Source organism: Allosphingosinicella sp., assembly GCF_035626655.1.
In the GTDB taxonomy this organism is placed as follows: domain Bacteria; phylum Pseudomonadota; class Alphaproteobacteria; order Sphingomonadales; family Sphingomonadaceae; genus Allosphingosinicella.
The window spans coordinates 1-51,813 of record NZ_DASPNF010000017.1 but is presented as its reverse complement, the minus strand read 5'-3'; the positions used below and the strand labels follow the sequence as shown (position 1 = coordinate 51,813).

The 51,813-nt window shown below is 68.1% G+C and carries 66 protein-coding genes, 1 tRNA gene and 2 pseudogenes (1 of these 69 only partly in view); 37 read left to right on the top strand and 32 right to left on the bottom strand.

Translation table 11 applies throughout. The annotated features are described in order from the left end of the window. From VEC11_RS14460 to VEC11_RS14450, 3 genes and pseudogenes are all read left to right on the top strand, one after another. On the top strand, positions 1-323 hold the 3' portion of the coding sequence (locus tag VEC11_RS14460) for a cold-shock protein (RefSeq protein ID WP_464132710.1). Its footprint begins 292 nt before the window's first position; 323 of the gene's 615 nt are visible here — the last part of the coding sequence; its start codon lies beyond the left edge, outside the window; it ends in the stop codon at positions 321-323. A 49-nt stretch (positions 324-372) separates the two neighbouring features. Beyond that, the gene (locus tag VEC11_RS14455; RefSeq protein WP_464132707.1) at positions 373-747 is read left to right on the top strand and encodes an NADH:ubiquinone oxidoreductase subunit NDUFA12; all 375 of its coding nucleotides are present in this window, start codon (positions 373-375) and stop codon (positions 745-747) included. Between the two features lie 5 nt (positions 748-752). Further along, a pseudogene (locus VEC11_RS14450) lies at positions 753-1,151 on the top strand (DUF2155 domain-containing protein); the annotation flags it as partial. A 35-nt stretch (positions 1,152-1,186) separates the two neighbouring features. Here VEC11_RS14450 and aat read toward each other — a convergent pair. From aat to VEC11_RS14415, 7 genes are all read right to left on the bottom strand, one after another. Continuing rightward, complete coding sequence (gene aat, locus VEC11_RS14445; protein ID WP_464132702.1) at positions 1,187-1,915, bottom strand: leucyl/phenylalanyl-tRNA--protein transferase; 729 nt, start codon at positions 1,913-1,915, stop codon at positions 1,187-1,189. A gap of 64 nt (positions 1,916-1,979) precedes the next feature. Continuing rightward, the gene (gene arsC / locus VEC11_RS14440) at positions 1,980-2,315 is read right to left on the bottom strand and encodes an arsenate reductase (glutaredoxin) (RefSeq protein WP_464132697.1); all 336 of its coding nucleotides are present in this window, start codon (positions 2,313-2,315) and stop codon (positions 1,980-1,982) included. Continuing rightward, entirely contained in the window at positions 2,312-2,818 is a 507-nt protein-coding gene (locus VEC11_RS14435; protein ID WP_464132691.1) for a hypothetical protein, read from the bottom strand. The genes arsC and VEC11_RS14435 overlap by 4 nt, the downstream gene beginning before the upstream one ends. Then, positions 2,808-4,883, bottom strand: coding sequence for a DUF2207 domain-containing protein (locus VEC11_RS14430; protein WP_464132688.1), 2,076 nt, complete (start codon positions 4,881-4,883; stop codon positions 2,808-2,810). The genes VEC11_RS14435 and VEC11_RS14430 overlap by 11 nt, the downstream gene beginning before the upstream one ends. Before the next feature lie 4 nt (positions 4,884-4,887). After that, the gene (locus tag VEC11_RS14425; RefSeq protein ID WP_464132683.1) at positions 4,888-5,463 is read right to left on the bottom strand and encodes a LemA family protein; all 576 of its coding nucleotides are present in this window, start codon (positions 5,461-5,463) and stop codon (positions 4,888-4,890) included. A 68-nt stretch (positions 5,464-5,531) separates the two neighbouring features. Further along, positions 5,532-6,440, bottom strand: coding sequence for a hypothetical protein (locus VEC11_RS14420; RefSeq protein ID WP_464132679.1), 909 nt, complete (start codon positions 6,438-6,440; stop codon positions 5,532-5,534). Between the two features lie 65 nt (positions 6,441-6,505). Continuing rightward, on the bottom strand, positions 6,506-8,497 hold the full coding sequence (locus VEC11_RS14415) for a beta-propeller domain-containing protein (RefSeq protein ID WP_464132674.1): 1,992 nt from the start codon (positions 8,495-8,497) through the stop codon (positions 6,506-6,508). 127 nt (positions 8,498-8,624) lie between these two features. Between VEC11_RS14415 and VEC11_RS14410 the strand changes: the two genes are divergently transcribed. After that, entirely contained in the window at positions 8,625-8,822 is a 198-nt protein-coding gene (locus VEC11_RS14410; RefSeq protein ID WP_464132668.1) for a hypothetical protein, read from the top strand. A 4-nt stretch (positions 8,823-8,826) separates the two neighbouring features. Here the strand turns inward: VEC11_RS14410 and accC are convergent, their stop codons facing one another. Genes accC through aroQ form a run of 3 tightly spaced genes read right to left on the bottom strand, consistent with a single transcriptional unit; the run spans position 8,827 to position 11,133 of the window. Continuing rightward, positions 8,827-10,176 (bottom strand): acetyl-CoA carboxylase biotin carboxylase subunit, encoded by a 1,350-nt coding sequence (accC, locus tag VEC11_RS14405; protein WP_464132664.1) that lies wholly within the window; start codon positions 10,174-10,176, stop codon positions 8,827-8,829. Then, positions 10,176-10,655, bottom strand: coding sequence for an acetyl-CoA carboxylase biotin carboxyl carrier protein (gene accB / locus VEC11_RS14400; RefSeq protein ID WP_464132659.1), 480 nt, complete (start codon positions 10,653-10,655; stop codon positions 10,176-10,178). Before accB ends, accC begins: the two co-directional genes overlap by 1 nt. Before the next feature lie 37 nt (positions 10,656-10,692). After that, positions 10,693-11,133 carry a type II 3-dehydroquinate dehydratase gene (aroQ, locus tag VEC11_RS14395; protein ID WP_464132654.1) on the bottom strand — a complete coding sequence of 147 codons (441 nt, stop codon included), beginning with the start codon at positions 11,131-11,133 and terminating at the stop codon, positions 10,693-10,695. 108 nt (positions 11,134-11,241) lie between these two features. Here aroQ and thiS point away from each other — a divergent pair. Beyond that, positions 11,242-12,188, top strand: a pseudogene (gene thiS / locus VEC11_RS14390) (sulfur carrier protein ThiS). Between the two features lie 144 nt (positions 12,189-12,332). Next, on the top strand, positions 12,333-13,535 hold the full coding sequence (locus VEC11_RS14385) for a low temperature requirement protein A (RefSeq protein WP_464132650.1): 1,203 nt from the start codon (positions 12,333-12,335) through the stop codon (positions 13,533-13,535). Here VEC11_RS14385 and VEC11_RS14380 read toward each other — a convergent pair. Next, complete coding sequence (locus VEC11_RS14380) at positions 13,504-14,124, bottom strand: class I SAM-dependent DNA methyltransferase (protein ID WP_464132645.1); 621 nt, start codon at positions 14,122-14,124, stop codon at positions 13,504-13,506. The two genes, VEC11_RS14385 and VEC11_RS14380, sit on opposite strands and share 32 nt — an antisense overlap. Positions 14,125-14,159: 35 nt before the next feature. Here VEC11_RS14380 and VEC11_RS14375 point away from each other — a divergent pair, with 35 nt between their 5' ends. From VEC11_RS14375 to VEC11_RS14360, 4 genes are all read left to right on the top strand, one after another. Beyond that, on the top strand, positions 14,160-14,810 hold the full coding sequence (locus tag VEC11_RS14375) for a protein-L-isoaspartate(D-aspartate) O-methyltransferase (protein WP_464132642.1): 651 nt from the start codon (positions 14,160-14,162) through the stop codon (positions 14,808-14,810). Between the two features lie 82 nt (positions 14,811-14,892). Continuing rightward, entirely contained in the window at positions 14,893-15,399 is a 507-nt protein-coding gene (locus VEC11_RS14370) for a hypothetical protein (protein WP_464132639.1), read from the top strand. A gap of 114 nt (positions 15,400-15,513) precedes the next feature. Next, positions 15,514-16,821, top strand: coding sequence for an erythromycin esterase family protein (locus VEC11_RS14365; RefSeq protein WP_464132636.1), 1,308 nt, complete (start codon positions 15,514-15,516; stop codon positions 16,819-16,821). A gap of 62 nt (positions 16,822-16,883) precedes the next feature. After that, complete coding sequence (locus VEC11_RS14360; protein WP_464132633.1) at positions 16,884-17,045, top strand: CsbD family protein; 162 nt, start codon at positions 16,884-16,886, stop codon at positions 17,043-17,045. 55 nt (positions 17,046-17,100) lie between these two features. Here the strand turns inward: VEC11_RS14360 and VEC11_RS14355 are convergent, their stop codons facing one another. Beyond that, a complete protein-coding gene (locus VEC11_RS14355; protein WP_464132630.1) occupies positions 17,101-18,135 on the bottom strand; it encodes an ACP S-malonyltransferase in 1,035 nt (344 codons plus the stop codon). After that, positions 18,128-20,335 (bottom strand): thiamine pyrophosphate-dependent enzyme, encoded by a 2,208-nt coding sequence (locus VEC11_RS14350; RefSeq protein ID WP_464132624.1) that lies wholly within the window; start codon positions 20,333-20,335, stop codon positions 18,128-18,130. The genes VEC11_RS14355 and VEC11_RS14350 overlap by 8 nt, the downstream gene beginning before the upstream one ends. Before the next feature lie 122 nt (positions 20,336-20,457). Here VEC11_RS14350 and VEC11_RS14345 point away from each other — a divergent pair, with 122 nt between their 5' ends. Next, a complete protein-coding gene (locus VEC11_RS14345) occupies positions 20,458-20,757 on the top strand; it encodes an SCP2 sterol-binding domain-containing protein (RefSeq protein ID WP_464132620.1) in 300 nt (99 codons plus the stop codon). A gap of 9 nt (positions 20,758-20,766) precedes the next feature. Continuing rightward, on the top strand, positions 20,767-21,402 hold the full coding sequence (locus tag VEC11_RS14340) for a glutathione S-transferase family protein (RefSeq protein WP_464132616.1): 636 nt from the start codon (positions 20,767-20,769) through the stop codon (positions 21,400-21,402). Here the strand turns inward: VEC11_RS14340 and VEC11_RS14335 are convergent. Both VEC11_RS14335 and VEC11_RS14330 read right to left on the bottom strand, forming a co-directional pair. Then, on the bottom strand, positions 21,399-21,719 hold the full coding sequence (locus VEC11_RS14335) for a winged helix-turn-helix domain-containing protein (RefSeq protein WP_464132611.1): 321 nt from the start codon (positions 21,717-21,719) through the stop codon (positions 21,399-21,401). The genes VEC11_RS14340 and VEC11_RS14335 overlap by 4 nt on opposite strands. 3 nt (positions 21,720-21,722) lie before the next feature. Continuing rightward, positions 21,723-22,340, bottom strand: coding sequence for a hypothetical protein (locus VEC11_RS14330; protein WP_464132607.1), 618 nt, complete (start codon positions 22,338-22,340; stop codon positions 21,723-21,725). Positions 22,341-22,465: 125 nt separating this feature from the next. On the opposite strand from VEC11_RS14330, the gene VEC11_RS14325 reads away from it, so the two are divergent. The 8 genes from VEC11_RS14325 to VEC11_RS14290 all read left to right on the top strand — a co-directional run bounded on the left by VEC11_RS14325 (position 22,466) and on the right by VEC11_RS14290 (position 28,752). After that, complete coding sequence (locus VEC11_RS14325; RefSeq protein ID WP_464132602.1) at positions 22,466-22,948, top strand: GlcG/HbpS family heme-binding protein; 483 nt, start codon at positions 22,466-22,468, stop codon at positions 22,946-22,948. 51 nt (positions 22,949-22,999) lie between these two features. Continuing rightward, positions 23,000-23,707, top strand: coding sequence for a CoA transferase subunit A (locus VEC11_RS14320; protein ID WP_464132599.1), 708 nt, complete (start codon positions 23,000-23,002; stop codon positions 23,705-23,707). Between the two features lie 80 nt (positions 23,708-23,787). Further along, the gene (locus VEC11_RS14315; RefSeq protein ID WP_464132596.1) at positions 23,788-24,552 is read left to right on the top strand and encodes an HAD family acid phosphatase; all 765 of its coding nucleotides are present in this window, start codon (positions 23,788-23,790) and stop codon (positions 24,550-24,552) included. Next, complete coding sequence (locus VEC11_RS14310) at positions 24,552-25,187, top strand: 3-oxoacid CoA-transferase subunit B (RefSeq protein ID WP_464132592.1); 636 nt, start codon at positions 24,552-24,554, stop codon at positions 25,185-25,187. The genes VEC11_RS14315 and VEC11_RS14310 overlap by 1 nt, the downstream gene beginning before the upstream one ends. 50 nt (positions 25,188-25,237) lie before the next feature. Then, positions 25,238-25,921, top strand: a complete 684-nt coding sequence (locus VEC11_RS14305) for a ferritin-like domain-containing protein (protein ID WP_464132588.1) — start codon at positions 25,238-25,240, stop codon at positions 25,919-25,921. Between the two features lie 13 nt (positions 25,922-25,934). Further along, complete coding sequence (locus tag VEC11_RS14300) at positions 25,935-26,909, top strand: NAD-dependent epimerase/dehydratase family protein (RefSeq protein ID WP_464132586.1); 975 nt, start codon at positions 25,935-25,937, stop codon at positions 26,907-26,909. Further along, positions 26,909-27,754, top strand: a complete 846-nt coding sequence (locus VEC11_RS14295; protein WP_464132582.1) for an N-acyl homoserine lactonase family protein — start codon at positions 26,909-26,911, stop codon at positions 27,752-27,754. Before VEC11_RS14300 ends, VEC11_RS14295 begins: the two co-directional genes overlap by 1 nt. Next, positions 27,751-28,752 carry an NADPH:quinone oxidoreductase family protein gene (locus VEC11_RS14290; RefSeq protein WP_464132579.1) on the top strand — a complete coding sequence of 334 codons (1,002 nt, stop codon included), beginning with the start codon at positions 27,751-27,753 and terminating at the stop codon, positions 28,750-28,752. Before VEC11_RS14295 ends, VEC11_RS14290 begins: the two co-directional genes overlap by 4 nt. A gap of 25 nt (positions 28,753-28,777) precedes the next feature. Here VEC11_RS14290 and VEC11_RS14285 read toward each other — a convergent pair whose 3' ends face one another. After that, a complete protein-coding gene (locus VEC11_RS14285; RefSeq protein ID WP_464132577.1) occupies positions 28,778-29,200 on the bottom strand; it encodes a hypothetical protein in 423 nt (140 codons plus the stop codon). 159 nt (positions 29,201-29,359) lie between these two features. Between VEC11_RS14285 and VEC11_RS14280 the strand changes: the two genes are divergently transcribed. From VEC11_RS14280 to grxD, 3 genes are read left to right on the top strand one after another with little or no spacing between them, the layout of a single operon-like run. After that, positions 29,360-29,686: a DUF1476 domain-containing protein gene (locus VEC11_RS14280; RefSeq protein WP_464132575.1), complete on the top strand. Its 327-nt coding sequence runs from the start codon at positions 29,360-29,362 to the stop codon at positions 29,684-29,686. 4 nt (positions 29,687-29,690) lie between these two features. Continuing rightward, positions 29,691-29,924: a BolA family protein gene (locus VEC11_RS14275; RefSeq protein ID WP_464132572.1), complete on the top strand. Its 234-nt coding sequence runs from the start codon at positions 29,691-29,693 to the stop codon at positions 29,922-29,924. Positions 29,925-29,934: 10 nt separating this feature from the next. Continuing rightward, positions 29,935-30,261, top strand: a complete 327-nt coding sequence (gene grxD, locus VEC11_RS14270) for a Grx4 family monothiol glutaredoxin (RefSeq protein ID WP_464132568.1) — start codon at positions 29,935-29,937, stop codon at positions 30,259-30,261. A 179-nt stretch (positions 30,262-30,440) separates the two neighbouring features. On the opposite strand, the gene VEC11_RS14265 is transcribed toward grxD, so the two are convergent. After that, on the bottom strand, positions 30,441-30,827 hold the full coding sequence (locus VEC11_RS14265; RefSeq protein WP_464132565.1) for a hypothetical protein: 387 nt from the start codon (positions 30,825-30,827) through the stop codon (positions 30,441-30,443). Between the two features lie 109 nt (positions 30,828-30,936). Here VEC11_RS14265 and VEC11_RS14260 point away from each other — a divergent pair, with 109 nt between their 5' ends. The 7 genes from VEC11_RS14260 (at position 30,937) to nadA (ending at position 37,272) form a co-directional block, all read left to right on the top strand. Further along, positions 30,937-31,731 (top strand): helix-turn-helix domain-containing protein, encoded by a 795-nt coding sequence (locus tag VEC11_RS14260; RefSeq protein ID WP_464132563.1) that lies wholly within the window; start codon positions 30,937-30,939, stop codon positions 31,729-31,731. 213 nt (positions 31,732-31,944) lie between these two features. After that, positions 31,945-32,349 (top strand): BlaI/MecI/CopY family transcriptional regulator, encoded by a 405-nt coding sequence (locus VEC11_RS14255; RefSeq protein WP_464132561.1) that lies wholly within the window; start codon positions 31,945-31,947, stop codon positions 32,347-32,349. Next, entirely contained in the window at positions 32,346-33,758 is a 1,413-nt protein-coding gene (locus VEC11_RS14250) for a M56 family metallopeptidase (protein ID WP_464132558.1), read from the top strand. Before VEC11_RS14255 ends, VEC11_RS14250 begins: the two co-directional genes overlap by 4 nt. Beyond that, positions 33,755-34,615, top strand: coding sequence for a retropepsin-like aspartic protease (locus tag VEC11_RS14245; protein WP_464132556.1), 861 nt, complete (start codon positions 33,755-33,757; stop codon positions 34,613-34,615). The genes VEC11_RS14250 and VEC11_RS14245 overlap by 4 nt, the downstream gene beginning before the upstream one ends. 112 nt (positions 34,616-34,727) lie before the next feature. Beyond that, positions 34,728-35,594 (top strand): MBL fold metallo-hydrolase, encoded by an 867-nt coding sequence (locus VEC11_RS14240; protein ID WP_464132554.1) that lies wholly within the window; start codon positions 34,728-34,730, stop codon positions 35,592-35,594. Further along, on the top strand, positions 35,591-36,274 hold the full coding sequence (locus tag VEC11_RS14235) for a DUF4230 domain-containing protein (protein WP_464132551.1): 684 nt from the start codon (positions 35,591-35,593) through the stop codon (positions 36,272-36,274). Before VEC11_RS14240 ends, VEC11_RS14235 begins: the two co-directional genes overlap by 4 nt. Continuing rightward, positions 36,271-37,272 carry a quinolinate synthase NadA gene (nadA, locus tag VEC11_RS14230; protein ID WP_464132548.1) on the top strand — a complete coding sequence of 334 codons (1,002 nt, stop codon included), beginning with the start codon at positions 36,271-36,273 and terminating at the stop codon, positions 37,270-37,272. Before VEC11_RS14235 ends, nadA begins: the two co-directional genes overlap by 4 nt. Here nadA and VEC11_RS14225 read toward each other — a convergent pair. Then, a complete protein-coding gene (locus VEC11_RS14225; RefSeq protein ID WP_464132544.1) occupies positions 37,259-37,426 on the bottom strand; it encodes a hypothetical protein in 168 nt (55 codons plus the stop codon). The genes nadA and VEC11_RS14225 overlap by 14 nt on opposite strands. A gap of 18 nt (positions 37,427-37,444) precedes the next feature. Next, entirely contained in the window at positions 37,445-37,606 is a 162-nt protein-coding gene (locus VEC11_RS14220) for a hypothetical protein (protein ID WP_464132542.1), read from the bottom strand. A 163-nt stretch (positions 37,607-37,769) separates the two neighbouring features. On the opposite strand from VEC11_RS14220, the gene VEC11_RS14215 reads away from it, so the two are divergent. Both VEC11_RS14215 and VEC11_RS14210 read left to right on the top strand, forming a co-directional pair. Further along, entirely contained in the window at positions 37,770-38,069 is a 300-nt protein-coding gene (locus tag VEC11_RS14215; RefSeq protein WP_464132539.1) for a plasmid stabilization protein, read from the top strand. Positions 38,070-38,103: 34 nt separating this feature from the next. Continuing rightward, the gene (locus tag VEC11_RS14210; protein WP_464132536.1) at positions 38,104-38,616 is read left to right on the top strand and encodes a hemerythrin domain-containing protein; all 513 of its coding nucleotides are present in this window, start codon (positions 38,104-38,106) and stop codon (positions 38,614-38,616) included. A 58-nt stretch (positions 38,617-38,674) separates the two neighbouring features. Here VEC11_RS14210 and VEC11_RS14205 read toward each other — a convergent pair whose 3' ends face one another. Next, the gene (locus VEC11_RS14205; protein ID WP_464132533.1) at positions 38,675-39,115 is read right to left on the bottom strand and encodes a DUF6766 family protein; all 441 of its coding nucleotides are present in this window, start codon (positions 39,113-39,115) and stop codon (positions 38,675-38,677) included. An 85-nt stretch (positions 39,116-39,200) separates the two neighbouring features. Between VEC11_RS14205 and nadC the strand changes: the two genes are divergently transcribed. Next, entirely contained in the window at positions 39,201-40,052 is an 852-nt protein-coding gene (gene nadC, locus VEC11_RS14200) for a carboxylating nicotinate-nucleotide diphosphorylase (RefSeq protein WP_464132530.1), read from the top strand. Positions 40,053-40,074: 22 nt separating this feature from the next. Here the strand turns inward: nadC and VEC11_RS14195 are convergent, their stop codons facing one another. The 5 genes from VEC11_RS14195 to VEC11_RS14175 form a co-directional block, all read right to left on the bottom strand. Continuing rightward, a complete protein-coding gene (locus tag VEC11_RS14195) occupies positions 40,075-40,668 on the bottom strand; it encodes an outer membrane protein (RefSeq protein WP_464132528.1) in 594 nt (197 codons plus the stop codon). A 75-nt stretch (positions 40,669-40,743) separates the two neighbouring features. Continuing rightward, on the bottom strand, positions 40,744-42,219 hold the full coding sequence (locus VEC11_RS14190) for a M56 family metallopeptidase (protein ID WP_464132524.1): 1,476 nt from the start codon (positions 42,217-42,219) through the stop codon (positions 40,744-40,746). Beyond that, positions 42,216-42,602, bottom strand: coding sequence for a BlaI/MecI/CopY family transcriptional regulator (locus tag VEC11_RS14185; RefSeq protein ID WP_464132522.1), 387 nt, complete (start codon positions 42,600-42,602; stop codon positions 42,216-42,218). Before VEC11_RS14185 ends, VEC11_RS14190 begins: the two co-directional genes overlap by 4 nt. Before the next feature lie 72 nt (positions 42,603-42,674). Then, complete coding sequence (locus VEC11_RS14180) at positions 42,675-43,133, bottom strand: DUF4112 domain-containing protein (RefSeq protein WP_464132520.1); 459 nt, start codon at positions 43,131-43,133, stop codon at positions 42,675-42,677. A gap of 22 nt (positions 43,134-43,155) precedes the next feature. Next, positions 43,156-44,604 carry an ABC transporter substrate-binding protein gene (locus VEC11_RS14175; RefSeq protein ID WP_464132518.1) on the bottom strand — a complete coding sequence of 483 codons (1,449 nt, stop codon included), beginning with the start codon at positions 44,602-44,604 and terminating at the stop codon, positions 43,156-43,158. Between the two features lie 99 nt (positions 44,605-44,703). On the opposite strand from VEC11_RS14175, the gene VEC11_RS14170 reads away from it, so the two are divergent. Continuing rightward, positions 44,704-45,039, top strand: coding sequence for a hypothetical protein (locus VEC11_RS14170; protein ID WP_464132516.1), 336 nt, complete (start codon positions 44,704-44,706; stop codon positions 45,037-45,039). Between the two features lie 32 nt (positions 45,040-45,071). Here the strand turns inward: VEC11_RS14170 and VEC11_RS14165 are convergent. From VEC11_RS14165 to VEC11_RS14145, 5 genes are all read right to left on the bottom strand, one after another. Next, positions 45,072-45,158, bottom strand: a tRNA-Leu gene (locus VEC11_RS14165). A gap of 208 nt (positions 45,159-45,366) precedes the next feature. Then, on the bottom strand, positions 45,367-45,645 hold the full coding sequence (locus VEC11_RS14160) for an integration host factor subunit beta (protein ID WP_464132513.1): 279 nt from the start codon (positions 45,643-45,645) through the stop codon (positions 45,367-45,369). Between the two features lie 209 nt (positions 45,646-45,854). Further along, positions 45,855-47,561: a 30S ribosomal protein S1 gene (gene rpsA / locus VEC11_RS14155; RefSeq protein ID WP_464132510.1), complete on the bottom strand. Its 1,707-nt coding sequence runs from the start codon at positions 47,559-47,561 to the stop codon at positions 45,855-45,857. 299 nt (positions 47,562-47,860) lie between these two features. After that, entirely contained in the window at positions 47,861-48,367 is a 507-nt protein-coding gene (locus VEC11_RS14150; protein ID WP_464132508.1) for a hypothetical protein, read from the bottom strand. Between the two features lie 249 nt (positions 48,368-48,616). Further along, positions 48,617-48,952, bottom strand: coding sequence for a hypothetical protein (locus tag VEC11_RS14145; RefSeq protein WP_464132506.1), 336 nt, complete (start codon positions 48,950-48,952; stop codon positions 48,617-48,619). Positions 48,953-49,113: 161 nt separating this feature from the next. Between VEC11_RS14145 and VEC11_RS14140 the strand changes: the two genes are divergently transcribed. Together VEC11_RS14140 and VEC11_RS14135 are read left to right on the top strand one after the other, a co-directional pair. Beyond that, complete coding sequence (locus tag VEC11_RS14140) at positions 49,114-49,605, top strand: cytochrome c (RefSeq protein WP_464132503.1); 492 nt, start codon at positions 49,114-49,116, stop codon at positions 49,603-49,605. A gap of 24 nt (positions 49,606-49,629) precedes the next feature. After that, a complete protein-coding gene (locus VEC11_RS14135) occupies positions 49,630-49,785 on the top strand; it encodes a hypothetical protein (protein WP_464132500.1) in 156 nt (51 codons plus the stop codon). A 22-nt stretch (positions 49,786-49,807) separates the two neighbouring features. Here the strand turns inward: VEC11_RS14135 and VEC11_RS14130 are convergent, their stop codons facing one another. Both VEC11_RS14130 and VEC11_RS14125 read right to left on the bottom strand, forming a co-directional pair. Further along, complete coding sequence (locus VEC11_RS14130; protein WP_464132499.1) at positions 49,808-50,281, bottom strand: methyltransferase family protein; 474 nt, start codon at positions 50,279-50,281, stop codon at positions 49,808-49,810. 21 nt (positions 50,282-50,302) lie between these two features. Further along, positions 50,303-51,196 (bottom strand): NAD(P)/FAD-dependent oxidoreductase, encoded by an 894-nt coding sequence (locus VEC11_RS14125; RefSeq protein ID WP_464132497.1) that lies wholly within the window; start codon positions 51,194-51,196, stop codon positions 50,303-50,305. Positions 51,197-51,272: 76 nt separating this feature from the next. Here VEC11_RS14125 and VEC11_RS14120 point away from each other — a divergent pair. Beyond that, a partial coding sequence (locus VEC11_RS14120) for a TetR/AcrR family transcriptional regulator (RefSeq protein ID WP_464132495.1) occupies positions 51,273-51,813 on the top strand: 541 nt, incomplete at its 3' end.

Genomic DNA, 51,813 nt, shown 5'->3' with positions numbered 1-51,813 from the left:
AGGCGCGCAAGGTGCTCAACATCGACCTGAGCCAAGCCATCGTCCCCGAACTCTCCAGGCCGCATTCGGCGCAGGCGGACCGGATCGATCCCTCGACCCTGATCGACGAGGCCGGCGCCTTCGAGCCGGTCCGGGTGAAATGGTTCAACCGGCTGCGCGGCTACGGCTTCCTGGTCCGCGATGACGAGGACCAGGACATCTTCGTCCATATGGAGACGGTCCGCCGCGGCGGCCTCGCCGACCTCGTCCCCGACCAGCCGCTCCGCGCCCGCATCGCCAGCGGCCGGAAGGGCCCGCTGGCGGTGGAGGTGGAGCCGGCCTGACCGACTAGACGCTTGCGCCGTCCCGCCCATCGGGGCTAGGCGCTCGGCCATGGGTTTCTTCAAGAATCTGTTCACCTGGTGGGAAGGCGCCACGCTCGGCACGGCGATCTTCAGCCGCCGGCACGGCAGCAAGGTGGGCGAGGACCGGCACGGCAATCGTTACTTCGAGGGCAAGGGCCGCCGCTGGGTCATGTATGCGGGGATCAACGACGTCAGCCGGGTTCCGCCCGAATGGTATGCCTGGCTGACCCGGCAGATCGACGCGTTGCCCGACGAGGCGCTGCCGCCGCCGCCCAAATTCCTGCGCGAGGCGACGCCCAACCTCACCGGCACGGTCGAGGCCTACCGTCCGACCGGCGCGCTCGAGAAAGGCGGCCGGCGGCAGGCGGCGAGCGGCGACTATCAGGCCTGGACGCCCGACTGATCGTCATGCGCGGCCTCACGACCAGTGCGGGTCTGGCGGTGCTGCTTGCGCTCGCCGCCTGCTCGCCCCGCGGCGCCGAGGAGGGCAACCGCGAGGAGGAAGCCCAGCTCGAAAACCAGACGGTCGATATCCCCCAGACGGTGAATCAGCTCGCCCCGGGGACGACGCCGATGGCGGAGCGGGTCGCGGTGATCGGCCTGCTCAACAAGCGCAACGGCCTGCAGCGGGACCTGACGCTGCGGCCCGGCCAGGCGGTGCGGGTGGGCGACGTGATCGTCCGGCTGCGCGCCTGCGAGACCACGGCGCCCTGGGAAATCCAGCAGCTGACCGGCGCCTTCGTCCAGCTCGACGTGCGGGGCGGCGACGGCCAGTATCGCCGGGTCTTCTCTGGCTGGCTGTACAAGGAGACGCCGTCGCTCAACGTCGTCGAGCACCCGATCTACGACGTCTGGCCCAAGAGCTGCGCGATGACCCATCCGGAAGGCGGCACGCCGGCGCCCGCCTCGCGGCCCTTGGCTCCCAGCAGCCGCTCCAGCGCCTCGAACTCGACCGGCCCGGCAGCGGAAGCGCCGCCGGCCGAGGCGCCGCCGGCCGCGCCGCCGCCCTCGCCGAGCGCGGACGCCAACAGCGCCAGATAGTCCTTCTGGTCGATCTCGACCGCGCCCATCGTCTTGAGGTGCGGGGTCATGAACTGGCAGTCCAGCAGCTGGAAATTGCCGACGATCAGCCGCGCCACCAGCCAGGCGAGCGCCATCTTGGAGGCGTCGCGCTCCAGCGAGACCATCGACTCGCCGAAGAAGGCGGCGCCGAGCCGCACGCCGTAGAGCCCGCCCACCAGCCGGCCCTCCCGCCAGACCTCGATCGAATGGGCGCGGCCGGCCTCGTGCAGCCGGATGTAGCTCGCCTCGATCTCGGCGTTGATCCAGGTGTCCTGCCGCTCGGCGCAGAGCCGGATGATCTCGGCGAAGGCGGTGTCGCGGGTCACCTCGAACAGGTCCGAGCGCAACCTCTTGCGGAGCGAGCGGGAGAGATGGAAGCCGTCCAGCGGGATGATCGCCCGCCGCCGCGGCTCGACCCAGTAGAGATCCTGCGCGTCGCGCCCGTCGGACATGGGAAAGACGCCGATCGAATAGGCCCGGAGCAGCAGATCGGGATCGAGCGTTTTCATGGGGCAAGAATCGGCCTGCGCGCTTCCCAGGTCAACCGCTCCCCTCCGCCGTCACCCGTCACGCCTAGAGGATTTCGTACACCCGCTCCTTCGGCCGGGCGAGACGCACGCCCTTTTCCGTTTCGACGAGCGGGCGCTCGATCAGGATGGGACTTGCCGCCATGGCATCGAGGATCGAGTCGTCGGACTCGCCAACGAGCGCCTTTGCCGCATCCTCCTTCATTCTGAGGCCCTCGTGCGGGGCGAGGCCGGCGCGGGCGAAGAGGCGGCCGAGATCGCCCTTGGACGGCGGCGTCTTCAGATATTCGACCACGGTCACGTCCGCGCCCGCCTCGCGAAGCATGTCGAGGACCTGGCGCGAAGTGGAGCATTTCGGATTGTGGTAGATCGTCGCCTTCATGGCAGGTTCCGGATCCTTTCAAAGTCTCTGAGGATGCGTGCGCGGCCGGCGCGGGAGATCGGACGGCGGCTCGACCAGCGCATGCCGCCATCGGTAAAGCTGCCCCGCGCGCCGCAATCCTCCCTGCAGCTGTTATTATCGGCATTCCAGCGCAATCTCGCGCCCTGCCGCCAGAGGCGGAGAATGCAGGGAGGGTCCCCGGCGAACCGTCCGGGCCGGCGATAGACGAGCGCACGCCCTTCCAGCCGGGCGATGCCGGTCAGGCTGCAGATATGGCCGTTGAAAAAGGTCAGGTCGAAGTTGACCAGGGCGCGGGTTCGGCTCGTGGCGACGACAGTCACGACGTCGGTTGCCATGTAATTCTCGCCGCTGACGAGGCCGGTGCGAAAGGTGCGTGTGTAGCGGCCAGCCAGATCGGCGGTCGTTAAGGTCGCGCCGGCGCCGAGCGCGGTCCCGCCCGCGAACAAAGCGAGCAGGGCGAAGAGGCGCGCCTTACCAGCCACCGCCGCCTCCGCCGCCTCCGCCGCCACCGGAAAAGCCGCCGCCGCCCGAGCCGCTGCTCGACCCCGGCGCCGTCGACGCCATTGCCACGCTGCTCGCCAGCGAGGCCCCGACCGTGGTCGCGAACATGCCCGGGTTCGACCAGGCGTTGTGCGAGCCGACATACCAGCCCATCGTCCCGCCCTGCCGGCTCGGATCGGCGGCGGCTGCGGCGAGGACCGAAGCGAATTTGGCGGCCCAGCGATTCTCGACGCCAAGCGCGATCGCGTAGGGCAAATAGCGCTCGAACAACTCCGGGGTCTTCTCGGGCGGGTGCAAGGTCTCGAGCCGGTCTTCCTCGGTGATCGAGAGATAGCGCTGGAAGCCGGCGATCCGGTCCATCACCTGCCGTCCCTCCCGGGTCGGGGCCGACATCCAGACGAAGGCGGAGAGCGCGACCGGGAGGATCAGCAGCGGCACCAGCATCCAGACCCAGATCGAGAAGGGTTCCTCCTGCACGGCGAAAACGAAGGCGAAGATCACGAAGACCGTGCCGCCGAGGCCGAGCAGGACCGCGAGCGCGGCGCGGGCCCAGCTGCCGTCCTTGCGCGCGGCGCGCGAATTCATCCCCGCGGCCACCGCCCCGATCATCAGCAGGAAGCCCAAAGCCGGCATCGCCTTCTCTCCGGTCACCGCGTAAATGTCCGAGAGCGCGATCACCATGCCGACGAACAGCAAGGCGGCGAGCAGGAACATCATCCCGACCCAGGCCCAGCCGTAGTTCCGCAGGAACAGCCGGCCCTGATAAGCTTCCTGCAGATGCTCCTGCAGCGCCTTGCGCGCGGCGCCGAAATATTTGTGGTTCTTCTTGTCCATCTCGAGGCTGTCCTCGCCGGCAAAGAGCGCGGCCAGCATGCGGCGCTCGGGCTCGGGCAAGTCACCGGCGTCGCCGATATTGACGAGCGTCGTCCTGGCCTTCTTGAAGAAGCCCTTCTCGCCCTCGACCATGCGCAGCTTGCCGCGCACGCCGCTGTCGACGATCGCTGCGGCGAAGACGCGATTGTCGAAGCCCATTCGCCGGATGAAGCGGACCGCAGCGGCGGTGAGCTCGTCCGGCGGCGCGAAGATCGGCACGACGGTGCCCGGGATCGGGCCGCGGCCGGCCTTCTTCCAAGCGTAATAATAGAAGAAGCCAAGGCCAAGCAAAGCCCAGACCGCGGCGATCGGCGGTCCGTAATCCTGGAACCAGAGCCTCGCCTGGGACGGCGGCGCGGGCGCGGTCACCACGCCCTTCTGCCAGCGCACCGCCACGCTGAGGCCTTCGTTCGAGTCGAGCGGCTCGGTGGTGCGGATCACGATCTCGCCGGGCTGTTCCGAGACCACCTCGGCGTCGCGCCGCGTCGCGCCCTGCGCGCCGGTATAGAAAGCCCGCTCCGGCCCGAACGGCACCGCCTGCGGCAGCCTGATGCGGACCTCGGCGCGGTCGATCGGGAACTGCCAGAAATTGCCGGTGACGTTCCAGTAGAGCTCGTCATAGCCGTCGAAGAAGCCGAGCTGGCGCGTGGTCGTATAGCGCAGCACATAGGTATGCTGGCCGCGCGGGACATAGGCGTCCGGGTCTCCCATCTTCACCCGGATGTCGCGGCCGACACGTTCGGTCGTATATTGTTCGGGCCGACCGTCGCGCTGGACGCTCTGGACGTCGAAGGTGACACGGACTCGGCGTTGCCCTGGGCGCTGATAGATGACCGGGAAATCGCGGTAGATGCCGTGGCGAATGTCGTCGCCCTCCGCATTGACCCGGATCGTCTCGGTGACGGTCAGCGTGCCGTCGACGGCGATGTCGACGTCGCTGTGAAAGGACAGGATCCGCTCGCCGGCGGCCGGGCCGAAGTCGCCATCACCGAACCCGTCCGTGCTGGACGGCGGCGGCTGAGGCGCTTCCTGTTCGGCCAGCGGTGCATCGCCGGCCAGCTGTTCGGTTCCGGGCACCTCGTCGGTTGCCGGCTTGCCGGCTTGGCTGGACGCCGACGCGAACAAGGTCAGCGCCGCGAGCAGCAGCGCCAGGAGAGGCCTGATGCGGATCATGGCTTCAGGCCTTCGCAGCGCCGAACTGGACCTTGGGCGCCACCTGGATGGAGGCATCGGTGTCGGTGTAGAATTCCTCTTCGTGGAAGCCCAGCGGGCGGGCGAACAGCACGTTGGGGAAGGACTGGATGCTGGTGTTCAGATCACGCACCGTCGCGTTGTAGTAGCGCCGCGAGCCCTGCAATTGCTCCTCGATCTCCGAAAGCTCGGCCTGCAGCTGCTGGAAATTGGCATTGGCCTTGAGGTCGGGATAGGCCTCGGCGACCGCAAACAGCCGGCCGATCATCGCGCTCATCGCATTGTCGGCCTGCGCGGTAGCCGCGACGCCCTTGGCGTTCACCGCGTCGCCGCGATGCGCGATCACCTGCGTCAGGGTCTCGCGTTCGTGCGTCGCATAGCCCTCGACGGTGCTGACCAGATTGGGAATGAGGTCGGCGCGCCGGCGCAGCTGCACGGTGATCCCGCTGAACCCCTCCTTGACCAGCGCGCGCTGCCGCACCAGCCGGTTGTAGATCGCCACGCCCCAGAGCAGCACGATGACGACGATGACGCCGATGACGACCCAGGCAATCCAGCTCATCCGATCTTCTCCCCCAGAGGCTGCCGCAAGTCATAAGGCGGGGCGGAGCGCCTGTCGATCATCACCGGTCAGCGCGCGATGTAGCCCTGCCGGACGAGGAAGGCGCGCAAGGCATCGGGATAGTTGGTGTAGCGGATCACCGAGGCGGGCGGGCATTCGCCGTCGGCGTTGAGGCGGGCGCGGCAGCCCGAAGGCAGGTCCCAGCCGCTGTCCCGGTCATAGGCGCGCAGCATCACGGCCCATGCCGCCTGGAACTGGCCCGCGCGCGCGGCGGAGGCCACATAGCCGGCGCAGGCGCCGTTGCGTTCGCCTTCCTGCTGCAGGCAGTAGGGCCTCGCCCGGTTCATCGCCCGGCGGAACAGGGGCCGGAAGCCGGGCCGGCTGGACACATCGACGGCGCGTCCGCCGACCAGGTTGAAATATTTCGGCGGCGCCATCGAGCCGGCATAAGAGGAGAAGGTGTAGAGGAAGCTGTCGTCCTGCTGTTCGAAGTCGACAATCCCGTCGCCGTCCAGGTCGCGGGGAAAGGCGTCGGTCGGGCCGCCGTCGAACGAGCCGAGCTGGACGACGCGGATGCCGCGCGGGCCGATCACCGCTACCTGCACTTCGTTGCAGCAATGGGCGCCCCCCGTGAACGACTGGAAATAGACGAAGCGGGTGCCCCGCCGGTCGAGCAGGCCGACGCCGAGCTTGTGCTCGAAGGACGGCTGGGCGGCGGCACCCCGCATCTGCGCGCTCAGGCGACCCCGTCGGATGGTGACGCGGGGTGCGAAGAGGCCGTCCTCGCCGACCCCGCGCACCTCCAGCGTCACGTCGCCGAACCGCCAGGTGACCGGCCGGGGCCGGCGCTCCTGCGACCAGGTCACGATCCTGCCGAACTCCGCCCTGACCACCGGCGGCGGCCGGCGCGTCTGCGCGGCTGCAGCGCCGGGCGGGACGGCGAGCATGAGGGCGGCGAGGGCGAGGAGCAGGCGCATCGGGCGTCTCCCGGTCGAGGTCGGGAAAAGCCTAAGCGGGTCGCGTCCGCGGTGCCAGCCTTTCGCTAGCGGGCGGCGGCGATCGCACTCCGGCGGCCACCGGTCAGGTCAAGTCGGCCGACTTCGTCGACCCGGCCGCGGGTCAGGCGGCCTTCCACGAGGTCCGTGCCCATCAGCGCGAAGATGCGCCCGCCGGTGAAGATCGGGCGGCTGTTGCCGTACCAGTCGACACAGGAGACTTCGCAGGAATAGCCGCTTTGCGTGCGCGGACGCGGGCTGAGCTCGCCGGCCTGGGAGAGGGCCTTGTCGGGCGAGACGGCGATGAAGCTGAGCTCCGAGCTCTGGCTGTCGGACCAGCCGCGGCCGGCGCGCTCGCCCCTGAGCGTGGTGGGCAGGCCGATTATCCCGCTGCCGTCGGGCCGGATCCAGGCGTTGAACGCGTGGCTGCGGCCCTCGCTCTCGAAGCGGCGCTGGAGCACGGTCGTGGAGGCGAGGCGCGGGCCGCGGCCGAGGCTGACATAGGAGATGGAGAGGCCCGCTTCGCTGCGATAGCCGGTCACGACCGCATCATTGCCGGCCCGCTCGATGCGCAGGGCATTGTGCGGCACGGCAATGCGGACTGCGGCGGCCGGCCTTTGCAGCGGCACCGCGATCAGGGTCGAGCCGGGGCTCGGAGCGCTCGCCGCGGCCGGATCGTCGGACTCGCCGCTGCGCGCGCCATAGACGAGCCAGGGGCCGATGAAACGGTTCTCGAGTTGGCCGGCGACGCCGGGCAAGGCCGCATAATTTCGGTCCGACAGGTGCCGGACGCGGTCGCCGAACGCCGAAAGTGGCAGGTCGAGCAGGCTCAGCGGCCGCACCTGGTCCGGCTCGAAGCAGCCGGCCGCAGTCCGCGAGAGCAAAGCGCGGAAGCGGCCGCCGCTGCTTTCGAAGGCGAACTGATCCGCCGGGATGCCGTCCACCGCGACCGCGCCGACCGCGCCGCCGTCGAGCGGCAGGCGGTAGAGCATCGCCGACTGGCCCGTTCCGTCCTGCCAAACCTCGCCGGCCGTGCATTGCTGGCGCCGCTGGTTCGCATAATCGATGCTCCAGGGAAGGCCGTCCGGCGCGCCGATCCAGAGGAAGGCGTCGGTCGGCGAGACGTAGAGCTCGCGCATTGCGGGGCCGATGAAGGCGGTGGTGCGGCAGTCCATCGCGCCGCGCAGCGGGCAGATGGAAAGCGTGTGGAGGACCGGGTCGGCGACCTCGCCGACCGGCGCGATGACGTCGGTCGGGCCGATCAGCTCCTCGCCGGCATTGGCCTCGCCGTCGCGGTCGGCGCGCCGCAGCCTCGGCCAGGCGAAGCGGCCGTCGGGCCCGTGCGAGTCGAGCGCCTGCGGCGCGTAGAAGACGAGATTGTCGCCGACGATGCGCGTCGCATAATTTTCGGTGCTGTAATAGTCGCTGGAGGAGAGCAGGAAGCGCCCCTCGCGGGTCAGGCGGCCGTCCGGCGCCATGCGAACGATGGTGATCTCGCTCGCGCGCTCCTGGTAATTATAGGCGGTGACCATGATCCGGTCGCCGAGGACCAGCATCTCGTCATACCAGCTCGCCGCCTGCGCGCGGCTGCGATAGACGTCGATGCGGTCGGCGAGGCGCAGGGGCGCGCCGGGCGTCGTGCCGAGATCGGCACTGAACAGCCGGCCGTCCTGCAGCACGACGAGATAATGGCCGATCTGCTTGACGATCCCGCCTTCGTCGACGCCGATCGTCTGGTTGTTGGTGATCTCGGGATTGGCGGGAGCGGCGGGCGTGGCCTCGGCGGGCGCAGCCATGTCCATCGCTGCCATGGGCGGCTCTTCGGAGATGCCCCAACCGCGCTGCTGCCGCCGCTGAGCAAGGCGGCGCAGATAGAGCGCGAACTGGGCCGCCGAGGCGAAACGGACGAGGCGGGGGCCCTGCGACTGGTCGAACAGGGCCGCGGTCTGCGCCGCGCCGGGCCGAAGCGCGATGCCCGCGCCAACGATCGCGCCGATGCCCGCAACGATCAGCATGATGGAGAGAAGACGCCGCGACATAGCCACCTCCCGAACTCCTCGGTCGCGACAATATCAGGGATGATATACTGTTACAATCCCGCTTTGGAACTTAACTCTGATTAATACGTTGAGGGGATGGGCAAAGGCGTTTGGGGGATGTCTCCCTATGGCCAGTAAAGCGCACCGGCAGCTTGCAGAAGCGCCGCATCTCTATCGATTCCGCACCTCGGCTCTGGTCGGACCCTGGCGCAAGACCGCGCGGCAGGCGGTGCTGGACGCGGTGCGCGCCCGCCAGGCCCGCCGCGACGACCGCAAGGTACACTGGCTGGTCCCCGGCCGGATCGAGGAATGCGACGCGGACTAGAACGTCAGTCTTCCTCGCGACTAAGCCACTCTTCCAGCCACTTGATCGTGTAATTCCCCGCCTGGAAGTCCGGGTCGTCCAGCAGGCGCTGGTGGAGCGGGATGGTCGTCTTCATCCCCTCAATGACGAACTCCTCGAGCGAGCGGCGCAGGCGGCGCATCGCGCCGGCGCGGGTGGTGCCGTAGACGATCAGCTTGGCGATCATCGAATCGTAATAAGGCGGTACGCGGTAGCCGGCGTAGAGCCCTGAATCGACGCGCACGTTCATGCCGCCGGGGGCGTGATATTGTTTCACCTGGCCCGGCGAGGGCGCGAAGGTCCTGGGATCCTCTGCGTTGATCCGGCACTCGATCGCATGGCCGCGGAACTGGACGTCCTGCTGGCGCAGCGTCAGCGGATGGCCCTCGGCGATGCGGATCTGCTCGCGGACGAGGTCGAGGCCGGTGATCGCCTCGGTCACCGGATGCTCGACCTGGAGGCGGGTGTTCATCTCGATGAAGTAGAATTCGCCGTCTTCCCAGAGGAACTCGATCGTGCCGGCACCGCGATAGCCCATGTCGGCCATCGCCCTGGCGCAGATGCCGCCCATCCGCTCGCGATCCTCCGCGGAGAGGACCGGGGAGGGCGCCTCCTCCAGCACCTTCTGGTGGCGGCGTTGCAGCGAGCAGTCGCGCTCGCCGAGATGGATGGCATTGCCGTTGCCGTCGCCGAACACCTGGAACTCGATGTGGCGCGGATCGCCCAGATATTTCTCGATATAGACGGTGTCGTCGCCGAACGCGCTCTTCGCCTCGCTGCGCGCCTGGCTGATCTGGGTCTCAAGCTGGTCGGCGCTGGTCACGACCTTCATACCGCGCCCGCCGCCGCCCGAGGCCGCCTTCACGATCAGCGGATAGCCGGTGTGCTCGGCGACCTTTTTCGCCTCGGCCAGGCTCTCGACGGGACCGGGCGAGCCGGGGACGAGCGGCAGGCCGAGCCGCGCCGCGGTCGTCTTGGCCTCGATCTTGTCGCCCATCGTCCGGATATGCTCGGGCTTTGGGCCGATCCATTTGATGTCGTGCGTCTCGACGATCTCGGCGAAGCGGGCATTCTCCGAGAGGAACCCGTAGCCTGGATGGATGGCGTCGGCATGGCTGATCTCGGCCGCCGAGATGATCGCCGGGATGTTCAGATAGGACTCGCTCGCCGGGGGCGGGCCGATGCAGATCGCCTCGTCGGCGAGCCGGACGTGCATCGCCTCCGCGTCGGCCGTCGAATGGACCGCAACTGTCTTGATGCCCATCTCATGGCAGGCGCGGTGGATGCGGAGCGCGATCTCGCCGCGATTGGCGATGAGGACCTTTTCAATCGGCATTATTCGATGATCGCCAAAGGCTGCTCATATTCCACGGGCTGGGCGTTCTGGATCAGGATCTGCTTCACCACGCCGGACTTGGGCGAGGGGATCGGATTCATCACCTTCATCGCCTCGATGATGACGAGGGTGTCGCCTTCGTTCACGCGCTTGCCGACGGTGATGAACTCGGCGGCGCCCGGCTCCGGCGAGAGATAGGCGGTGCCGACCATCGGCGACTTGACGGCGCCGGGATGACTGGCGGGATTCGCCTCGGCCGCAGCTGGCGCGGCAGGAGCCGGGGCGGAGGCCGGTGCGGCCGGAGCCGGCGCGGGGGCATAAGCCATCGGCGCAGCCGCGACGGTCAGCTTGCGCTTCACGACTATGCGGCGGCCATTGTCCTCGACCTCGATCTCGCTGAGCTCGTTCTCGTCGAGCATTTTCGCGAGCTTCTTCACCATCTCGGTGTCGACCCGCATCGGCTCGTTCTGTTCGCTCATCTGAATTCCAACCCCTGAATTGAAGTGGCGCTCTCTGTCAGAGACAGGCAGCGGCGTCCAGCGCAAGCTCATAACCGAGCGGGCCGAAGCCCGCGATCGTCCCCTTGGCCGCCGGCGCGATGAAAGACCGCCGCCGAAAGCTTTCCCGCGCCTGCGGGTTAGACAGATGCACTTCGATCACCGGCACGTCGATCGCCTTGACCGCATCGTGCAGCGCGACCGAGGTGTGCGAGAAACCGCCAGGATTAAGGATAACCGCCTTCGCGCTCCGGGCCTGCGCCTCGTGCAGCCAGTCGATCAGATGGCCTTCGTGATTCGACTGGCGCATGTCGATCTCGAGGCCGAGCCCCTTCGCCTTGTCCTCGAGCCGGCCGGCAATGTCGTCCAGCGTGTCGGTGCCGTAGATTTCGGGCTCCCGCATGCCGAGCAGGTTGAGATTCGGCCCGTTCAGCACGTAGACGAGAGGTAGCGCCGTCATGGCGGAGCCCTATATGACGCCCGCAACGTTTCTCCAACCAGGGACCTCGTCTTGGACCAGACCGTATCGATCAGGGTGAATGGCGAGCATCGCCGCGTACGCGAAGGAATGAATGTCGCCGACCTCGCGCTGGAGCTGGGGCTGGAGCCCGCCAAGGTGGCGGTCGAGCGCAATCTCGAGATCGTGCCGCGCTCGACGCTCGGCGACGTGCCCGTCGAGGATGGCGACGATTATGAGATCGTGACCTTCGTGGGGGGCGGCTGATGGTGGGGGGCAATCAAGGCGCGGGCGACAGCTGGACCGTCGCCGGCCGGACCTTCACCTCCCGGCTGATCGTCGGCACGGGCAAGTATAAGAGTTTCGAGCAAAACGCACAGGCACTGGCGGCGTCGGGCGCGGAGATCGTCACCGTCGCGGTGCGGCGGGTGAACGTCTCCGATCCGGGCCAGCCCATGCTGACCGATTATATCGACCCGAAGAAGGTCACCTATCTGCCGAACACTGCGGGCTGCTTCACGGCGGAGGAGGCGATCCGCACCCTCCGGCTGGCGCGCGAAGCGGGCGGCTGGGAGCTGGTGAAGCTGGAGGTGCTGGGCGAGGCGAAGACACTCTACCCCGACATGCGCGAGACGCTGAAAGCCACCGAAACCCTCGTCCGGGAGGGCTTCAAGCCGATGGTCTATTGCGTCGACGACCCGATCGCCGCGAAGCAGCTCGAGGAAGCCGGCGCGGTCGCGATCATGCCGCTGGGCGCGCCGATCGGCTCCGGGCTCGGCATCCAGAACCGGGTGACGATCCGCCTGATCGTCGAAGGCGCGAAGGTGCCGGTGCTCGTGGATGCCGGCGTCGGCACCGCGTCCGACGCGGCGGTGGCGATGGAGCTGGGCTGCGACGGCGTCCTCATGAACACCGCCATCGCCGAAGCGAAGGATCCGGTGACGATGGCCCGGGCGATGAAGCTGGCGGTCGAATCGGGCCGGCTCGCCTACCTCGCCGGGCGGATGGGCCAGCGCCGCTATGCGGACCCGTCGAGCCCGCTCGCCGGACTGATCTGAGGCGACGACCGGACGTGCGGCTGCGGCGAGCCGCCGAACCCTGTCGACTGATGTGCGTTAACAACTCCGCATGAGGCGGAGGCCGCGGCACAATAGGGTGCCGTGGCCTCCATTTCGTTTCGGGCCCCGCTTTACCTTTGCGACGTGCCGGGCAAGATTGCCGCCATGTTTCGCCGCAACCTGCTCCGCCACCGCGACGCCCATCGGGAGGAGCGGGTCGGCCCGGTCGAGCTGTTCTTCGACCTCGTCTTCGTCTTTGCGATCACGCAGCTCAGCCACGTCATTATCGAGCATCCGGACCGGACGGGGTTCCTGCAGGCCGGCATCCTCTTCGTCGCGATCTGGTGGGTGTGGGTCGAGACCGCCTGGGTGACCAACTGGCTCGACGTCCGGACGATGGAGGTGCGACTCCTCCTCTTCTTCCTGATGGCCGTGGCGCTCGTCATGACGATCAGCCTGCCCGATGCGTTCGGCGAGCGGGCGACGATCTTCGTCACGGCCTATCTGGCGACGCGATTCTGCCGGCATCTGTTCATGCTGTGCGCGCTGGCGAGGCACAATCGCGACAATTTCGTAGGCTTCATCCGGATCACGATCTGGGCGGCGATCGAGTCGATCTTCTGGATCGCCGGCCTGCTCGCCGAGGAGACGGCGACCCGGATGGCGATCTGGGGCGGCGCGATCGCCATCCTGAACCTGGCGCCGACGTTCAGCTACTGGCTCCCCGGACTGGGTGCGACCGACACTCGCGTCTGGGACATTGAGGGCCATCATTTTTCGGAACGCTGCGGCCTCTTCATCATCATCGCGCTCGGCGAATCGATCCTGGTGACCGGCGGCGCCTTCGGAGAGACCGAATGGACCGGCCCGGCGATCGCCGCGTTCGCCAGCGCCTTTCTCGGCACGGTCGCCATGTGGTGGCTCTATTTCGACGTCGGCGCCGAACGGGCGGCGCGCCGGCTGGCCCAGGACCAGGATCCCGGCCGGATGGCGCGGCTCGCCTATACCTATTTCCACATCCCGATCGTCGCCGGCATCATCCTCACCGCGGCCTCCGACGAAATGGCGCTGCACCATCCGCTGGGTCATGCCGGCACGGCCGAGATTTTCTGCCTGATCGGGGGTCCGGCCCTTTATCTGTTCGGCAATCTGATCTTCAAGCGGACCAATGCGATCCACTTCCCGCTGTCGCATCTGGTCGGACTCGGCCTGCTCGCCGCGGTCCTGCCCTTTGCCCGGCAGATGTCGCCGCTCAACCTCTCGCTTGCCGCGACCGGCTCCCTGATCCTCGTCGCTTCGTGGGAGATGATCTCCCTCAGGGAGACGCGGTCGAGCATGCGAGACTAGCGAGCCAGACCGTCGCCGAGCCGCACTCGGGGTCGCGCGCCGCGTGAACTACGTCGCCGAAGCCGCTCGCTTCCAGCAGAAGGCGATATTCGTCCGGCCCGAGGCTGCCATGATAGAGCGGTTCGCCCTGCCACTCGCCGATTTCCTCGCCATGATAAGGCCCGCTGGTGAACATCAATGCGGCACCCGGCCGCGCATGGCCGGACAGCCGCGCAAACAGCGGCCTTTGGTCCTCCGGCGTAAGATGGAAGAAGGCGCTGTGCCAGGCGATCAGCCCGTCGAAGCGCCTGCCCAGGGCAAGCTCCCGCACGTCTGCGACCAGCCATTGCTGCGCCGGGAAACGGCTTCGGCACATGGCGATCAGCGACGGGGAGGAATCCACGCCGGTCACCCGGAAGCCTCGCTCGATCAGATAGTGGGCGATCGGCTCGCCCATGCCGCAGCCGATGTCGAGGATCGTCCCGCCCGGCGGAATCCGCATCAGGAAGCGGTCGAGCCAGGGCCGTTCGTGCAGGTCGCGTCCCCGCATCCGGTCCCAGGCCTCGGCATTGTCCTCGTAGAGCGAGACGATCCGGTCGCTGGCTTTCACTGGAACGTCCACTCCATCCGGATCATTGTGCGGTCATGCCAGACTTCGCCGCCCTGCGCGATGCGATGGTCGACCGGCAGCTCGCCGGACGCGGCATCAGGAGCGCGCCGTTGCTCGCCGCGATGCGCGAGGTGCCGCGCGAGCTGTTCGTGCCGGAGGGCGTGAGGGACTTCGCCTATGAAGACGGGCCCCTGCCGATCGAGGCGGGGCAGACCATCTCCCAGCCCTATATCGTCGCCCTGATGATCGAGGCGGCAGGCGTCCGGCCCGGCGGCCACGTGCTCGAGATCGGCGCGGGCTCGGGCTATGCCGCGGCCGTGCTCTCGCGCGTCGCGGACTCCGTGATCGCGATCGAGCGGCACGGCGCGCTTGCCGACCTCGCCGCCGCCCGGATGGCGCGGCTCGGTTATGGCAATGTCCGGATCGTCGCCGGCGACGGCTCGGCCGGCTGGCCGGACGCCGCGCCCTATGACGCGATCCTCGCCGCGGCGAGCGGGCGTCACGTGCCCGACGTGCTGAAGCGGCAGCTGAAGGTGGGCGGGGCGCTGGTCATGCCGCTCGGCGCGCCCGGCGAGGTCCAGAGCCTTTTCAGGATCAGCCGCGAGGGCGAGGATGACTGGGCGCAGCATGACCTCGGGCCGGTCCGCTTCGTTCCTTTGATCGGGGCGGAAGGCTGGAAGGAGTAGGATTCACTTCCCGCACAACAGGCGTTTCGCCAGCAGGCGGAACAGGTTATGGTTAACGGCGTCGCGTTGAAGGAGGCCGGTCATGAAGAAGCTGCTCCTGTTTGCCGCCGTCGCCGGATTGGGCCTGGTCAGTGCCAGCCCGCCGGGCAAGGGACCCGACGACGGGGCCCGTGAGGCGCCGCGCCATTATCCGCCCTGTTCGCGTACAGTCACGGACCGCTGCATCCAGCTTTACGAGCGCGGCGTCCGCGCGCCGGCGCGCGCCGAGCATCATGCACGCCTGGAGGACCATCCCGACAATGGCCGGCGCGGTCACAGGGAGCATCGGGCGGACCATCATCGCGCCGCCGGCGGCCATCACGCCCGCGCAGAGCATCATGGCGGTCCGGATCATCATGCGCGCGGCGATCATCGCAATTATCCGGATCATCACGCGCGCGCCGACCGCCGCGAGCACGCCGTGGCCGAACGCCGGACCATGCGCCAGGTCGTCAGGGTTGCCCGCGTGCAGCGTGCGGCCGGCTGCCGCTGCGCCCAGCCCCGCCGCCATTATGCGCAGCGCGTGCGCCGCGCGGGCGAGCGCGGCTGAGCCGAGCAGGAGAGAGGGGAACCGCCCTCTCCCCTGAGCCGTTAAGTCCCTGAAGCATTCGGCGGCGCGGAGGCCGCCGGAAAAGCGAACCCATCGCCCGCTGAAGGGGAAAGAATGAGCGCCGCGAGTGCCTCAGCGCTCAGGGCCGCAGTCCGGCCCCTGCCGGTGATCGATGATCCGGCCTTCGCCGAGGCGTTCGACGCTTATGCCGATGCGCGTGTGATCCTGCTCGGCGAGGCGAGCCATGGCACCAGCCAGTTCTACCGCGCCCGCGCCGCGATCACGCGGCGCCTGATCGAGCATCACGGTTTCTCGATCGTTGCGGTCGAGGCCGACTGGCCCGACGCGGCCAACGTGGACCGCTTCGTCCGCCACCGGCCGCGGCGGGACGGGGAGGAAGCCGCGTTCCGCCGCTTCCCCACCTGGATGTGGCGCAACCGCGAGGTCGAGGACTTCATCGCCTGGCTGCGCGAGCAAAATGCGGACCGGTCTGCGGAGGAGATGGCCGGCTTCTACGGCCTCGACCTCTACAATCTCTCCGCCTCGATCCGGGCGGTGATCGACTATCTGGATGAGGTGGATCCCGATGCGGCGGCGCTGGCGCGGGAGCGCTACGGCTGCCTCACGCCCTGGAGCCGCGATCCGGCCCTCTACGGCCGGCTCGCGATCACCGAAGGCTATGCGCGCTGCCGCGCGCCGGTCGTGGACATGCTGCGGGAGCTGCAGAGCCGGAGGCGGGAGCTCGCCGCGGAGGATGGCGACGAATGGCTGGACGCCGCGGCCAATGCCCGGCTCGTGAAGAATGCCGAGGAATATTATCGGGTCATGTACGAGGGCCCGGCCGAAAGCTGGAACCTGCGCGACACGCACATGTTCGAGACGCTCTGCCAGCTGCTCGACGCCAAGGGACCCGGGGCGAAGGCCGTCGTCTGGGCACATAACAGCCATATCGGCAATGCCGCCTGGACCGAGATGGGCCAGGTGCGCGGCGAGCTCAACATCGGCCAGCTCGTCAAGGAGAGGTTCGGCGAGGCGGCGCGTTTGATCGGCTTCGGCACCCATCACGGGACGGTCGCGGCGGCGAGCGATTGGGACGGGCCGATGGAGATCAAGCAGGTGCGCCCCGCGCTTGCGGGCAGCCAGGAGGAGCTTTGCCACGAGACCGGACTGCCGGGCTTTCTGCTCGACCTGCGGGACGACGGGCCCGAGGCGCTGCGGGAGATTTTGCTGGCGCCGCGGCTCGAGCGGTTCATCGGCGTCATCTACCGGCCCGAGACCGAGCGCTGGAGCCATTATTCCGAAACCATCCTCGCCCGCCAGTTCGACGCCTGGGCCTGGTTCGACGAGACCGAGGCGGTGACGCCGTTGCCGGGCGCCGAAGCGGGCGTGGGGGAGGACGATCTCTGGCCGTTCGGGCTTTGAGCGCGGAACCGGGAACGGCGCACGTTCGTTTCCCAAGCGCATCAAATTCAAGGAGAAACCCCATGGGTGAGTTCACCGACAAGGTCAAAGGCAATGTCAACGAAGCGATCGGCAAGGTGAAGCAGCAGAGCGGCGATGCCGAGACGCGCGAGGAAGGCGCTGCGCAGGAAGTGAAGGGCGAAGGCCAGCAGGTGAAGGGCGCCGTGAAGGGCCTCTTCAAGTAATTCTCGCCAGTTTTTGCGAGGGAAGGGCCGTGGCCGCGAGGCTGCGGCCCCTCTTCTATGCGGCGACGACCAGCTCGCGCTGCTCCTCGCGGCCCATGCTGAGCAGAAGCGGGCTGTCCGAGGATTGCACCGCCTGGAAATCCTGCTTCGAGCGCATCCCCTGCCACTGGATCCCGATCAGCGCCTGCGCGATCGCGCCGCCGAGCGTGTCGCCGGGGCCGAGCAGGATGATCCGGTCCGGCGCATATTCCTTCACCGCGACCTGGACCGCGCGGGTGAAGTCGTAGATCTCGAGGATCTGGGTGACGAAGGTGTAGCGGCGCAGCGCTTCCGCGTTCACCGCATGCGGGCGCCAGATCCGGCCGTGGCCGTCGACCATCGGCACGTCCGGCGAGCCGAACCAGCCGACGGGCAGGCTCGCGAGCGCGCGGTCCGACGAGCCCTGCATCAGGGGCGTATGGAACGGGCCGTGATTGACCAGCCGGAGCGGCTCGCGGCCGGGGCCTGCCGGCGCCTCGGCGAGCACAGCCTTCAGGGCTTCCTCGGTGCCGGCGAGGATCAGCATCCCGCCAAGGTCGATCGAAACGTGAAGGCCGTCGATGCGGCCGACGAGCGCGAGCAGCGCCTCTCGCAAGCCCGCTGCTTCCCGCCAATCCTCGTCGACGAGGGTGAAGAGCACCTGGCCGCCCGGCTCGCCCTGCTGGCTGTTCTCGCCCATCGCGTCGATGATCGAGAAGCCATGCTCCAGGTCGACCGCGCCGGCGACGGCGAGCGTCGAGTACCAGCCCATCGAATTGCCGGTGACCGCGGCGATGTCGAAGCGCGAGCGGTCGATCGCCAGGAAATCGGCGTAGGAGGAGGTGAAGATGAGCGGCGAGGCGATGTCGCCGCGCGTGTGCAGCGCCGGGCTGAAGCGGTCGGCGCCGTCGAGCTCTGTGATCGTCGGCTGGCCGCGCGCGCTGCGCAGCCGGTCGACCGTCGCCAGCAGCTCCTTCCTGGCGGCATGGAGACGGTGGAGATAGCCGAGCTCCGCCTTGCCGTAGGTGCCCCGGCCCGGACAGATCACGAGCGCCGCCTGCCGCTCAGCCACGGACCGTCTCCAGCGCCGCCTCTACGATCGAATCGCGGCTCGGCAGCGTCAGCGTGGCGGCCCGGCCGAGCGGGATGAAGCTGTCCTCGGCGGCGATCCGGCGGCAGGGCACGCCCGGCGCGCGCTCGGCGAACAGGGCCATCAGCGCCTCGCTCTGCGAGCCAGTCTTGCGGCATTCGTCGACGATCAGGATGCGCGCGCAGCCCTTTACGGCGTCCAGCAGCGCCTCCTCGGGCAAGGGCGCCAGCCAGCGCAGGTCGATCACCCGCGCCTTCACCTTGTGCTCGTCGGCGAGGAGCTTCTCCGCCTGGCGCGAAAGATAATAGCCGTTGCCATAGGTGACGATCGCGAGGTCCGCGCCATTGCCGTGCACGCCCACCTCGCCGAGCCGGATCGGCTTCGCGGCGCCGGGCGCGGGATAGGCGGCGGTCCAGAGCGCGTCGTCCTTCTCGTGCAGGTCGCGGGTCATGTAGAGCGCGATCGGCTCGACGAAGACGACCACCCTCTGCTCCTCGCGGGCCAGGCGGACGCATTCGCGCAGCATCTCCACGGCGTCGGCGCCGTTGCTCGGCACGGCGAGGATCAGGCCCGGAATGTCGCGGAAGACGGCAAGGCTGTTGTCGTTGTGGAAATGCCCGCCAAAGCCCTTCTGATAGCCGAGCCCGGCGATCCGCACGACCATCGGGTTGGTATATTGGCCGCCGGAGAAGAAGCTCAATGTCGCCGCCTCGCCGCGCAGCTGGTCCTCGGCATTGTGGACGTAGGCGAGGAACTGGATCTCGGTGATCGGCAGCAGGCCGTTATGCGCGGCGCCGATGCCGAGGCCGAGGATGGACTGCTCGTCGAGCAGGGTATTGATCACCCGCGCGGAGCCGAAGCGTTCGTGGAGCTTGGCGGTGCAATTGTAGACGCCGCCCTTCGGCCCGACATCCTCTCCCGCGACGATGATCTCCCTGTGGCTCAGCATCAGGTCGGCCAGCGTCCAGCTGAGCAACCGCGCCATATGCTGCGGCTTGTCCATCATGCCGGCGTCGCGGGCGAACAGGGCCGAGCGCTCCTCGGGCGAGGGCGAATTCGCACGGCCGGGCGCGCGCTTCGGGGGGACGATGCTCGCCATCACCTCGGCGCTCGTGCTCAGCTTTGGCCGCTTGATCGCCTGCTCGGCGATCCGCCCGAGCGTCGCCTCGGTGTCGTTGTAGACGTCGAGGATCTCGCGCTCGGACAGCAGGCCCTGCTCGACCAGCAGAGCGGCGCTGTGAACGAGCGGATCGCGCTCCTCGTCCGCCTCGACCTGCGCCTTGGTCAGATAGGCGGTCTGCACGTCCGAGCCGGCATGGCCGTAGAGCCGCACCGTGTCCATGTGCAGGAAGACGGGCCGCCGGCGGAGGCGGGCAATGCGCGCGGCCTCGGCAGCGCCGCGATAGGCGTCGACCATGTCGAGGCCACTGCAATGGACATAGTCCAGCCCCGCCCGGTTGCGGAAGGTCGCGCCGATCCAGCCCCCCGGCGTCCGGGTCGAGATGCCGATGCCATTATCCTCGCAGAGGAAGACGAGCGGCATTGGCGTGCCCTGATAGGCGGCCCAGGCGGCGCAGTTGATCGCGCCCTGCGCGGTCGAATGATTGGCCGAGGCGTCGCCGAAGCTGGCCAGGATGATCGCGTCCCGGGGCAGGGGGGTGCCCTCCAGCTTCAGCGTCCGCGCGATGCCGATGCTGAAAGCGGCGCCGACCGCCTTGGGCAGATGCGAGGCGATCGTGCTGGTCTGGGGCGGGATAAATAGCGGCTTCGAGCCGATCACCTTGTGGCGGCCGCCGGAGATCGGGTCCTCCGAGGAGGCGGCGAAGCTGAGCAGCATGTCCCAGGCGGGCGTCTGGCCGGGCAGCTTCTTCGAGCGGTGGATCTGGAAGGCGTTGGAGCGGTAGTGGAGGAAGGCCATGTCGTCGAGGCGCAGCGCCTCCGCGACCGCGGCGTTGTTCTCGTGGCCCGAGCTGCCGATCGTGTAAAAGCCCTCCCCGCGCGCCTGCAGCCGGCGCGAGAGGCGGTCGAGCTGGCGGCTCATCACCTGGCTGTAGAACAGCTCGACGACGGTCTCGCCGGAAAGGCCGACCTCTGCTGGCGCAAGCGCAACCGCGCGGCGGGGAAGGGTGCCCTTCCCGAGCTTCGTGACGAATTTCTCGTGAATGACCTCGGCTGCGTCCATCGCGCGCCCCTAACAAGTTTCGGCGCCGCATGGGAAGCCGCCGTTACTGACATTGATGTCAGGCTTGAACGCCACCGGCCGGTCCACTACGGAAGCGGCATAACCGCAGGAGAGTGACGAACATGACGAAGAGCGAAATGGCGACCCGCCTGAACGACGCCCAGGCCTTCCTGCCCGGCAAGCGGGTGAAGATCGATTTCGGCGCGGACGGCGTGGTCATGCTCGACGGCGTGGCGCAAAACGTCACCGAGGAGGACGGCGCGGCCGACACCACGATCAAGGTCGCCTGGGCGGACTGGGAGGCGATGTCCTCCGGCCAGCTGGACGGCATGACCGCCTTCATGCAGGGCAAATTGAAGGTCGAGGGGGATATGGGCAACGCCATGCAGTTGCAGGGCGTACTCGCAAAATTGCGGAGCTAGCAGGCGGCGGTGCTGCGCCTTTTCTATTCGCCCGGCGCGGTCTCGCTCGTTCCCCATATCGCGCTTGAGGAAACCGGCGCGCCGTTCGACGCCGTCCGTGTCACGATCGCGGAGGGCGCGCACTGGCGGCCGGATTATCTTGCCGTCAATCCGCGTGGGCTGGTGCCCGCACTTGAAGTAGACGGCCGGGTCGTCGCGGAGACACCGTCAATCCTCACCATGATCGGCCGGCTTCATCCGCAAAGCGGCCTTTTCCCGACCGACGACCCGTTTGCCGAAGCGCGGCTGCTCGAGCTGATGTCCTTCTTCGCCTCGTCGGTCCATCCGGGTTTCGCACGCCTCTTTCGGGCCGCACGGTCCAGCTGGGGCGCCTCGTTGCCGGCAGCGATGGTGGCGGACGACCGGGCAATCCTGGAGCGGTTCTTCGGCGATATCGACGCCTTGCTGGCGCAGGGCCCCTGGCTGCTGGGCGAGCCCTATTCGGTCGCGGACGGCTATCCTTACGTCTTTCTGCGCTGGGCGCGGCGGCAGGCCTTCGAGACCAGGCGCTTCAGGAACTGGACGGAGCACGCCCGGCGCATGGCGGAGCGGCCGGCCGTCCGGCGGGCGATCGCACGCGAGGGCCTCGACGTCTCCGAATTCTAGCCTCGGCCCGCGGCCGCATTCCGGAGCGCATCGATCCGGTCCAGCCAGGCCCGCCAGGCCTTGCGGCCCTCCGCGGTGAGAGAGAGGCGGGTCTGGGGCTTGCGGTTCACGAAGCTCTTTTCGGCGCGGACATAGCCGGCATCCTCGAGCTTCCTGAGATGGGCCGAGAGATTTCCGTCGGTCGCGCCGACCTGGTCGCGCAGCTCCCCGAACAAGGCCGATTCGACCGCCGAGAGATAGGCGACGACGCCGAGCCGGATGCGGCCGTGAATGACGTCGTCGAGCCGGTTGTGGTCGAAAGGACTCAATTCTCCCATGGCTTAGCCTTTGGGTTCGGTACGCATCAGAAGCAAGCCGGGGAGCAGGACGGTCGCTGCGGCGCCGGCGGCGACGAGCAGGTAACGCTCGGGCTGCGCCACCAAGGCCGTGAACAGGCCGACCATGATCACCGCCAGCGCGGCGGCCAGCTTCAGGGTCCGATTGCCGGCGAGCGAGCCGGTCACGCCGAGCGCGCAGGCATAGACCGCGAAGGCCACCGGCACGATGAAGTCCCAGGGTCGGATGCCCGCGACATTGGCGTCGGAGATCAGCGCGGTGCCGACCACCATCGCGCCGATCGAGAAGGCGCCGGCGGTCCAGACCGCGCGCATCGCCAGATTGCCGGCCGAGCCCTGTCCGGGCTTGTCGCCGATGCTGCGCGCGAGCAGCAGCTGCCCGGCGACGCCGAGCAGGCCGAAGCTGCCCCAGATGATCCCGAAGATGCCCGGGCCGCTGCCGAGCCGGCCGGTCGCGGCGAAATGCTGGGCGAGATAGGCGACGACCAGCAGCAGGCCCCACCACGCCATGAAGCGGCCGCCGAGCAGCGGTGCCCGCGACCCGCTTTCGGAGAGGTGGCGGATATAGGCGATGTCGTCGGCGCTGGGGGAAGCCTGAGTCATTTCAAGTCTCCAAATAACTTTGTAATGCAAAGTACGGGCACGGGGCCTCGCTGTCAAGCGCGGCTTGCCCCTTCGCGCGGCGCATCCTATTCCTCGGCGGGTGGGCTGAAGCGGGAGGTTTTTCCATGCTGATCCGTTCGCTCGCGCCTTTCTGTCTCGTCCTTGCTCTGCCCGCCCACGCGCAGCCCGCGCCGGCCCGGCTCGACGCCCGCGCCGCGCAGGCGATCGTCGCCGGCTGCGTCGCCCATTCAACGGCACGGAGCCAGAGCCACGCCATCGCCGTGGTCGATGCGGGCGGCCGCCTGGTCGCGGCGCTCAGGATGGACGGCAACGGCTATGGCATCATGGATTTCGCCTTGGCCAAGGCCGGAGCGGTGGCCGCCTGGGGCTTCCCGACCGCGGCCATGGCCGGCGCGGCGCGCGAGACGCCCGGCTTCGGCGATGCGCCCAATGTCGTGACGGTGGCAGGCGGCGTGCCGGTCTTCTCGGCGGACGGACGCGAGCGGCTCGGCGCGGTCGGCGTCTCGGGCGAGGCGCCGGCGGACGACGCGGCTTGCGCGGAGGCCGGGATCAGAGCCGCCGGCCTGCGCTCGACGCGAGCCGGTTGACCGGACTCGCTGCTGCCTTCTATCGGCTCCTGATCCGAGGGAGCCCGCGCCATGAAGAAGATCTATCCCGATGCCGCCGCCGCGCTGGAGGGGCTGTTGTTCGACGGCATGACGATCTGCGCGGGCGGGTTCGGCCTGTGCGGCATTCCGGAGCGGCTGATCGACGCGATCCAGGCCTCGGGCGTGAAGGACCTCACCGTCGCCTCCAACAACGCCGGGATCGACAATGAGGGGCTCGGCAAGCTGCTGCGCACCCGTCAGATCCGCAAGATGATCTCCTCCTATGTCGGCGAGAACAAGGAGTTCGAGCGGCAATATCTCTCGGGCGAGCTGGAGGTGGAATTCTGTCCGCAGGGCACGCTCGCCGAACGCTGCCGCGCCGGCGGCGCGGGCATTCCGGGTTTCTACACGAAGACCGGCGTCGGCACGAAGGTCGCCGAGGGCAAGGAAGTGAAGAATTTCGACGGCGAGGATTATATCCTCGAGCGCGGCATCCGCGCCGACCTCTCGATCATCAAGGGCTGGAAGGCCGACGAGAGCGGCAACCTCGTCTTCCGCAAGACCGCGCGCAACTTCAACCAGCCGATGGCGACCGCCGGCAGAATCTGCGTCGCCGAGGTGGAGGAGATCGTGCCGGTCGGCAGCCTCGATCCGGACTGCATCCATCTGCCGAGCATCTATGTGAAGCGGCTGATCCTCGGCGCGCCCTACGACAAGAAGATCGAGTTCGTGACGACCCGGCCGCGGGAAGCGGCGTGATCCTTCGCGGCCTCGCCCTCGGCGCCGTCTTGCTTGCGGGTACTGCTGCGGCGCAACCCCCGGCCGGTCCGCCGCCTGGGATGCAGTGGCTATACGGGTCGGGCGAGGGCGCCGCCGCCAGCATCCAGGCCTATGACGCCTTCCGCGCCTATGTGCTCCGCCGGGCGCGCGCCCGGCCGCGCCACTCGGTGGTGCTGGCCGAAGGCTCGACGCTGGCCGCCCCGCGCTTCCTGCCCTGCGGGCGGCGGCCCCTGGCGGTGGTGCTCGACGTCGACGAGACGGCGATCCAGAATCTCGGCTACGAATATGACGAGGCGCTGAACCGGCGCAGCTACGACCAGGACCGCTGGAACCGCTGGGAGCGGACGGGAGCCAATGCCGTCCTGCCGATGCCGGGCGCGGTGGCCGCGCTGCGCGCCATCCGCCGCGCCGGCGTGACCGTAATCTTCAACTCCAACCGCATGGCCGCCCATGCCGCCCAGACCGCGGCGGCGATCGAGGGCGCCGGGCTCGGCCCCGCCGTGCACCGGCGGACGCTCTGGCTGCAGAACGATATCGGCCAGGGCTCGGCCAAGGACCCGCGCCGGGCCGAGGTGTCGCGCCGCTATTGCGTGATCGCCATGGCGGGCGACCAGCTCGGCGACTTTTCCGACCTGTTCAATGCCCGCGGCCTGCCGATCCCCGAGCGCCGCCGCGCCGCCTCCAGCCCGCCCTTCGCCGGGCTCTGGGGCAATGGCTGGTTCATGCTCTCCAACCCGGTCTACGGGCCGAGCATTCGCGGCACTTTCGACGACGTGTTTCCGGCGGACCGCCGCTGGTCCGACCCGCAAGGAGGAAATGACTGATGCCCTGGGACCGCAACCAGATGGCCGCGCGCGCCGCGCAGGAGCTGCGCGACGGTTATTATGTCAATCTCGGCATCGGCATTCCGACGCTCGTCGCCAACAATATCCCGGCCGGGATGGAGGTGACGCTGCAGAGCGAGAACGGCATGCTCGGCATCGGCCCGTTCCCTTATGAGGACGAGGTCGATCCGGACCTGATCAATGCCGGCAAGCAGACGATCAGCCAGCTGCCCTCGTCCAGCTACTTCTCCTCCTCCGACAGCTTCGCGATGATCCGCGGCGGCCATATCGACCTCACCGTGCTCGGCGCGATGGAGGTGGCGGAGAATGGCGACATCGCCAACTGGATGATCCCCGGCAAGATGATCAAGGGCATGGGCGGCGCGATGGACCTCGTCGCCGGTGTCAAGAAGATCATCGTCGTGATGGAGCATACCTCCAAGAACGGCGATCCCAAGTTCATCCCCGAATGTACCCTGCCGCTGACCGGCAAGAATGTGGTCGACATGATCGTCACCGACCTCTGCGTCTTTCACCGGCCCGATCATCAGAGCCCGTTCAAGCTGATCGAGCTGGCGCCGGACGTGACGGCTGAAGAGGTCGCGGCCAAGACGACGGCGCACTACGAGTCTTGAATCCGCAAAAAACTTGACGCCCGGCGCGGAGAGGCAGAATTCTCCGCGCCATGTTCGCGTGGTTCCGCCGCCGCTATCTCGACCTGCTGGGCTCGATCTACATCTATAACGAGCATCGCGGTTATACGAGCATCGACCGCATCCTCGAGGCGGTTCGCGCCCATGCGCCCGACGATGCGGAGTTCATTGCCGCGGTCGAGAAGCACCGGGCCGACGAGCGCAAGCATTATGTGATGTTCAAGCGCTGGTTCGAGCTGCAGCGCAAGATGCCGCTGAAGGTGGACCGCACCTGCGGCCATATCGACCGCTTCGTCGAGATCATGTTCCGGCGGCGGATCGACGATCTAGATACCACCAGGGTGATCGGCAACGACGCATTGTTCGGCCGGCTCTGCCGGGTGATCTCGCTGACCGAGCAGCGGGGAATGAAGCAGGTCGACATCCTGCTCAACCATCCGCTGGTGAAGCACGACAAGACCCTGCTGCGCATCTTCCGGGTGATCGAGAAGGACGAGCCGAGCCACTGGGCGCCCTATGACAATTGGCTGCGCGCCCATGGCGTCCGCGATCCGAAATGGTGGGAGAAGGCGATCGACCTCCTGATCCATTCGGAGCTGATCTTCCTGAAGATCCCGGTCCTGTTCTTCAATCCGTTCCTGAAGCGCCGGACTGACTGGGCCGACGCACATGATCCGGCGGAGCGGCTCGCCTCTCCCATCCGGGCCGCGGCCTGATATCGGGACGGGCATGCGACTTCTTCTGACCGGCTCCTCCGGCTGGCTCGGCCGCTTCCTGGCGCCGCGGCTGCGCGCCGAAGGCCATGTCGTGATCGGCCTCGACGTCGCGCGCGGCGCGGACACCGATGTGATCGGCTCGGTCGCGGACCGGGCCTTGGTCGAGCGGACCTTCGGCGAGCAGGGGATCGAGGCGGTGATCCATGCCGGCGCGCTGCACAAGCCGGACATCGTCCGCTATCCGGAAAGCGCCTTCTGGCAGGTCAATGTCGAGGGCACACGCAACCTGCTCGAGGCGGCGGTGGCGGCGGGCCATGACCGCTTCCTGTTCACCTCGACGACCTCGCTGATGATCACCGCCGCGATCCGCGCGGGGAAGGCGGGCGGCGCGGCCGAGGCGGCCTGGCTCGACGAGGATTTCGGGCCGCTCCAGCCGCGCAACATCTACGGCGTCACCAAAGTCGAGGCCGAGCGCCTTTGCCGGCAGGTCCATGAGGAAAGCGGCCTCGCCGTCGCGGTGCTCCGCACCGGCCGTTTCTTCCCGGAGGACGACGACACGCACAGCGTGCCGTCCGGCCCGAACATCAAGGCGAACGAATTCCTGAACCGCCGGCTCACCGTCGAGGATGCCGCCGAGGCGCATGTCGTGGCGCTGGAAAAGATCAGAGCGCTCGGCTTCGGCACTTTCATCCTGTCCGCCCCGCCGCCCTTCGTGCGCGAGGAATGCGTGGAATTGCTGCACGATGCGCCGGCGGTGATCGCGCGGCACTTTCCGGAGGCGCCGGAGCTGTACGCCCGCCTGCGGTGGACGCTGCCCGCCTCGATCGACCGGGTCTACGATCCGTCGCGCGCCGAGCGGCTGATGGGCTTCCGCTGCCGCACCGATTTCGCGGCGGTGCTCGACGCGCTCGCCAGGGGCCGTGAATTGCCCTTCGCCCACGATCCCGCCTATGTCTCGCCCAAGGAGCCGATCGAACAGAGGGGGTGATGATGCTGAAACGGGCACTGGCGGCGGCGCTCGGCTGGATCGCGCTGGCGGGGATGCAGGCGCCGTCATTCTCCACAACCGTCCCGCCGCTGATGGAGATGTGGCGGCTCGACTGCGGCAATTTCACCTTCACCGACCATAACGCCTTCTTCTCCGACACGTCCGAATATCAAGCGGGGCCGAAGGACCTGGTCGGCAGCTGCTACGTGATCCGCCACGGCACCGACTATATGCTCTGGGACACCGGCATCCCCGCCGGCGTCGTCCAGCAGCCGATCCAGACGCCCGCGATCCGCGCGACTTTGCGCGCCACCATCGTCGACCAGCTCGCCCGCATCAACGTGCGCCCCGAGCAGGTCACCATCGTCGGCATCAGCCACTATCATTTCGACCATACCGGCCAGGCGGCGAGCTTCCCGCATGCGCGGCTGCTCATGGGCGCGGGCGACATCGCGGCACTGCGCGGCAATGATCCCGGCGTCGAGCGCGCGCCGCTCGCGCACTGGCTCACCGGCGGCGGCCAGGTGGTCGAGGCGCGCGGCGATCATGACGTCTATGGCGACGGCAAGGTGGTGATGCTGAACCTGCCCGGCCACACGCCCGGGCACCGCGCCCTGCTCGTCCGGCTGGCGTCGGGCCCGGTCCTGCTCTCCGGCGACATGTATCATTTCACCGAGCAGGTGCAGCGCCGCGGCGTGCCGCCGTTCAACACCAGCCGGGCCGAGACCCTGGCCTCGATGGACCGCTTCGACCGGCTTGGCCGCAACCTGCGCGCAACCGTCATCATCCAGCATGAGCCCGCCGACGTCGCCAGGCTCCCCGCCTTTCCGCAGTCCGCGCGATGAAGGCTTTGCTGTCGAACGCGCCGGGCGGCCCCGAAACGCTCGCGCTGACCGAGCTGCCCGATCCGGTGCCGGGTCCGGGCCAGCTGCTCGTCCGGGTCAAGGCCTGCGCGATCAACTATCCCGACGTCCTCATTATCGAGGACAAATACCAGTTCCGGCCCGAGCGCCCCTTCGCCCCCGGCGGCGAGATTGCCGGCGTGGTCGAGGCGGTGGGGGAGGGCGTCACTGGCTGGGCCGAGGGCGCGCGGCTGATCGCGATGCTCGGCCATGGCGGACTCAGCGAGAAGGTCCTGGTGTCGGCCGCCATGGCGATCCCGCTGCCCGAGGGGCGGAGCTTCGAGGAAGGCTCGGCGCTGATCCTGACCTATGCGACCACGATCCACGCGCTCGCCGACCGGGCGAGGCTGAAGGAGGGCGAAACCCTGCTCGTGCTCGGCGCTGCGGGCGGCGTCGGCCTGGCGGCGGTGGAGCTCGGCAAGGCGATGGGCGCGCGCGTCGTCGCCGCGGTCTCCTCTGGGGAAAAGGCCGAAGCGGCGAGAGCGGCGGGTGCGGACAGCGCGGTCGTCTATCCGCGCGGGCCGTTCGACAGGGAGGGCGCGAAGGCGCTCGCCGGTCTGTTCAAGGAGGCGGTCGGATCAGCAGGCGCCGACGTGGTCTACGATCCCGTGGGCGGCGACTATACCGAGGCGGCGTTGCGGGCGATCGCCTGGGAGGGGCGGCTGCTCGTCATCGGCTTCCCGGCGGGCATCCCGAAGTTGCCGCTCAACCTCACGCTGCTGAAGAGCTGCGACGTGCGGGGCGTCTTCTGGGGCGCCTTCGCGGCGCGCGACCCGAAGGCGAATGCGGCGCATATCGCCACTTTGTTCAGGCTCTGGGACGAGGGCAGGATCGCGCCGCGGGTCAGCCGCACCTGGCCGCTCGCCGAAGGCGGTGACGCCATCGCCTATATGGCCGCCCGGCAGGCAGTCGGGAAGCTCGTGGTGACGATGGACGCCTGACGCCCAGCCGCCCATCTTCGACCGCTTATTGGGCGGGTGCCGGCGTCGGCGTCGCGGCCGGCGCTGTCGCGCCGCGCGCCTGCCGGATGCCGTCGGCGACCTGCGTCGGCAGGGAGCTCAGCTGGGAATTGAGCTGAGCCTCGCCGGCGGTCCGCTGCTCTGCGGGCAGCTGGGCGAGCAAGGCACGGACGGCCTGCTCCAGCGTCTGCTTCTGCGCGGAGCAGCCGGCCAGCACGGTCGTCGCGCCGGCCTCCGGCGTTACCGTCGCGGGTACGGCCTGGACGCCGGTCTGTACGCACTGGCCGAAGGCGGTCGCCGCGGTCTGGATGGCGCTCATCGCCTCGGGCGGCGGGCCGGCCGGCGCGGCGGGCGCGGGCGTGGTCTGGTTCTGCGCGAAGGCCGGAACGGCGGCGAGGCAGAGGATGGCGAAAGCGGAAATGCGAAACATGGATCAAATTCTCCTGACAGTGCGCCTCACCTGACAGATTCTCGCCGGTCGGCAAGCACTTTCGCCCGGGCCGCCGCGGATGGCGTTGCGCCGGCGGTCGTTCCCTCCTATCTCGGCCCCTGAACGCGAAAGCAGCAACCACCAGCAGCAAGGACTCCCATGACCAGCTTCGACGACCGCGAGAAAGCGTTCGAATCCATGTACGCCCGCGACCAGGAGATGCAGTTCAAGATCGTCGCGCGGCGCAACCGGCTGCTGGGCCAGTGGGCCGCGAAGAAGATGGGCCTGACCGAGGCGGAAGCCGACGCTTATGCCAAGGACGTGATCCGCGCCGACTTCGAGGAGGCCGGCGACGAGGACGTGATCCGCAAATTGCTCGGCGACCTGACCTCGGCCGGGGTCGAGATCGACGACGCCACGATCCGCCAGACCCTCGAGCACAAGACGGTCGAGGCACGCCGCCACTTCATCGAGGCCCAGGGCTGAAGCCATGCCGATGCCGGCGACAGAGATCGAGAGTTTGATCCGCGACGGCATTCCCGACGCGCGGGTGGAGATCATCGACCTGGCCGGCGACGGCGACCATTATGAGGCGCGGGTGGTGGCGGAGAGCTTCCGCGGCCAGCCGCGCGTGAAGCAGCACCAGCGCGTCTATCAGGCGCTGGGCGGGCGCATGGGGAACGAGCTCCACGCGCTGAAGCTCAGCACCTCGGTTCCGGAGTAAGGAAGAGAGCATGACCGACGTCAGCACCCGCATCGACGAGATTGTAAAGAAGAGCGACATCGTGCTTTTCATGAAGGGCACCGCGCTCTTCCCGCAATGCGGCTTCTCCAGCCGGGCGGTGGCGATCCTCGACCATCTCGGTGTCGCCTTCGAGACGGTCGACGTGCTGCAGGATCCGGAGATTCGCAACGGGATCAAGGATTATTCCGACTGGCCGACCATCCCGCAGCTCTATGTGAAGGGCGAGTTCGTCGGCGGCTCCGACATCATGATGGAGATGTTCGAAGCCGGCGAGCTGCAGCAGCTGCTCGCCGAAAAGCAGGTCGCCAAGGCCTGAATTACTTGGTCCGGCCCTTCGACTGCCTGCAAGGCAGGCGCTCAGGATAAATTTCAGCCGGAGGCTGAAGGCCGGGACCCGGACCGGCGTGGTCCGGCGCAGGCCGGACCGTTGGCCGGAAAGTCTGAAACTGTCTCGCCCAACGCTCCGGCTTTCGCCGGAGCACGTCTGGATAGACGTCAGGCGACGGCAGCGGCTGCCTTCCTGATCCCCACATATTCAAGCATGGCCAGCCCCAGCACCGCCAGCGCCTGGGCGGTGACGAAGGCGATGCCGAGCGCGGTCGCCTGGACCTGGCCGAGCGTGAGGAAGCTCTCCGCCGTCCAGCCGAGATTGCCGACGATCACCACCCAGACGAGGGCGCGGGGCGGGCTCGGCCGCGTGGCCAGCCAGCCAATGAAGGCGGCCAGCGGCAAAAGCGCCAGGCCGGCGAAGCGGACGAGCGGCTCGGCCAGGCCGAAGAGCGGGGCGAGGCCCGCGGCACCAATGCCCATGAGCAGGCCCATGGCGAGGCAGCTCAGCGAATCGAGGGCGAGCACGCGGCGGAGAAAGAGGGTGTTCGACATAACCATGTCCTTTCGCGGTTGATGCCCCGAATCATGGCCTGACCAGGTCATGCGGTCGATTACGTTGGAGGTAATGGGATTGGCCGGGCCGAACGGCTAGGCTGCGGCCATGCAGACCCAGACCCTCCCTGTCGGCGAACAGCTTCGCGCCTGGCGTTCGCGCCGCCGGCTCAGCCAGCTCGATCTCGCGCTCGATGCGGAGATTTCCGCGCGGCATCTGTCCTTCCTGGAAACGGGCCGGTCGCGGCCCAGCCGGGGCATGCTGCTGCGCCTCGCCGAGCGGCTCGCAATTCCCGCGCGTGATCGCAACCTGCTGCTGGTCGCCGCTGGCTTCGCGCCGGCTTTGCCTGAGCGTCCGTTCGACGATCCGGCGCTGGCGGCGGCGCGCCGCGCCGTCGAGCTGGTGCTGAAGGCACACGAGCCTTTCCCGGCGCTCGCCGTAGACCGGCACTGGCAGCTCGTCGCCGCCAATGCGGGGGTGGCGCCGTTCCTGGCCGGCGCGGCGCCGCACCTGCTCGCGCCGCCGGTCAACGTGCTGAGGCTCAGCCTGCACCCGGAGGGCCTGGCGCCGCGGATCGAGAATCTGGCCGAGTGGCGCGCCCATATTCTGCACCGGCTGGAGGCGCAGGTCGCGGCGAGCGGCGACCAGCACCTTGCCGCTTTGCTGCAGGAGTTGCGCACCTATCCGGGCGGGCTCGCGCCGACCCATGACGGCTATGGCGGCGTCGCCGTGCCGCTCCGCGTGCGGGCAGGGGAGACGGTTCTCTCCTTACTCAGCACCACGACCATGTTCGGAACGCCGATCGATGTCACCCTGACCGAGCTGGCGATCGAGGCATTCCTGCCCGCGGACGAGGCCACGGCGGCGGCTTTGCTTGGGAAGGACGGTCCGAAAAAAATTTAGGGCGGGCGGCGCGACCGGAAGAGCGCCAGGCCCGCCCCGAGAGTGGAACCATGTGGACGCAGAATAATATACATGGCCCGTGCCAGCTCTGAAAAACCCCGGAAATCCGCCCTTTTCAGGGTGAAGCGAAATTAACCTTCTTTCCCACCTGTAAAGCGCCCCGACACTCCCTGGCACCGGCTACCGCCCATTCATCTTCCGTTCACCCGCGGAATGACTACTCGTGTAGTCCATATCGAGGGAGGCTGGGATTTGGAGCGGATCGGGGAGGCCGAATATGCGGTCATGGAAGTGCTCTGGCAGGAGGCGCCGCTGACGGCTGCCGAAGTGGCCGAGCGCGTGCCGGCCGCGCGCGGCTGGAGCATCCGCACGGTGAAGACCATGCTCGGGCGCCTGCTCGCCAAGGGTATCCTCTCCCATCAGGAGGATGGCCGTCGCTACCTCTATCGTCCCGCCATTGCCCGCGCCGATTATGTCGCGCAGGAATCGGGCAAGCTGATCGACCGGATGTTCGGCGGCAAGGTGACGCCGCTCGTCGCCCAGCTCGCCGAGCGTGACCGTCTCAGCCCGGCCGACATCGCCGAGATCGAAGCGCTGCTGAAGGCGCTCAAGCAATGACTGGCTGGCTCGTGTCGAACATGATCTGGGCGAGCGCGGCGATGCTGCTCGTGCTCGCGATCCGCCGGCCCTTCGCCGCTCTGTTCGGGGCGGGCCCGGTCTATGCGCTCTGGCTGCTCCCCGCCCTGCGCCTCATCATGCCACCGCTGCCCAGCCTCAGCGCGGTCGAGCTTCCGAACCTGATTCCGCCGCCGACAGTGATCCTGATCGCGGAGGATATGGCCGCGCCGGTGCCGCCGGAGGGCGGACCCGGGCAGTGGGTGCCCTTGCTGCTCGCGATCTGGGCCGCCGGCGCGGCCTGCTTCCTGCTCTGGCAGATCTGGACCTATCGGCGCTTCGTCAAAAGCCTCCGGGAGGGCGCACGCGACCTTGGCACCCATCGCGGCGTCCGGCTGATCGAGAGCGAAGGTGTCGAGGGGCCGATCTCGTTCGGCCTCCTCCGCCGCCGGATTGTCGTGCCGGCCGATTTCGAAAGCCGCTATTCGCCGGAAGAGCGAGCGCTCGCGCTCGACCATGAGGCCGTCCACCACCGCCGCTTCGACCTCTGGTGGAATCATCTCGGCCTGCTGATCCTCGCCCTGAACTGGTTCAATCCGGTCGCCTGGTTCGCCTTCCGGGCGTTCCGCGCCGACCAGGAGCTGGCCTGCGACGCCGCCGTCGCCGCCAGGGCCGATACCGGCGCGCGCCACGATTACGCACGCGCCCTCGTCAAATCCGCGAGCCGACCCGGCCTGATTGCAGCCTGCCCGCTCAATCATGCCGATCAACTGAAACGGAGATTGAAGATGATGAAGTTCCACAAGCCGGGCCGGCTGCGCATGCTCGGCGGCGCGGCGGCGATCGCGACGCTCGGGGGGCTCAGCCTCGCTTTCGGCAGCGCCAGCGTCGTCGCCCAGCCGGCGCCCCCGGCGCCGTCGTCCCCGCCGCGCGCCGAGGATCACGATCATGACGACAGCCGGATCATCGTGCGCACGATCCGCAGGGACGAGCATCGCGACCGGCACAGCCGCCGCTCCGAACGGCGCAGCGAGGACCGCGACCGCCACGAGGACCGGCGCGTCATGGTCTTCACCCATCGCGGGGACGGCGACCGCGCCGAACGCCATGGCCCCGGGACCTTCGTCGAGCGCTTCGACCTGCATCGCGACCGCGGCGGACGTCACGGGGCGATGGTCATGGCGATGCACGATTGCGAGGATGCAAACCGCACCGAGGTGAACGAGGGCGCCGACAACAACCGGACGCGCGTCATCCTGTGCAGCCGCGGCGAGCGCTCCGCCGCGCAACGCGCCGAGTCCCTGCAGCGCGCCCGTGCCCGGCTGGCCGAGGACGACGACATTCCGGCCGAGCAGCGCCAGCGCGTGCTCGCCGCGATCGACCGCGAGATCGCCCGGCTGAGGGCACAATGACCGCTTCCTGGCTGGCGGCGGCAGCCTCGACTGCCGCCGCCTTCCTCCAGGCGCCCGCCCCGGGCGCGGTGGAGACGGTGCCGCTCGACCTGACGGGTCCGCGTCCGATCGCCATGCTGCAGATCGGCAGTGGCGCGCCGGTGCGCGTGATCTTCGATACCGGTGCCTCGGGCAACGTGCTCGACGCCGACTTCGCGCGCGCCGCGGGCCTGCCCGACGACGGCCCGGCCAGGGTCGGCACGCCCGCCGGCGGGGAGCCGATGATCGGCTTCCGCACGCATCTGGACGGTCGGCTCGGCAATGCCGTGCTCGGCGGAGTGCGCGCTGTGGCCCTGCCGATGGGGGCGATGCAGCAGCTGAACGTGAGGGGCGTGTTCGGGCCGAGCACCTTTTCCGGCCGCCTGGTCTTTCTCGATCTCGCCCGCGGCGAGATCAGGGTGGCGCCGAAGACGCCGGCGACGATCCCGTCCGGCCAGGCCCATCCCTATAGCGAGATGGGCCCGCGCAGCCTGCCCGGCATCGAGGTCGAGATCGGCGGGCGGAGCCACCATGCCCATCTCGACACGGGCCAGCCCGGCATGTTGATGATGCCGATGACGATGTCCACGGACATGCCGCTCGACGGCGCGCTGACCGACGGCCCGCCGGCGCGGCTCGCCGACGGCGTGCCCCGCGTGGTGAAGATCGGGCGGATTCGCGGCACGGTGCGCGTCGGGACCCTGGTCCTGGAAAATCCGGAGGTGCGCTTCATGGAGGGGCTGAACCGGGTCAATGTCGGCATGCTGGCGCTGCGCGGTTCGACCATCGTCTTTGATCCGGCCGAGCGCCGTACCTGGCTGATCCCGCCGCGCGGCTGAGGTGAGGCAGAATTCCTTCCCGGCCTCGGGAAGGGAGGGGTGGGCCTGGCAGGTCCGCAGTCCCCTTTCGGGTCCACCCCTCGCTCTTCACTTCCTTCCCCGCCAATGCCACATGGCCCGCATGGCGGATTTCCCCACCGGACAGGTCGAGCAGGTCGCTCCCGGCGTACGCCGCCTGCTGGCGGGCAACCCGTCGCCCTTCACCTATTCGGGGACGCAGACCTATCTGATCGGCGAAGGCGAGGTCGGCGTGATCGATCCGGGCCCCGATCTGGCCGACCATATCGAGGCGATCCTCGCGGCGACGAGGGGCGAGCGGATCGCGGCGATCCTCTGCACCCACACGCATCGCGATCACAGTCCCGCCAGCCGACCGCTCGCTGCGGCCACGGGCGCGTCGATCGTCGGCTGCGCCCCGCTGGCGCTCGACGATGACGGCCCGCGCGCCGACGCCGCCTTCGACTTCGACTATGCGCCGGACCGGGTGCTGGCCGACGGCGAGGCGGTGGAAGGAGATGGGTGGCGGCTGCAGGCGGTGGCCACGCCCGGGCACACCTCCAATCATCTCTGCCTCGCCTTGGCGGGAACGGGGGCGCTGTTCACCGGCGACCATGTGATGGGCTGGTCGACGACAGTCGTCTCGCCGCCGGACGGCGACATGGCCGACTATATGCGGAGCCTCGACCTGCTCCTGAAGCGCGACGACAAGGTCTATTATCCGGCGCACGGCCCGGCGGTGGAGAAACCCCACAGCCATGTCCGCGCGCTGATCGCCCATCGCCGCATGCGCGAGCAGCAGATCCTGCGCCAGCTCGGCGCGGGGGAGGGGCAGATCCCGGCGATGGTCGAAATCATGTACCAGGGCACCGACCCGCGCCTCTTCCCCGCCGCGGGCCGCTCGGTGCTGGCGCATCTGGTCGATCTCGAGGCGCGGGGGCTGGTGCGGCACGAGGGCGAGACGTGGATGCGCGCCGCGTGAGGAAATGGTTCTTCCTGCTGCCGCCCTTGCTCGCGCTGCTGATCGGCGCGGGAATCGGCCTGCTGCTGCGGCCGCCGTCCGAGGGACCGGCCGGGCCCGATCCGGTGGGGATCGCCAACGCCACCCTGCTTTCGGTCCGCGAGCAGGGGAGGCAGATCGTCTTCGTCGGCCGCTTCGCCGCGATCGTCACCGCGAGCGAGAGCCGGCTCGGCTTTACCGCGCGCAAGACCCTCGTCGTTCCCGGCCAGGTCCGCTACGCCGTCGACCTCAGCCGGATGCGGCGCGCCGATCTTGCCTGGGACGCGCCGACCGCGACGCTGACCGTTACGCTCCCGCCCCTTGAAGTTGCGGGGCCGCAGATCGATTTTGCAGGCGCGCAGGAATATTCGGACGGCGGCATCGTGATGGCCCTTACCGACGCGGGACAATCGATCGACGAGGCCAACCGCCGCGCCGCCCAGGAGGAGCTGACCCGCCAGGCGCGGGCGCCGCTGCCGATGAACGAGGCGCGCGCCGCGGCGCTCAGGGACGTCGCCCGGAGTTTCGCTTTGCCGCTGCGCGCGGCCGGGATAGAAGCCAGCGTGGCGGCGCGTTTCGTTGGCCCGGCCGGGCGCGAGACGGCCAGCTTTCTCGATCGGCCGCGGCGGATCGACGATCGGATCAGGGCAAGGAACCCATGAACGCACCCAATCTGAGCCTGAAGGGCCTTGACCTCCGCGCCGAGATCGACCGGCTGCGCAAGGAGCGCAACGCCATCATCCTCGGCCACTATTACCAGACGCCCGAAATCCAGGATATTTCCGACTTCGTCGGCGACAGCCTCGATCTCAGCCGCAAGGCGCAGGCGACCGACGCCGAGGTGATCGCCTTTTGCGGCGTGCGCTTCATGGCGGAGACGGCGAAGATTCTTTCACCGGACAAGACCGTCATCCTGCCCGACATGGATGCCGGCTGCAGCCTCGAAGACAGCTGCCCGCCCGCGCAGTTCAAGGCGTTCCGGGAGGCCCATCCGGACCATATCGCGCTCACCTACATCAACAGCTCGGCCGAGGTGAAGGCGCTCAGCGACATCATCGTCACCAGCTCGTCGGCCGAGACGATCCTCGCCCAGATTCCGAAGGAGCAGAAGATTATCTTCGGTCCGGACAAGAATCTGGGCGGCTATCTGGCGCGCAAGACCGGGCGCGACATGCTGCTCTGGCCGGGCGTCTGCATCGTCCACGAGGCCTTCTCGGAGACCGAGCTGCTCAAGCTCAAGGCGCAGCATCCGGGCGCCCCGGTGCTCGCCCATCCGGAATGCCCGCCGCACGTGCTGGACCATGCCGACATGGTCGGCTCCACCTCGGCGATCCTCGCTTATGCGCTGCAGCAGCCGTCAGAGGTGATGATCGTGGCCACGGAGCCGCACATCATCCACCAGATGGAGAAGGCGGCCCCGCACAAGCAGTTCATCGGCGCGCCCGGCGCGGACGGGAACTGCAACTGCAACATGTGCCCCTATATGGCGCTCAACACGATGGAGAAGCTCTACGTCGCACTCCGCGACCTGGAGCCGCGCATCGAGATCGAGGAGGGGCTGCGGCTGCGCGCGAAGCGGAGCCTCGACCGCATGCTGGAAATGGCCGCGCACACGGTCGGCAAGGGCGATGTCGGCCGGCCCCAGATCAGTGGCGATTGATCAGGCCTGAGAGCGGCCCGCGGTCCGGCGCCGGCTCTTCGTCCCACGGCGCCGCTTCGGCGCCTTCCTCGACCAGATAGATCTGGCCGCCGATCGGCCGGACGAGCACGCCTTCGGCCTCGAGCTTCGCGTCCTGCGGGCGTTCGGGGGGCATCAGGCAGCCTCCTGTTCGTCAGTTTTCGTTGGCCGCGCCGTTATGCGCGCGGTCGAGATAGAAGCCGGCGAGATAATAATGGGCGCGCGCCGCGCTTTCGTGCGTAGCCTCGTTGGCGAGGTCCAGTTCGGCTTCGGCGCGTTCGAGGAAATAGTGCTTCTCGGCTGAGTCCATCATCATTCCCCTGTCAGACGGTCAGTCGGTCTCGGGACTGCAACCATCGAGCCGCCCGCGCGGTTCCGCGGCACGGGGACTCATCCAGGTTAACGTTGTTTTCCCAATGGATACGGGTCCGTTGCGGCGCGTTGTGCCGGGCAAGCACGAGTTCGTCAGGAGATGCGTCATGCCGCAGGGCGACAAGGACAAATATACCGACAAGCAGAAGCGCAAGGCCGAGCATATCGCCGAAGGCTATGAGGATCGCGGCGTCTCCAAGAAGGAAGCGAAGAGCCGCGCCTGGGCGACCGTCAACAAGGATTCCGGCGGCGGCAAGAAGTCCGGCTCGGGGCGCGGCAGGAAGGAAAGCCACGAAAGCTCGCGCAAGGGGGGCCGCAAGGGCGGCGCCTCGCAATCGTCGTCGACCAGCCGCAGCGCCGCGGCGAAGAAGGGCTGGGAAACTCGCCGTCACCGCGCGCACGGCTGATCAACGCAATTTTTTTTGGAAGAGGGAAGAGACCATGTTCGAACAGGATTTCACCGACGCCATCGCCCTGCTGAAGGCCGACCATCGCAAGGTCGAGCAATTGTTCGCCGCCTTCAACGAGGCCAAGGGCGCCTCGCGCAAGGAGAAGTTGGCGCGGGAGATTTGTACGGAGCTGAAGATCCATACCATGATCGAGGAGGAGATCTTCTATCCGGCCTTCGAGGGGAAGATCGAGCAGGACCTGCTCGACGAGGCCTATGTCGAGCATGACGCGGCCAAGGTGCTGGTCAACGACATCGAGGCCGCGACGCCCGACGAGGCCTATTATGACGCCAAGGTGAAGGTCCTCTGCGAAGAGATCGAACATCATGTAAAGGAAGAGGAAAAGCCGAAGGAAGGGATGTTCGCCCAGTGCCGCGAGACCGAGGTCGACCTGGTCGAGCTGCGCGACCGGATGCTCGCCCGCAAGGAGGAATTGATGGCGCAGGCGGAGGGCGAGGGCCTGCCGCCGGCGCAGGTCTCGGCGGTCGATCTGACCAGCGCCTGATTCCACGGCACCTGCTGCACGAGACACCCCTCGCCGGCCGCCGGCGAGGGGTTTTTCGTCAGCCCTGGGCGTGCGCGCCCATGCCTCGACCGGCCGACTTGGCGAGCTCCGCCTCATGGCCGTGCGGCTGCGCATGGCCGCCCTTGCGCAGATAATGCTCGTCCAGCTCGGCGATCAGCTGCTCCGCATCCTCGCCGCCATTCATCCTGAGCAGGGCGTCGACCTTGGCCTCGAGCCGGTCGTCATTCTCCTTCGAGGCCGGCGAGCCGACATAGAGGAAATAGGCGAGGCCCACGACCTGCCAGAGCAATTGCAGGAATTCCGACTGCCAGTTCTCGAACGTATCGCGGCCCATCTCCGTGAGATATTCGGAGAATTGCGCGACCTGATGATGCTCGGTCGCCTCGTTCACATAGGCATACCAGCCGAACAGCCAGTGCAAAGCGATCGAGACGAGAAAGAAGCCGAGCGTGATCCAGGCATAGGCATAGCGCTTCATGGTGCGGTCTCCCGATGAAAACCTGCCTTCGCAACGGGTTTCGGGCCGCCTTGTTTCACCTCTGCAGCGGTGGCAGACGCAGGTTATGACGTTTTCCGTCGACCGCTTCGATCTGGACGCCTTCGTCGCCGCCACCCTGGCCGAGGATCTGGGCGACCGGGGCGACATCACCTCCGCGGCCGTGATTCCGGCCGAGGCGCGCTTCGCCGGCGTGATGGACTGTCGCGAGGCGATCGTCGTGGCTGGCCTACCGGTTGCCGAAGCCTTCTTCCGCGCGCTCGATCCCGGGGTGACGATCGAGCGGCAGGCGAGGGAAGGCGAGCCGGCCGCGGCCGGCGCGGACCTGCTGCGCCTCTCCGGCAAGGCGCGGGCCCTGCTCGCCGCCGAACGCTCGGCGCTCAACATCGTCCAGCACCTTTCCGGCATCGCCACCCTGACGCGGCGCTATGTCGAGGCGATCGCCGGCACCGGTGCGATCCTGCTCGACACCCGCAAGACCCTTCCCGGGCTCAGGATGCTGGAGAAATATGCGACCCGCATGGGCGGTGCGCAGAATCACCGGCTCGGCCTCTGGGACGCGGCGATGATCAAGGACAATCATGTCGCCGTCGCCGGCTCGGTCGCCGAGGCCGTCCGCCGCGCCGCGGCCGCGGGGATCGAGCGGATCATCGTCGAGGTCGACCGGCTCGAGCAGATCGAGCCGGCGCTGCAGGCGGGCGCCACCCATTTGCTGCTCGACAATATGGACGCGCCGACGTTGCGGGAGGCGGTGACGCTGGTCGCCGGCCGCGTGCCGACCGAGGCGAGCGGCGGCATCACCCTGGAGACGATCCGCGCCAAGGCGGAGACCGGCGTGACCTATCTGTCGGTCGGCCGCATCACCCAGTCTGCGCCGGCGGCGGATATCGGGCTGGACTTCGCCGCCCAGCCCGGTTGATCCGCAGCGCCGGCGCCAGCCTTCAGAAGCGGAATCCGAAAGCGCCGAGAAGCGCTCCGCGATTGCCGCCATTATGATAGTCGGTGTAGCGCCCTTCGGCCCGGATGAAGAAGTTGCGGCCGATGGCGAACTCCGCGCCGCCGCCGACCCTGAGGCCATCCATGTTGAAATGGGCGGAGGTGACGGGTCCGCCGGCGCCCGGATCATATTCGCTGGTGAAGCGGGTGTTCACATAGCCGGCCTTCGCGAAGAGCAGGACGTTGCGGCTGACGATGAGCCCGGCGCGGGCCCCGATATAGAGATCGCGTCCGGTCCCGTTGCAGAGGCGGTCGCCCGGATTGATGAGGTCGCTCAGGCAGCCATTGTTGTTCGAATCGCTCGCCTCGGCCTCGAGGCCGAGGACGGCGCGGCCCGTCTGATAATCATAGCCGATGCCGATGCCGTAGAGCAGGGCGCCTTCGTCATCGTCCAGGATCTCCGTATGGTCCCAGCCGAGCAGGCCCTCGACGCGGAAACCGGTAAAGGGGCGCTCCGACGCCGGGGCTTCCGGCGCGTCCTGCGCGGAGGCCGGCGTGGCGAAGGCCGTGGCAAGCAGCATTATGGCAAGGATACGCATGGTCACTCTCCCTTCATGGACACAATTTTCCTGACGGGCCCTGCCGTTCGGACCGGCTGGACCTGGTTGATCCTGCTAGTTTCGCAGGACCCCGGCGGCTTGCAGGAGCGCCGTCGGCAATCTCCGCATCACTTCTTCCCCGGGGGTGCGAGGCGGACCGGGGCCGGCGCGCTGATCGGCGCCGCGCACCCGGCTTCCTCGTCGCAGCGCCGCCGGGATGCGGGGGTCCGTCGCCAGCTCTTCCGGCAGCGGCTGCGGCAGCTGCGGGCCGATCGGGCCTAGTTGGCGGTCGGCCGGTGGGACCGCCTCGGCGAGCACGGTATCCCGGGCCGGCGCCGGCGCGGCGATGGACGGGGGCTCCACTTCCCGGACGATGTCCGGCACCCGGGCCGATGCCGCGGCAGGCTGGGCCTCGACGCCACGGCCCCGCGGCCGTGCGTCGATGCGGTTGGCGGACGCGGCGCGATCGGCCGTGATCGCAGCCGGCCCCGACGCATCTCCGGCCGGCGCCGATGACGCTCCGGCGGGGGGCAGGGCGGTCTCGATTGCGAGCGGATCGGACAAAGCCGGCGGCTGCTGCACGGGAAGCGCGGCCCCGACCGCCAGCACGGTCAGCGCGGTGATCGCGGCGGCGGCGGAGTGGAAGGCGGCGCCCGGGCGTTCGCGCCGCGCCGTCCCGGTGATCGAAACCACGCGCTGCTCCAGCTGGCACATCCCGGCCATCGCCGCCGCCTGGTCGGACCAGCCCGTCTCGTCGGCGCCGAAGGCGAGATCGAGCAGGCTGCGCGCATAGCTTTTCGGCCGCGCGCCTGCCGTCAGCACCCGGTCGTCGGCGGCATGCTCCTGCTCCAGCCGCAGCCGCCGCGCGGCGAACCAGGCGCCGGGATGGAACCAGTAGAGCGCGCAGGCCAGCGAAGCCGCCGAGCGGCCGAAGCTGTCGCGCCGCGCGACATGGGCGAGTTCGTGCAGCAGGACGAGCCGCCGCCGCTCGGCCGGCCAGGTGCGCGCCTCGGCCGGCAGCAGGATCCTGGGCGCCAGCGTTCCCCAGGTCATGGGCATTGCGGGCCCGCGCGCGATCCTGAGCTGCACGGGCCGGGATAGCCCCAGCTCACCCGAGAGGGCGGCAAGCAAGGCCTGCCAGTCCGGTTCCTGCGCCGGGTCCGCCTGCCGCCACAGGCGTGCGATCAGGTAGCGGCTCAGGGCGAAGCGCAGCAGCACCGCGGCCGCGCCGAGCAGATAGGCGAGCAGGAGCAGGCCCCAGGCCGGGGCGGTCTCCGGCAGGGGCATGGCCGCCTCGAACGGCGGCGCGGAGACGAGCGCTGGCGCTGCTTCCGCCTGGAGGATGGGCAGCCGCAGCGGCGGCGCCAGCCACCAGACCAGGGGCAGCGCCAGCATGGCGAAGATACCGAGCTGCCAGGCCGCATGCCGCGCCGCGGCCGAGGCGCCCGCCTTGCGCAGGACCGCAGCGGCCGCCCAGGCGGCGCCGATCAGCACGGTCGCGCGCAGGATCAGCTCGAGCGCGGCCCCCGCGGCGGGCGGCGCGGCGGTCATTCCTCGTCCTCGCGCGACGCTTCCTCGATCAGCCGCGAGAGGCGCTCATAATCGTCGCGCGTCAGCTTGCGCGATTCGAGCAGGGTCGCCACCGCGCTCGGCAGGCTGTTGTCGAAGAAGGTCTTGACCACGTGCGAGAGCGCCGAGGCGCGCACGTCCTTTTTCGGCGAGGTGGGCAGATAGATGTAGCGCGGCCCATCCTGCTCGTGGCGGAGATAGTTCTTGCCCTCCAGGTGGCGCAGCATGCCGCGGACGCTCGAATAGCTCGGGCTGTCCGGCAGGTCCGCCAGCACTTCCGCCGCGGTCGCGCGGCCGCGCCGGTAGATGATCTCCATGATCTGCCGCTCGCGCCTGCCGAGCTCGCCGGTCACGTCCTGGGTCACAAGCCGCCTCCCTGGAGACAGGCTTATGCTAATGCATTTGCAGGTGTCAATAGGTTAGCATGCGGGGGCGTGCTAGAGCTCCCGACGGTCCGTCACGCGGCCCTCGATCACGCCGGTTTCCGGATGATGCCGGTCGAGCCAGCGTTTCACGATCCGCAGGTTGCGGCTGTTCGAGCGGAAGAAGAAATCCGGGATCGCGCCGATGAAGGGGATCAGGCCGAGCAGCCAGTCGAGCGCGACATTGCCGGCCATGCGGACGAGGTGCCAGCGCGACATGCCGAGGTTGCGCGCCTCCCAGATCAGCCAGCCGCCCATCGCCGCCGCGGCGGTGCCGCCGACGACGGGGATGATGTCGAGCACGACATCCAGGCCGATCTTGCGCCGGATGCCGGGAATGGTGAAGGCGCGCTCGAGCAGATGCTCCATCGCCTCGATCCGCTGCCGGACCGAGGCGGGATCGCGGCCGATATTGAGACGGTCCGCCATCCGGTCGAGTCGCGCCCGGCTGACCCGGGCCTGATGCAAAGCCATCTTTTCCTCCTCGGCGGAGGACCTAGGGCCGCTCCGCAATCAGATTCACCGCCGGATGCCGTGCGAACGGGCTCGGCTGGAAGCCGTCCAGCCGCCCGGGAACGAGCGACCAGCGGACCGGCGCAGTCAGCGGGATAAACGGCGTGGCGCGGCTTAGTATCCCGTCGGCCAGGGCGAACTGGCGCACGCGCTCCGCGGCGGAGGTCGCCAGGCGCGCGGCCTGGAGCGCCTCGTCGGCGGCCGGATCGCAGACCCCGCTCGCCTCGCAGGTGAAGTGGCGCAGATACCAGCTGCCGAGATTGGCCGGCGCGACCTCGTCGATGAAGATGAGGTCGGCAGCCTGGCCGGGAAGGACGCGCTCAGCCTCGATCCCGATCAGCCGCCAGTCGCGGCGCAGATAGGCGAAGATCAACCGGTAGCCGGGCCCCTGCGGCATGGCGACGCGGACGCGGATCGGCGCCGCCGGCGCGAGCTCGGCGATCAGGCGCCGCGCCTCGCTGCGGCGCTGCGCCAGGTTCATGTTCGCCCAGTTCGGCTGGGCGACGCTCGGCAGCTCCTGCACGCCGGGCGGGACGAGGCTGGTGCGGGGCGCAAGGTTGGGCACGCCGAGGGCCGCGGCGATCGCCTGCCGGTCGAGAGCCATCGACAAGGCCTGGCGCAAGGCGGCGCTGATCAGCGGGCCACCGCGCGGGTTGAAGGAAAGGCCGAACAGACCGCTCACCGGATCGAACCTGAGCGCGTTGTTCGGCAGGTCGACGGCCCGGACATAAGGAAGGTCGCCCGCCGTCCCGCCGACGACGAGCGCGCGGCGCTCGCCGGCGAAGCGGGCGACGGCGCGGATCGCGGGCTCGCCGCGCAGCAGGATTTCGGGCCCCTCGGCCGGCGCCTCCTCATCCTCGCCGCGGACGAGCTGGAGCCGGCTTGCCCCGTCCTCGACGCCGGCAAGCCGATAGGGGCCGGTGCCGGCGCCATCCTGGAGCAAGGCGAGCTCCGGATGGGCGAGGAGCTGCAGGAAGTTGGGGCGCGGGCCGCGCAGGTTGATGACGACCACCTCGTCGGTCATCGCGACGATCTCCGCGACCGCGCCGAGGACGGGCTTCAGCACGTTGCGGCTGTTCCGCGCCAGCGCCGCGCGCAGCCGGGCGGCGACCTGCTGTGCGGTCACCCGGCCACCGTCGATCCAGTTCGTCCGCCTGAGCCGGAAGGTATAGGTCAGGCCGTCGTCGGAGATGATCCAGCTCTGCGCCAGCGCCGGCTCGATGTCGCCCTCCGCGTTGAACCGCACCAGTCCCTGCGCGACCGCCTCGGTCAGGAAGGCGGTGGGCGCGTCGAACGGACCGCGATTGGGATCGGCGAGCCGGGGCGGGGCGCCGATCGCGCTCACCTGGACCGGACCGGACTCCGCAGCGCCGCAGCCGGCGAGCGCCAGCAGGGCGGCGAGAGCGGCGAGGCGGATACGGGCGGGACTCATCCGGGCCCTTCTAGCGGGCCGCGCGCGAATTGCAGCAGGGGCCTTGATCTGGAGCAAGGACTTTACCGCTCCTTCATTTCTCTGTGCGAAGAACGGGGCATGATGTGCCCGGCATCACCGAGTGAAGAGGAGCTTGCGAGCTTCCGGCCACGCCGCAGCGCGCGCACGATCGTGGGCGACGAGACGGCGAGCCTGACGCCGGACGACCGCTATGCGGTGCAGGTCAGGATCCACAACGTCTCGTCCGCGGGCTTCATGGCGGAATGCGCCCAGCCGGTGCTCATCGGCTCCTACGTGTCGATCGACGTGCCCGGCATCGGCACGGTCAAGGCGCAGGTGCGCTGGCAGATCGGCACCAGGATGGGCGGCATGTTCCTCGACCCGATCAGCCTCGCCCGCTGCGAATGGACGGCCGAGGAGGCGAAGGCCGCGTAGTTTTCGCGCTCAGGCGCTTCCCGGGCCGAAAATGGTGCGGACGGCCGGACTCGAACCGGCACGCCCTGTCGGGCAGAAGATTTTAAGTCTCCAGCGTCTACCGGTTCCGCCACGTCCGCACGGGATGACTCTATATCAGCGTCGGGCCGCCACGCGAGTGTGTCCGGGTCGTTCGCTCCCCCGGAGCGAACTACGGGATGCGGGGCATCGCGTACCCTGGCACCGTGTGACGTCGGTCCTCAACAGGTCGAGGCCGGCCGGCGTTCGCCGAGTCCTGCATCAAGTCGTCCCGCTTCGCCCGGCGCCCTGGTGCACGCCGGCTCAGGCTCAGACGTTCAAGCGCTCGCGCATTTCCTTGCCCGGCTTGAAATAGGGGACGCTCTTCGCAGAGACGTCGACCGGCTCGCCGGTGCGCGGGTTGCGGCCCTTGCGGGCGTCGCGGCCGCGCGTGGAAAAGGCGCCGAAGCCGCGAAGCTCCACCCGGCCGCCATTTTGCAGCTGCTCGATGATCGAATCGAAGAAGGCGGAGACGACGCGCTCGACCTCCTTCAGCGTCAGGTCCGGATGGTCGTCGCAGAGCTTCTGGACCAGTTCGGATCGGATCACGGGTGTCCCCCTTTTCCAGTACTATAGTCACCGGAAGTCCCGGCCCATGTCGCAAGCCCCCACCTCGACACGCGAGCGACCCTTGCACCGATGTTGATAAAAATCAACCCGCCGTCCGGGGGAAAATCCAAGCAATTCGACAAGGTTAGTGAGGCCGACCGACAGAAAGCGGCGGGCGCCCCGGGAAGGACGCCCGCCGTAGCGGAAGGTCAGGATTTCTTCTGCTTGAGGGCCTCGCCGAGGATGTCGCCGAGCGAGGCGCCCGAGTCGGACGAACCGTATTGGGCGACGGCCTGCTTCTCCTCGGCGATCTGCAGCGCCTTGATCGAGAAGTTCGGCTTCTTCGAACGGTCGAAGCCGGTGACCATCGCATCGAACTTCTGGCCGACCTGGAAGCGCTCCGGCCTTTGCTCGTCGCGGTCGCGGCCAAGATCGGTGCGCTTGATGAAGCCGGTGGCGCCGTCGTCGCCGACCTGCACCTCGAGGCCGCCGTCGCGCACCTCGAGCACGGTGACGGTGACGGTCTCGTTCTTCGAGACGCCGCCGGCCGCGCCCGCGCCGCCCTTGGCGACGCCGCCGCGCTCGAGCTGCTTCATGCCGAGCGAGATCCGCTCCTTCTCCACGTCCACGTCGAGCACGACGGCCTTCACCATCTCGCCCTTGTGATGGAGGTTGAGCGCCTCCTCGCCGGTCACGCCCCAGGCGATGTCCGACATGTGGACCATGCCGTCGACATCGCCGTCGAGGCCGACGAACAGGCCGAACTCGGTGGCGTTCTTGACCTCGCCCTCGACCTCGGTGCCGACCGGGTGCTTCTCGGCGAAATCCTGCCAGGGATTGGCCTGGGCCTGCTTGAGGCCGAGCGAGATGCGGCGCTTCTCCTCGTCCACCTCGATCACCGCCACGTCCACCTCCTGCGAGGTGGAGACGATCTTGCCCGGATGCACGTTTTTCTTGGTCCAGCTCATCTCGGAGACGTGGACCAGGCCCTCGATGCCCGGCTCGAGCTCGACGAAGGCGCCATATTCGGTGATGTTCGTCACGCGGCCCTTGAACACGCCGCCGACCGGATATTTGGCGCCGGCGCCCTCCCAGGGATCGCTCTCCAGCTGCTTCATGCCGAGCGAAATGCGCTGGGTGTCGCGGTTGATGCGGATGATCTGCACCTTCACCGTGTCGCCGATGTTGATCACCTCGCTCGGATGGCCGACGCGCTTGTAGGAAATGTCGGTGACGTGGAGCAGGCCGTCGATCCCGCCCAGGTCGACGAAGGCGCCGTAATCGGTGATGTTCTTGACCACGCCGTCGAGGATCTGGCCCTCGGCCAGCGACTGGATCAGGCCCGAACGCTGCTCGGCGCGGGTCTCCTCGAGGATCGCCCTGCGGGAGACGACGATATTGCCGCGGCGGCGGTCCATCTTCAGGATCTGGAAGGGCTGCGGCAGGTCCATGAGCGGGCCGACGTCGCGGACCGGGCGGATGTCGACCTGCGAGCCCGGCAGGAAGGCGACGGCGCCGCCCAGGTCGACGGTGAAGCCGCCCTTGACGCGGCCGAAGATCACGCCCTCGACGCGGTTGCCGGCATTATGCTCGGTCTCCAGCTTGTCCCAGGCGGCCTCGCGGCGGGCGCGGTCGCGCGACAGCATCGCCTCCCCGTTGATATTCTCGATGCGGTCGACATAGACCTCGACCTGGTCGCCGACCGAAATCTCCGCCTTCTGGCCCGGCGCGGCGAACTCGCGCAGCGGCACGCGGCCTTCGGACTTCAGGCCGACGTCGATCACGGCGAGATCATTCTCGATCGCGGTGACCGTGCCGGTGACGACGCGGCCCTCGAAGGACTCGTTCTCGCCGCCGAGGGATTCATTGAGCAAAGCGGCGAAATCGTCGCGCGTGGGGTTTGCCGTAGTGGCCATGTTGGAGTGTTCCTGACTTCGTGTTTTTGCCGGCCTGGGGGTTGGCTCCCCCGGTCTTGAAACCAGCGTGCCGCCACGGGCCCATCCCGGGGTGGCGTCCTTGGGCAGGGGCGCTGGCGGAAGCGGTGAAAACGGCAAAAGGCGCGTGGAGAGCGGGTGGACCCCCCTCCGGGACGCGCGTGCCTTATTCCTGGCTTCCGCGAGCGCAACCGCCCGCCGGACGGGCGCGCCTATAGAGGAGAGTGGGGATGGGGGCAAGGGATACATCCAGAACCCCTAAGTCCCATTCGCAACCCCCATCAGTCGTCCGACCTGATCCTGTAGGCCTCCGTCCGAATTACCGATCCGTCATAAGGGTCCACGAAAATGATCAAGTTATAGGAAAGTATGTCTTTGTATCCTGATTTTCCAGGTCTGCCGTAGTCCACGACTATAAGCGCCGTTCCGAAAATAGGAGTCTTTATCTCTGAGTCGGCCGGTGCAGAGTAGGGAATAACACCATAGTTGTAGAACCATTGTGTTTGGCCTTCGACAATATGAATGTCGTCCTTTGGCTTCCCTAAGTCGAGAGTGCGATCCTGTATGGTTGCTCGCACATCTAGGATTTCAACTTCGATTGGAAACTCACTCGTATTTGCGAACCAAAAAGCTAGATTGTACCCGACGTGATCCAGTGTTCTAGGATCGACCCGGAGTTCGCTAGCGACGTGCTGAAAGCGGAATTTGCCCCGAGCGGAGCTTGCCGCCCAAAAGGCTCGACCTTGATTTAGGGTCAGGGCCACCATACCCATGGTAATCGCGCTCACTTCAATAATCCGACCGGGCGACAAGCCTTCCAACCAAACAACTAGCCCTGCTAGGCCGCCGAAGAGTGGTGAGGCCCATAGCCAAGCGGCCCTAGCGAGTTGTGCAAGTGCAAAATTCCGGACTGGGCCGATCGCTCTCGAGATCGCTGAGGGTTTCACGCGGCCCATTTGGTTTGCTTTTGCCTCCGCGCATCTGCTTTGTGGAGTCCGTTTCGACCCCGGTTCCGTAATCATGAACCAAGATTCGTCCTAGTTGTCCTCCTCCCGTTGCCGACGCAAATGCCTCAGGAAATCCACATCCGGCTGGTAGCCCGTCTCCCGGCAGATGCCGTTGAGCGCGGAGCGGGCGCCGGTGCCGCGGATGTAGGAGTCCATGCCGTCGCTGGACTTCGGCCGGGTCGCCTCCTTCCAAAAATGATCCCAGAGCCATTTGTTCTTCGGGTCGGCGCCGCTGGCGGCGAAGGTGTACATGAGGAGGAAGCGCAGGGAGAGGCTCTTGCGCGCCGGCTCCTCGCCGCACTGGTCGGCGATCTCGCTGAGCGCGGCCAAGGCCTTGCGGAGCAGTTGTTCGCGGAGCTGGGACATGCCGGTTTGATAGGAACAAAGGCGGAACACGGGCAAGCGATTCGGGGGTCGGAAGCGCACGTGGCAAATATCGGCTTCGGGACATGGCCTCGGCGATCTGCTAGGCCGGCAGAGGCAGCGCGGCGTCGGGGACACGTATGTTCTGCCCGATGGAGAGCGAGATGAGACGAGCCATTCCCGGTGCTGCGACCCTATCCCTGATCCTGTGCGTGACCAACGGACCGGCAATGCCGGGCAGGGCGGCCGCGGCTGCGGTCGAGCAGGGGCCGGCCGCGCCGACTGTGGCCCAGTTGATCGCGGCGCGGCGGGCCGGAATGCACATGGCGGCGACCCTGCTCCTCACCGACATCCGGCGGATCGTCGCCGGACGGGAGGATGTCCGGCAGCACCAGCACGAGCCGGACGGGATCGCCTTGTGGGCAGCCGCCATTCCGGGCCTCTTCCCTGCCGGAAGCAGGGGCGAAAGCCGCGCCCGGCCGGAGATCTGGCAGAACCGGGCCGACTTCGAGCGCAAGGCGCTCGACCTGCAGCAGGCGGCCGAGGAACTTGCCCGCCGCGGGGCCGCTGGCGACACGGCCGGCTATGCGGAGCAGGCGCGGGTCGTGCAGGCGGCCTGCAACGCGTGCCACACGCTGTATCGACAGCCCGGCTGAGCCTGGCGGGAAGGGGAGACCGACATGCAGCAAATTCTCATGCCATTACTCGGCGCCGTGATCGGCGGGGGTGTCGCTTATCTCGTGTCCGGCGATCTCGCGCCCTCCATCGGGGCGGCGGTCGGGGTGGCGATCGGGATGGTCATCGTGCAGCGGCGGCAGGCGGGGACGCCGAAGTGAGGGTCTTGGCGGGATGTCCTGATCAGAGCCACCGCCGAACCTCGGCCCTGTAGCGGCGGTAGTCATCGCCGAACTTCGCTTCGAGATAGCGCTCCTCGCGCGCGATCACCTGCGTCTGGATCGCGATCAGCACCAACGGGAGCAAGGCGAGAGCGATCGGACCGTCGAGGCCGATCGCAAGGCCGGCATAGACAAGCGTCATGCCGAGATACATGGGATTGCGGGTCCACCGATAGGGACCGGTCGTTGCGATGAGGGTCGTTGGCTGGGACGGGGGAATGTTGGTGCCCAGGCGCCGGAACAGCCCCGCCGCCGCAAGCATCGTCGCCGCGCCGGCAACGAACAGCAGCGCGCCCGCGGCGACCAGCAACCGCCAGTCGATGCCGAAAGAGCGCAGGGTGACGAACCGCTCCGCCGCCAGCCCCGCCAGCAGCGCTCCCAGATAGACCAGGGGCGGAGGGAAGCGCACACCCGCGCTGTCCGGTTCGACAACCATGCTCATCTCCAATCTGTGCTCTCAAGCCAGCATCGACTGCTGGGCGAAGATGCCCGCCATCGCGCCTTGCCATGAGGCCGTGGTGACGGAAGGCAGCTGGGGGTTGGTGAGGTCGCCCGCGGCGTAGATGCCGGGCATGCTGGTTTCGCGGCGCTCGTCGACCTTGAGGACGATGCCGAGCGGCGTATCGACCGTGGCGAGACCCAGTGATTCATGCAGGCTTGCGGACGGCTTGTTGCGCGGATGGGCGAACAGGATGTCGACCGCAACTCTGGAGCCGTTATCGAGCATGGCGACGGCATTATGGCCACCGGGACTGGCGATCTCCGTGATCCGGCCATCGACGACTGCTATCTTGCGACGCGCCAGATCGGCCCGGATATCGGAGGGAATTTCGTGACCATCGGCCAGGACCGTCAAGGTGTCGGTCCAGTCGTGAAACAGCCTGACCTGATTGTGCGACTGCGGGCCGGACCAGACGAGCCCCCAATGCTGGTCGGCGACTTCGAAGCCGTCGCAATAGGGGCAGGGAATGATGGACCTTCCCCAGCCTTCGGCAAAGCCAGGAACGTCGGGCATCTGGTCGACGACGCCATAGCTCAGGATCAGGCGGCGCGCCGCAAGGCTTTCGCCATCCGCAGTGAGGACGGAGAAATCGTCGATGGCTCCGGAGATGCTGTCCGCCCGGGCATTGACCAGCCTGATCGTCTGATAACGCGCCAGTTGCTGCCGCGCCTCGGCAAGGATGTCCAGCGGTGGCTTGTGATCGCGGCCGAGCAGGCCATGCGAGTGGCCGGCGAAGCGGTTGCGGGGCAGGCCGGTATCGAGAACGGTGATCTTGCGGCGGGCACGGCCGAGCTGCAGGGCGGCGGCGAGGCCGGCAAAGCTGCCGCCGATGATGATGACGTCATCCATGATGATGGGCTCCGTGTTGGAGATGGAGCGGTGGGCTGGGCCTAACGCGCCGGTACGACGACGAGGCGCGTGGGCCATGGCGACCATGAGCCCGCCAATGATGGCCATCGGTCCCCAGAACACACTGCGCGTGAGCGGGATCATGGCCCGCACGGCGGCGCTGCCGCGAGCTCCAGTCGCCGATCGTCTGTTGCGTCATGGGGGGCTCGTCGGGTTGGCGGTATTTATTGGACTATCAAGTCCAATAATATGCGTGAGCTATAATGAACTGTCAAGTCCACTAATTCTGCCCATGACCCACTCCCAAGCTCCCGCTCCCAAGCCCCGACGCGGGCGGCCACGCGATCCCGCGCGCGGACGGCGCATCCTGGAAGCGGCGCAAAGGCACTTCAACGAGCACGGCCTGGAGCGTGCCAATGTGGATGCCATCGCCGCGGACGCCGGTGTGTCCAAGATGACCGTGTACAACAACTTCGGCTCCAAGGAGGGGCTGTTCCAGGCGTTCGTGCGCGACAGGACGGCGCCCGTGGTGGCTGGCGTCCCTGGCGCCGAGGCGCTGGACCCGGAGCAGCCGGAGAAGGCGCTGCAGGCGATCGGCGCGCGGTTTCTCGCACTGA

Bases quoted from the DNA above. Each gene is read 5' to 3' on its own strand.
- VEC11_RS14455 (WP_464132707.1), top strand. From the start codon at position 373: ATGGGTTTCTTCAAGAATCTGTTCACCTGGTGGGAAGGCGCCACGCTC.
- aat (WP_464132702.1), bottom strand. From the start codon at position 1,915: ATGAAAACGCTCGATCCCGATCTGCTGCTCCGGGCCTATTCGATCGGC.
- arsC (WP_464132697.1), bottom strand. From the start codon at position 2,315: ATGAAGGCGACGATCTACCACAATCCGAAATGCTCCACTTCGCGCCAG.
- VEC11_RS14430 (WP_464132688.1), bottom strand. From the start codon at position 4,883: ATGATCCGCATCAGGCCTCTCCTGGCGCTGCTGCTCGCGGCGCTGACC.
- VEC11_RS14425 (WP_464132683.1), bottom strand. From the start codon at position 5,463: ATGAGCTGGATTGCCTGGGTCGTCATCGGCGTCATCGTCGTCATCGTG.
- VEC11_RS14420 (WP_464132679.1), bottom strand. From the start codon at position 6,440: ATGCGCCTGCTCCTCGCCCTCGCCGCCCTCATGCTCGCCGTCCCGCCC.
- VEC11_RS14415 (WP_464132674.1), bottom strand. From the start codon at position 8,497: ATGTCGCGGCGTCTTCTCTCCATCATGCTGATCGTTGCGGGCATCGGC.
- VEC11_RS14410 (WP_464132668.1), top strand. From the start codon at position 8,625: ATGGCCAGTAAAGCGCACCGGCAGCTTGCAGAAGCGCCGCATCTCTAT.
- accC (WP_464132664.1), bottom strand. From the start codon at position 10,176: ATGCCGATTGAAAAGGTCCTCATCGCCAATCGCGGCGAGATCGCGCTC.
- accB (WP_464132659.1), bottom strand. From the start codon at position 10,655: ATGAGCGAACAGAACGAGCCGATGCGGGTCGACACCGAGATGGTGAAG.
- aroQ (WP_464132654.1), bottom strand. From the start codon at position 11,133: ATGACGGCGCTACCTCTCGTCTACGTGCTGAACGGGCCGAATCTCAAC.
- VEC11_RS14375 (WP_464132642.1), top strand. From the start codon at position 14,160: ATGCCAGACTTCGCCGCCCTGCGCGATGCGATGGTCGACCGGCAGCTC.
- VEC11_RS14370 (WP_464132639.1), top strand. From the start codon at position 14,893: ATGAAGAAGCTGCTCCTGTTTGCCGCCGTCGCCGGATTGGGCCTGGTC.
- VEC11_RS14365 (WP_464132636.1), top strand. From the start codon at position 15,514: ATGAGCGCCGCGAGTGCCTCAGCGCTCAGGGCCGCAGTCCGGCCCCTG.
- VEC11_RS14360 (WP_464132633.1), top strand. From the start codon at position 16,884: ATGGGTGAGTTCACCGACAAGGTCAAAGGCAATGTCAACGAAGCGATC.
- VEC11_RS14350 (WP_464132624.1), bottom strand. From the start codon at position 20,335: ATGGACGCAGCCGAGGTCATTCACGAGAAATTCGTCACGAAGCTCGGG.
- VEC11_RS14345 (WP_464132620.1), top strand. From the start codon at position 20,458: ATGACGAAGAGCGAAATGGCGACCCGCCTGAACGACGCCCAGGCCTTC.
- VEC11_RS14335 (WP_464132611.1), bottom strand. From the start codon at position 21,719: ATGGGAGAATTGAGTCCTTTCGACCACAACCGGCTCGACGACGTCATT.
- VEC11_RS14330 (WP_464132607.1), bottom strand. From the start codon at position 22,340: ATGACTCAGGCTTCCCCCAGCGCCGACGACATCGCCTATATCCGCCAC.
- VEC11_RS14325 (WP_464132602.1), top strand. From the start codon at position 22,466: ATGCTGATCCGTTCGCTCGCGCCTTTCTGTCTCGTCCTTGCTCTGCCC.
- VEC11_RS14320 (WP_464132599.1), top strand. From the start codon at position 23,000: ATGAAGAAGATCTATCCCGATGCCGCCGCCGCGCTGGAGGGGCTGTTG.
- VEC11_RS14315 (WP_464132596.1), top strand. From the start codon at position 23,788: ATGCAGTGGCTATACGGGTCGGGCGAGGGCGCCGCCGCCAGCATCCAG.
- VEC11_RS14310 (WP_464132592.1), top strand. From the start codon at position 24,552: ATGCCCTGGGACCGCAACCAGATGGCCGCGCGCGCCGCGCAGGAGCTG.
- VEC11_RS14305 (WP_464132588.1), top strand. From the start codon at position 25,238: ATGTTCGCGTGGTTCCGCCGCCGCTATCTCGACCTGCTGGGCTCGATC.
- VEC11_RS14300 (WP_464132586.1), top strand. From the start codon at position 25,935: ATGCGACTTCTTCTGACCGGCTCCTCCGGCTGGCTCGGCCGCTTCCTG.
- VEC11_RS14295 (WP_464132582.1), top strand. From the start codon at position 26,909: ATGATGCTGAAACGGGCACTGGCGGCGGCGCTCGGCTGGATCGCGCTG.
- VEC11_RS14290 (WP_464132579.1), top strand. From the start codon at position 27,751: ATGAAGGCTTTGCTGTCGAACGCGCCGGGCGGCCCCGAAACGCTCGCG.
- VEC11_RS14285 (WP_464132577.1), bottom strand. From the start codon at position 29,200: ATGTTTCGCATTTCCGCTTTCGCCATCCTCTGCCTCGCCGCCGTTCCG.
- VEC11_RS14280 (WP_464132575.1), top strand. From the start codon at position 29,360: ATGACCAGCTTCGACGACCGCGAGAAAGCGTTCGAATCCATGTACGCC.
- VEC11_RS14275 (WP_464132572.1), top strand. From the start codon at position 29,691: ATGCCGATGCCGGCGACAGAGATCGAGAGTTTGATCCGCGACGGCATT.
- grxD (WP_464132568.1), top strand. From the start codon at position 29,935: ATGACCGACGTCAGCACCCGCATCGACGAGATTGTAAAGAAGAGCGAC.
- VEC11_RS14265 (WP_464132565.1), bottom strand. From the start codon at position 30,827: ATGTCGAACACCCTCTTTCTCCGCCGCGTGCTCGCCCTCGATTCGCTG.
- VEC11_RS14260 (WP_464132563.1), top strand. From the start codon at position 30,937: ATGCAGACCCAGACCCTCCCTGTCGGCGAACAGCTTCGCGCCTGGCGT.
- VEC11_RS14255 (WP_464132561.1), top strand. From the start codon at position 31,945: ATGACTACTCGTGTAGTCCATATCGAGGGAGGCTGGGATTTGGAGCGG.
- VEC11_RS14250 (WP_464132558.1), top strand. From the start codon at position 32,346: ATGACTGGCTGGCTCGTGTCGAACATGATCTGGGCGAGCGCGGCGATG.
- VEC11_RS14245 (WP_464132556.1), top strand. From the start codon at position 33,755: ATGACCGCTTCCTGGCTGGCGGCGGCAGCCTCGACTGCCGCCGCCTTC.
- VEC11_RS14240 (WP_464132554.1), top strand. From the start codon at position 34,728: ATGGCCCGCATGGCGGATTTCCCCACCGGACAGGTCGAGCAGGTCGCT.
- nadA (WP_464132548.1), top strand. From the start codon at position 36,271: ATGAACGCACCCAATCTGAGCCTGAAGGGCCTTGACCTCCGCGCCGAG.
- VEC11_RS14225 (WP_464132544.1), bottom strand. From the start codon at position 37,426: ATGCCCCCCGAACGCCCGCAGGACGCGAAGCTCGAGGCCGAAGGCGTG.
- VEC11_RS14220 (WP_464132542.1), bottom strand. From the start codon at position 37,606: ATGATGATGGACTCAGCCGAGAAGCACTATTTCCTCGAACGCGCCGAA.
- VEC11_RS14215 (WP_464132539.1), top strand. From the start codon at position 37,770: ATGCCGCAGGGCGACAAGGACAAATATACCGACAAGCAGAAGCGCAAG.
- VEC11_RS14210 (WP_464132536.1), top strand. From the start codon at position 38,104: ATGTTCGAACAGGATTTCACCGACGCCATCGCCCTGCTGAAGGCCGAC.
- VEC11_RS14205 (WP_464132533.1), bottom strand. From the start codon at position 39,115: ATGAAGCGCTATGCCTATGCCTGGATCACGCTCGGCTTCTTTCTCGTC.
- nadC (WP_464132530.1), top strand. From the start codon at position 39,201: ATGACGTTTTCCGTCGACCGCTTCGATCTGGACGCCTTCGTCGCCGCC.
- VEC11_RS14195 (WP_464132528.1), bottom strand. From the start codon at position 40,668: ATGCGTATCCTTGCCATAATGCTGCTTGCCACGGCCTTCGCCACGCCG.
- VEC11_RS14190 (WP_464132524.1), bottom strand. From the start codon at position 42,219: ATGACCGCCGCGCCGCCCGCCGCGGGGGCCGCGCTCGAGCTGATCCTG.
- VEC11_RS14180 (WP_464132520.1), bottom strand. From the start codon at position 43,133: ATGGCTTTGCATCAGGCCCGGGTCAGCCGGGCGCGACTCGACCGGATG.
- VEC11_RS14175 (WP_464132518.1), bottom strand. From the start codon at position 44,604: ATGAGTCCCGCCCGTATCCGCCTCGCCGCTCTCGCCGCCCTGCTGGCG.
- VEC11_RS14170 (WP_464132516.1), top strand. From the start codon at position 44,704: ATGATGTGCCCGGCATCACCGAGTGAAGAGGAGCTTGCGAGCTTCCGG.
- rpsA (WP_464132510.1), bottom strand. From the start codon at position 47,561: ATGGCCACTACGGCAAACCCCACGCGCGACGATTTCGCCGCTTTGCTC.
- VEC11_RS14145 (WP_464132506.1), bottom strand. From the start codon at position 48,952: ATGTCCCAGCTCCGCGAACAACTGCTCCGCAAGGCCTTGGCCGCGCTC.
- VEC11_RS14140 (WP_464132503.1), top strand. From the start codon at position 49,114: ATGAGACGAGCCATTCCCGGTGCTGCGACCCTATCCCTGATCCTGTGC.
- VEC11_RS14135 (WP_464132500.1), top strand. From the start codon at position 49,630: ATGCAGCAAATTCTCATGCCATTACTCGGCGCCGTGATCGGCGGGGGT.
- VEC11_RS14130 (WP_464132499.1), bottom strand. From the start codon at position 50,281: ATGGTTGTCGAACCGGACAGCGCGGGTGTGCGCTTCCCTCCGCCCCTG.
- VEC11_RS14125 (WP_464132497.1), bottom strand. From the start codon at position 51,196: ATGGATGACGTCATCATCATCGGCGGCAGCTTTGCCGGCCTCGCCGCC.